This is a genomic window from Vreelandella zhuhanensis, from assembly GCF_009793355.1.
In the GTDB taxonomy this organism is placed as follows: Bacteria; Pseudomonadota; Gammaproteobacteria; order Pseudomonadales; family Halomonadaceae; genus Vreelandella; species Vreelandella zhuhanensis.
This window is the reverse complement of record NZ_WTKP01000007.1, coordinates 55,972-113,642: the sequence shown is the minus strand read 5'-3', so window position 1 is coordinate 113,642 and position 57,671 is coordinate 55,972. Positions and strand designations below refer to the sequence as shown.

The 57,671-nt window shown below is 58.2% G+C and carries 49 protein-coding genes, 2 tRNA genes and 1 pseudogene (2 of these 52 only partly in view); 25 read left to right on the top strand and 27 right to left on the bottom strand.

Annotation, left to right across the window (positions count from 1 at the left end; genetic code table 11):
* Window positions 1-665, bottom strand: partial view of an AI-2E family transporter gene (locus tag GPM19_RS11005; RefSeq protein ID WP_160419090.1) — the 5' portion only. Its footprint begins 436 nt before the window's first position; 665 of the gene's 1,101 nt are visible here — the first part of the coding sequence; the start codon lies at window positions 663-665; its stop codon lies off the left edge, out of view.
* On the bottom strand, window positions 662-919 hold the full coding sequence (locus tag GPM19_RS11000) for a sulfurtransferase TusA family protein (RefSeq protein ID WP_160419089.1): 258 nt from the start codon (window positions 917-919) through the stop codon (window positions 662-664). Before GPM19_RS11000 ends, GPM19_RS11005 begins: the two co-directional genes overlap by 4 nt.
* 286 nt (window positions 920-1,205) lie before the next feature.
* Here GPM19_RS11000 and GPM19_RS10995 point away from each other — a divergent pair, with 286 nt between their 5' ends.
* The gene (locus GPM19_RS10995) at window positions 1,206-2,678 is read left to right on the top strand and encodes a M48 family metalloprotease (RefSeq protein ID WP_160419088.1); all 1,473 of its coding nucleotides are present in this window, start codon (window positions 1,206-1,208) and stop codon (window positions 2,676-2,678) included.
* A gap of 89 nt (window positions 2,679-2,767) precedes the next feature.
* On the opposite strand, the gene nadA is transcribed toward GPM19_RS10995, so the two are convergent.
* From nadA to GPM19_RS10960, 7 genes are all read right to left on the bottom strand, one after another.
* The gene (gene nadA / locus GPM19_RS10990) at window positions 2,768-3,796 is read right to left on the bottom strand and encodes a quinolinate synthase NadA (RefSeq protein WP_160419087.1); all 1,029 of its coding nucleotides are present in this window, start codon (window positions 3,794-3,796) and stop codon (window positions 2,768-2,770) included.
* 259 nt (window positions 3,797-4,055) lie between these two features.
* Window positions 4,056-4,131 (bottom strand) — tRNA-Lys (locus GPM19_RS10985).
* A gap of 51 nt (window positions 4,132-4,182) precedes the next feature.
* Window positions 4,183-4,258: transfer RNA gene (locus GPM19_RS10980), tRNA-Lys, on the bottom strand.
* Between the two features lie 120 nt (window positions 4,259-4,378).
* A complete protein-coding gene (gene rluB, locus GPM19_RS10975; protein ID WP_160419086.1) occupies window positions 4,379-5,284 on the bottom strand; it encodes a 23S rRNA pseudouridine(2605) synthase RluB in 906 nt (301 codons plus the stop codon).
* The gene (scpB, locus tag GPM19_RS10970; RefSeq protein WP_160419085.1) at window positions 5,268-6,053 is read right to left on the bottom strand and encodes an SMC-Scp complex subunit ScpB; all 786 of its coding nucleotides are present in this window, start codon (window positions 6,051-6,053) and stop codon (window positions 5,268-5,270) included. Before scpB ends, rluB begins: the two co-directional genes overlap by 17 nt.
* Window positions 6,050-6,970, bottom strand: a complete 921-nt coding sequence (locus tag GPM19_RS10965; protein WP_371829361.1) for a segregation and condensation protein A — start codon at window positions 6,968-6,970, stop codon at window positions 6,050-6,052. The genes scpB and GPM19_RS10965 overlap by 4 nt, the downstream gene beginning before the upstream one ends.
* Before the next feature lie 126 nt (window positions 6,971-7,096).
* Complete coding sequence (locus GPM19_RS10960; protein ID WP_160419084.1) at window positions 7,097-8,137, bottom strand: SO_0444 family Cu/Zn efflux transporter; 1,041 nt, start codon at window positions 8,135-8,137, stop codon at window positions 7,097-7,099.
* Here GPM19_RS10960 and GPM19_RS15275 point away from each other — a divergent pair.
* Together GPM19_RS15275 and GPM19_RS15270 are read left to right on the top strand one after the other, a co-directional pair.
* Window positions 8,136-8,537: pseudogene (locus GPM19_RS15275) on the top strand (MerR family transcriptional regulator); the annotation flags it as partial. The gene GPM19_RS10960 and the pseudogene GPM19_RS15275 overlap by 2 nt on opposite strands.
* Before the next feature lie 129 nt (window positions 8,538-8,666).
* The gene (locus tag GPM19_RS15270) at window positions 8,667-9,203 is read left to right on the top strand and encodes a DUF924 family protein (RefSeq protein WP_202114809.1); all 537 of its coding nucleotides are present in this window, start codon (window positions 8,667-8,669) and stop codon (window positions 9,201-9,203) included.
* 21 nt (window positions 9,204-9,224) lie between these two features.
* Here GPM19_RS15270 and radD read toward each other — a convergent pair whose 3' ends face one another.
* Together radD and purL are read right to left on the bottom strand one after the other, a co-directional pair.
* Window positions 9,225-11,054 (bottom strand): DNA repair helicase RadD, encoded by a 1,830-nt coding sequence (gene radD / locus GPM19_RS10950; protein WP_160419082.1) that lies wholly within the window; start codon window positions 11,052-11,054, stop codon window positions 9,225-9,227.
* Between the two features lie 3 nt (window positions 11,055-11,057).
* The gene (gene purL, locus GPM19_RS10945) at window positions 11,058-14,999 is read right to left on the bottom strand and encodes a phosphoribosylformylglycinamidine synthase (protein ID WP_160419081.1); all 3,942 of its coding nucleotides are present in this window, start codon (window positions 14,997-14,999) and stop codon (window positions 11,058-11,060) included.
* A 164-nt stretch (window positions 15,000-15,163) separates the two neighbouring features.
* Between purL and mltF the strand changes: the two genes are divergently transcribed.
* Window positions 15,164-16,630: a membrane-bound lytic murein transglycosylase MltF gene (gene mltF, locus GPM19_RS10940; protein ID WP_160419080.1), complete on the top strand. Its 1,467-nt coding sequence runs from the start codon at window positions 15,164-15,166 to the stop codon at window positions 16,628-16,630.
* A 100-nt stretch (window positions 16,631-16,730) separates the two neighbouring features.
* On the opposite strand, the gene tadA is transcribed toward mltF, so the two are convergent.
* Window positions 16,731-17,198, bottom strand: a complete 468-nt coding sequence (gene tadA / locus GPM19_RS10935; protein WP_160419079.1) for a tRNA adenosine(34) deaminase TadA — start codon at window positions 17,196-17,198, stop codon at window positions 16,731-16,733.
* Window positions 17,199-17,307: 109 nt separating this feature from the next.
* Between tadA and GPM19_RS10930 the strand changes: the two genes are divergently transcribed.
* Window positions 17,308-18,135, top strand: coding sequence for an acyl-CoA thioesterase (locus GPM19_RS10930; RefSeq protein ID WP_160419078.1), 828 nt, complete (start codon window positions 17,308-17,310; stop codon window positions 18,133-18,135).
* Window positions 18,136-18,254: 119 nt separating this feature from the next.
* Here GPM19_RS10930 and GPM19_RS10925 read toward each other — a convergent pair whose 3' ends face one another.
* A complete protein-coding gene (locus tag GPM19_RS10925) occupies window positions 18,255-19,526 on the bottom strand; it encodes a malic enzyme-like NAD(P)-binding protein (protein WP_160419077.1) in 1,272 nt (423 codons plus the stop codon).
* A 412-nt stretch (window positions 19,527-19,938) separates the two neighbouring features.
* Entirely contained in the window at window positions 19,939-20,154 is a 216-nt protein-coding gene (gene rpmE / locus GPM19_RS10920; RefSeq protein ID WP_160419076.1) for a 50S ribosomal protein L31, read from the bottom strand.
* 146 nt (window positions 20,155-20,300) lie between these two features.
* On the opposite strand from rpmE, the gene GPM19_RS10915 reads away from it, so the two are divergent.
* The 13 genes from GPM19_RS10915 to tatC all read left to right on the top strand — a co-directional run bounded on the left by GPM19_RS10915 (window position 20,301) and on the right by tatC (window position 32,728).
* Complete coding sequence (locus GPM19_RS10915) at window positions 20,301-22,526, top strand: primosomal protein N' (RefSeq protein WP_160419075.1); 2,226 nt, start codon at window positions 20,301-20,303, stop codon at window positions 22,524-22,526.
* Window positions 22,527-22,652: 126 nt separating this feature from the next.
* Window positions 22,653-24,338: an arginine--tRNA ligase gene (gene argS / locus GPM19_RS10910; protein ID WP_160419074.1), complete on the top strand. Its 1,686-nt coding sequence runs from the start codon at window positions 22,653-22,655 to the stop codon at window positions 24,336-24,338.
* Window positions 24,339-24,341: 3 nt separating this feature from the next.
* On the top strand, window positions 24,342-25,070 hold the full coding sequence (locus tag GPM19_RS10905; protein WP_160419073.1) for an SPOR domain-containing protein: 729 nt from the start codon (window positions 24,342-24,344) through the stop codon (window positions 25,068-25,070).
* A gap of 179 nt (window positions 25,071-25,249) precedes the next feature.
* Complete coding sequence (gene hslV / locus GPM19_RS10900) at window positions 25,250-25,807, top strand: ATP-dependent protease subunit HslV (protein ID WP_160419072.1); 558 nt, start codon at window positions 25,250-25,252, stop codon at window positions 25,805-25,807.
* Window positions 25,808-25,817: 10 nt separating this feature from the next.
* Window positions 25,818-27,140: an ATP-dependent protease ATPase subunit HslU gene (gene hslU, locus GPM19_RS10895; RefSeq protein ID WP_160419190.1), complete on the top strand. Its 1,323-nt coding sequence runs from the start codon at window positions 25,818-25,820 to the stop codon at window positions 27,138-27,140.
* Between the two features lie 78 nt (window positions 27,141-27,218).
* Window positions 27,219-27,602 carry a gamma-butyrobetaine hydroxylase family protein gene (locus tag GPM19_RS10890; RefSeq protein WP_160419071.1) on the top strand — a complete coding sequence of 128 codons (384 nt, stop codon included), beginning with the start codon at window positions 27,219-27,221 and terminating at the stop codon, window positions 27,600-27,602.
* Between the two features lie 129 nt (window positions 27,603-27,731).
* Window positions 27,732-28,487 (top strand): bifunctional demethylmenaquinone methyltransferase/2-methoxy-6-polyprenyl-1,4-benzoquinol methylase UbiE, encoded by a 756-nt coding sequence (gene ubiE / locus GPM19_RS10885; protein WP_160419070.1) that lies wholly within the window; start codon window positions 27,732-27,734, stop codon window positions 28,485-28,487.
* A 7-nt stretch (window positions 28,488-28,494) separates the two neighbouring features.
* Entirely contained in the window at window positions 28,495-29,133 is a 639-nt protein-coding gene (locus GPM19_RS10880) for a ubiquinone biosynthesis accessory factor UbiJ (RefSeq protein WP_160419069.1), read from the top strand.
* Window positions 29,130-30,752, top strand: coding sequence for a ubiquinone biosynthesis regulatory protein kinase UbiB (ubiB, locus tag GPM19_RS10875; protein ID WP_160419068.1), 1,623 nt, complete (start codon window positions 29,130-29,132; stop codon window positions 30,750-30,752). Before GPM19_RS10880 ends, ubiB begins: the two co-directional genes overlap by 4 nt.
* Window positions 30,753-30,782: 30 nt before the next feature.
* The gene (locus tag GPM19_RS10870) at window positions 30,783-31,181 is read left to right on the top strand and encodes a phosphoribosyl-ATP diphosphatase (protein ID WP_160419067.1); all 399 of its coding nucleotides are present in this window, start codon (window positions 30,783-30,785) and stop codon (window positions 31,179-31,181) included.
* A gap of 42 nt (window positions 31,182-31,223) precedes the next feature.
* Window positions 31,224-31,499, top strand: coding sequence for a Sec-independent protein translocase subunit TatA (tatA, locus tag GPM19_RS10865; RefSeq protein ID WP_160419066.1), 276 nt, complete (start codon window positions 31,224-31,226; stop codon window positions 31,497-31,499).
* 3 nt (window positions 31,500-31,502) lie between these two features.
* Window positions 31,503-31,949 carry a Sec-independent protein translocase protein TatB gene (gene tatB / locus GPM19_RS10860; RefSeq protein ID WP_160419065.1) on the top strand — a complete coding sequence of 149 codons (447 nt, stop codon included), beginning with the start codon at window positions 31,503-31,505 and terminating at the stop codon, window positions 31,947-31,949.
* A complete protein-coding gene (gene tatC / locus GPM19_RS10855) occupies window positions 31,946-32,728 on the top strand; it encodes a twin-arginine translocase subunit TatC (RefSeq protein WP_160419064.1) in 783 nt (260 codons plus the stop codon). Before tatB ends, tatC begins: the two co-directional genes overlap by 4 nt.
* Window positions 32,729-32,836: 108 nt before the next feature.
* Here tatC and elbB read toward each other — a convergent pair whose 3' ends face one another.
* Window positions 32,837-33,496 carry an isoprenoid biosynthesis glyoxalase ElbB gene (gene elbB, locus GPM19_RS10850; RefSeq protein ID WP_160419063.1) on the bottom strand — a complete coding sequence of 220 codons (660 nt, stop codon included), beginning with the start codon at window positions 33,494-33,496 and terminating at the stop codon, window positions 32,837-32,839.
* A gap of 184 nt (window positions 33,497-33,680) precedes the next feature.
* Here elbB and hemB point away from each other — a divergent pair, with 184 nt between their 5' ends.
* Window positions 33,681-34,694, top strand: a complete 1,014-nt coding sequence (gene hemB / locus GPM19_RS10845) for a porphobilinogen synthase (protein ID WP_160419062.1) — start codon at window positions 33,681-33,683, stop codon at window positions 34,692-34,694.
* A gap of 123 nt (window positions 34,695-34,817) precedes the next feature.
* On the top strand, window positions 34,818-37,001 hold the full coding sequence (ppk1, locus tag GPM19_RS10840) for a polyphosphate kinase 1 (protein WP_160419061.1): 2,184 nt from the start codon (window positions 34,818-34,820) through the stop codon (window positions 36,999-37,001).
* A 15-nt stretch (window positions 37,002-37,016) separates the two neighbouring features.
* Here the strand turns inward: ppk1 and metE are convergent, their stop codons facing one another.
* The gene (gene metE / locus GPM19_RS10835; RefSeq protein ID WP_160419060.1) at window positions 37,017-39,314 is read right to left on the bottom strand and encodes a 5-methyltetrahydropteroyltriglutamate--homocysteine S-methyltransferase; all 2,298 of its coding nucleotides are present in this window, start codon (window positions 39,312-39,314) and stop codon (window positions 37,017-37,019) included.
* A 100-nt stretch (window positions 39,315-39,414) separates the two neighbouring features.
* On the opposite strand from metE, the gene GPM19_RS10830 reads away from it, so the two are divergent.
* Entirely contained in the window at window positions 39,415-40,329 is a 915-nt protein-coding gene (locus tag GPM19_RS10830; protein ID WP_160419059.1) for a LysR family transcriptional regulator, read from the top strand.
* 6 nt (window positions 40,330-40,335) lie between these two features.
* Here GPM19_RS10830 and GPM19_RS10825 read toward each other — a convergent pair whose 3' ends face one another.
* Complete coding sequence (locus tag GPM19_RS10825) at window positions 40,336-41,931, bottom strand: ATP-binding protein (RefSeq protein ID WP_160419058.1); 1,596 nt, start codon at window positions 41,929-41,931, stop codon at window positions 40,336-40,338.
* Window positions 41,932-41,934: 3 nt separating this feature from the next.
* Window positions 41,935-42,693, bottom strand: a complete 759-nt coding sequence (locus GPM19_RS10820) for a winged helix-turn-helix domain-containing protein (protein ID WP_160419057.1) — start codon at window positions 42,691-42,693, stop codon at window positions 41,935-41,937.
* Between the two features lie 303 nt (window positions 42,694-42,996).
* On the opposite strand from GPM19_RS10820, the gene GPM19_RS10815 reads away from it, so the two are divergent.
* Together GPM19_RS10815 and GPM19_RS10810 are read left to right on the top strand one after the other, a co-directional pair.
* Window positions 42,997-45,888, top strand: a complete 2,892-nt coding sequence (locus GPM19_RS10815; RefSeq protein ID WP_227842365.1) for a ribonucleoside-diphosphate reductase subunit alpha — start codon at window positions 42,997-42,999, stop codon at window positions 45,886-45,888.
* Window positions 45,889-45,926: 38 nt separating this feature from the next.
* Complete coding sequence (locus tag GPM19_RS10810) at window positions 45,927-47,165, top strand: ribonucleotide-diphosphate reductase subunit beta (protein WP_160419055.1); 1,239 nt, start codon at window positions 45,927-45,929, stop codon at window positions 47,163-47,165.
* A gap of 149 nt (window positions 47,166-47,314) precedes the next feature.
* Here the strand turns inward: GPM19_RS10810 and GPM19_RS10805 are convergent, their stop codons facing one another.
* From GPM19_RS10805 to GPM19_RS10795, 3 genes are all read right to left on the bottom strand, one after another.
* The gene (locus tag GPM19_RS10805; protein WP_160419054.1) at window positions 47,315-48,064 is read right to left on the bottom strand and encodes a copper resistance protein B; all 750 of its coding nucleotides are present in this window, start codon (window positions 48,062-48,064) and stop codon (window positions 47,315-47,317) included.
* Window positions 48,061-49,761, bottom strand: a complete 1,701-nt coding sequence (locus GPM19_RS10800) for a copper resistance system multicopper oxidase (protein ID WP_160419053.1) — start codon at window positions 49,759-49,761, stop codon at window positions 48,061-48,063. The genes GPM19_RS10805 and GPM19_RS10800 overlap by 4 nt, the downstream gene beginning before the upstream one ends.
* 89 nt (window positions 49,762-49,850) lie before the next feature.
* Window positions 49,851-50,378 (bottom strand): cupredoxin domain-containing protein, encoded by a 528-nt coding sequence (locus tag GPM19_RS10795; RefSeq protein WP_160419052.1) that lies wholly within the window; start codon window positions 50,376-50,378, stop codon window positions 49,851-49,853.
* A gap of 203 nt (window positions 50,379-50,581) precedes the next feature.
* Here GPM19_RS10795 and GPM19_RS10790 point away from each other — a divergent pair, with 203 nt between their 5' ends.
* Window positions 50,582-51,247 carry a response regulator transcription factor gene (locus tag GPM19_RS10790; RefSeq protein ID WP_160419051.1) on the top strand — a complete coding sequence of 222 codons (666 nt, stop codon included), beginning with the start codon at window positions 50,582-50,584 and terminating at the stop codon, window positions 51,245-51,247.
* A complete protein-coding gene (locus GPM19_RS10785) occupies window positions 51,234-52,574 on the top strand; it encodes an ATP-binding protein (protein ID WP_160419050.1) in 1,341 nt (446 codons plus the stop codon). The genes GPM19_RS10790 and GPM19_RS10785 overlap by 14 nt, the downstream gene beginning before the upstream one ends.
* 125 nt (window positions 52,575-52,699) lie before the next feature.
* Here the strand turns inward: GPM19_RS10785 and GPM19_RS10780 are convergent, their stop codons facing one another.
* The 6 genes from GPM19_RS10780 to GPM19_RS10755 form a co-directional block, all read right to left on the bottom strand.
* Window positions 52,700-53,797 carry a type III polyketide synthase gene (locus GPM19_RS10780; RefSeq protein WP_160419049.1) on the bottom strand — a complete coding sequence of 366 codons (1,098 nt, stop codon included), beginning with the start codon at window positions 53,795-53,797 and terminating at the stop codon, window positions 52,700-52,702.
* Complete coding sequence (locus GPM19_RS10775) at window positions 53,794-54,972, bottom strand: NAD(P)/FAD-dependent oxidoreductase (protein WP_160419048.1); 1,179 nt, start codon at window positions 54,970-54,972, stop codon at window positions 53,794-53,796. Before GPM19_RS10775 ends, GPM19_RS10780 begins: the two co-directional genes overlap by 4 nt.
* Complete coding sequence (locus tag GPM19_RS10770) at window positions 54,969-55,751, bottom strand: methyltransferase domain-containing protein (protein ID WP_160419047.1); 783 nt, start codon at window positions 55,749-55,751, stop codon at window positions 54,969-54,971. Before GPM19_RS10770 ends, GPM19_RS10775 begins: the two co-directional genes overlap by 4 nt.
* Before the next feature lie 70 nt (window positions 55,752-55,821).
* On the bottom strand, window positions 55,822-56,901 hold the full coding sequence (locus tag GPM19_RS10765) for a patatin-like phospholipase family protein (RefSeq protein WP_160419046.1): 1,080 nt from the start codon (window positions 56,899-56,901) through the stop codon (window positions 55,822-55,824).
* A 119-nt stretch (window positions 56,902-57,020) separates the two neighbouring features.
* Complete coding sequence (locus GPM19_RS10760; protein WP_160419045.1) at window positions 57,021-57,200, bottom strand: PLDc N-terminal domain-containing protein; 180 nt, start codon at window positions 57,198-57,200, stop codon at window positions 57,021-57,023.
* Window positions 57,201-57,281: 81 nt separating this feature from the next.
* Window positions 57,282-57,671, bottom strand: the 3' portion of a protein-coding gene (locus GPM19_RS10755) for a retropepsin-like aspartic protease family protein (protein WP_160419044.1). It continues 126 nt past the right edge of the window; only the last 390 of its 516 coding nucleotides appear in the window; its start codon lies beyond the right edge, outside the window; it ends in the stop codon at window positions 57,282-57,284.

The following is a 57,671-nucleotide window of genomic DNA, read 5'->3' as shown; positions in this document are numbered from 1 at the left end:
ATCTCGATAAACTTGCCACGCACATAGTTGGCAATCTGGACGTCCATCTCTTGCCAGACACGCTCCATCAGGTTGCGCTTTTGCGGCAACAAGGAGAGCGTGAAGGCAACCAGCCTCTGGCGGTCCTTGAGCATGAAGAACACCAGGATGGGGACCAGTACCAGGTAAATGATCAATGACAGCACATTTCCCAGCGAGGCCAGCGAAAGCGTCAGCGCACGTTGCCCCAATTGAGTGATTTCACGGCTTGCCACGCCGATCCAGTTTTGCATTTGATCGGGCGTGATCAGATTGGGGTAGCGAGCCTGGAGTTCATCGAGCCAGCGCTGGCCACTGGCGAACATGCGCGGGGTTTCCTGCAGCAAGCTCACCATCTGGTTCCAGATCAACGGCATGAGAATGAACGCCATGCTCAGCAATATGCTGATGAAACCCAGAAATATCATGATCACCGCAAGCAGATGAGGCACCTTACGGCGAGTCAACGCATTGACACCTCCCTGCAACAGGAAGGCAATCACCAAGGAGGTGAAAAAAGGCGCCAGCATACGCCCGAACCAGATCACCGCAGCGAATCCCACCACCAATACCAGCAGCAGAATAATCGCCTCTTCATCGGAAAAGTACCGATCCACCCAGCCTTTCAATAATGCCTGCATGGTCATGAAATGGGAGCTCCGCCCTTACGAATCCAGTAATGATAGATATCACCGCGTGTTTCACGCGCCATCAATTCATGTTCACTCTGCTGGGTAAAAGAGTCAAAATCACGCCAGGAACCGGCGTCCGTGGCCTGCACTTCCAGTAATTCACCAGGCGACAGGCGAGAGAGCGCCTGCTTGGCTTTGAGCAATGGCAGCGGACATGAAAGCCCACAGGCATTCAATACCGTATCGGGTTGCATAGAGCTGGGTTGCATAAAACTGGAAACTCCCGTGAGAATGCCATCCATACCAACGGCACTCTGTTTCGATAAAACTCTTTCAATAAAATTTTTTCGGTAAACTCTTTCGATAAAACCCTGAGGATTTAACGGCACTTCCGCCTGTGAATCAATGTCACAACGTGGCTGGTTGCTTAACATCCCGCTTTTTTCATCTTTTCAGCCCATTTCATTTACCTTGTTCTTTTAGCATGGCTCTTGCTTGTTCTCGTTCATGCTCACTATTCGGTCCATTCACGCCCCCTACTCATGAGGATGTGCCATGTTGTCTTCCGCTCTACATCGGTATTGCTCTGGCTGGCTGATACTTTGCATCCTCAACCTGATGCTTTTCAGCACCCATGCCTTGGCTTTCGACGAATCACGCCTGCCCAGCCTGAGCAGCAGTGCAACACAAACGGCGGGCAACGAGGAGTACCGCCTGGGGCGTGCCTGGCTACGTCAATTTCGCGCTCATGCCCCTGAATGGGATGATGCAATAGCGGCTGATTACATCGACAGCCTGATTTCCCGGTTACTTCCTCACAGCCAATTGGGCAGTACCCGCACCAGCATCGTGATGGTCGATAACGACGCCTTGAATGCCTTCGCCGTGCCCGGCGGCGTCGTCGGCGTCAACGCTGGGCTGTTTGCTTTTGCCGAAGATGAAGGTGCCTTTGTATCGGTTCTGGCACATGAACTGGGACATCTCTCGCAGCGCCATTATGCGCGAGGCACGGCACGCGCCGAGCAAACCCAGCTTCCCGCCATGGCGGGAATGCTGGCGGGAATGCTGATAGCCGCAAGCGGTGGCGGCGATGCCGGCCTCGCTGCAGCGATAGGCTCCCAGGCGGCATTGGCGCAGGACCAACTCCGCTATTCGCGGCGCTTCGAACAGGAGGCCGACCGCCTGGGTCTGCAAGCCATGGCCGATGCCGGCTTCGAGCCCGACGCCATGGTGCGCATGTTTCGTGCCATGCAACGCATGGCCAGCCTGCAAGGCGGCACCCCACCGGAATTCCTGCTTACCCACCCGGTTTCCGAGGCGCGCCTGAGCGATGCTCAATCACGCGCTTCACAACTGCAAGCAGCCTCGTCTGGCGATAGCAATCCCATGTATGCCTTGATACGAGCGCGGGCTCTGGCACATATCCACGCCGACCGCCCGCAGCAGGCAATCACTCGGATGGAGGAAAGCCCGGCTGCAGAAGACATCGCCAAACGCTATCTCCAGGCGCTACTCGACGCTCAGGCCGGACACACCGACGAGGCATTGCAAGAATTCGATCAACTCGCTCGAGCATTGCCCGACCTGGCCATATTCCCGGCTACCGCTGCAGAAATGGCGCTCAAGGATCGCCGCTATGAAGAGGCTGCCCAGCGCAGCCGTCGCCTGCTACGCTTGATGCCCAATCACCTCCCAGCGCAAATGGTGCTTGGCGAAGCATTGCTGCAATACCAGCCAGACGAGGCCTACCGCATTCTTCGCGACATTACCGCTCAGCAACCGGAAAATGCGCAGGCATTCAGTTTATTGGCGGAAGCCGCTGGGCGTAGTGGACGAGAAGCTTGGGGGCATCTCGCCCGTGCCGAGCAATTGCAGCTCACCGGGCGGATTGATCGGGGTATCAGGCAACTGGATATTGCCAAGGACGTGGCTGAGCAGCAAAACGATCGCCAAGCCTTGGGGCGCATCGAGCAGCGCCGCCAGGACTTTATCGACTATCGGGAAACATTGGAAAAGTTCGGCAAATAGACGCTTTAAAACCGATCCGAAAAATCAGAAGCGCTGCAGCCAAGTAAAAATTCCAGCGCTCCAAGGATCATCAGATGAGACAAGGCCTATCAGGCGTTGAAGCTGAGCATGCGTTCCAAGGGCTTTAACGCTTTTTGGCGCATGGCATCGTCCACATGGATTTCTCCGCTGCCCTGACGCAGCGCCTCCGCCAAATTATCCAGACCGTTCATTGCCATCCACGGGCAATGGGCGCAGCTCTTGCAAGTAGCGCCACTACCCGCCGTGGGCGCCTCGAACAATGTCTTGTGCGGCACTGCCTGCTGCATCTTGAAGAAGATGCCGCGATCGGTCGCGACGATCAGCTTGTCATTGGGCAGCTCTTTTGCGGCCTTGATCAGCTGCGAGGTAGAGCCTGTCACATCGGCCAATGCCACTACCGAAGCAGGCGATTCCGGGTGCACCAGAACGGCGGCATCCGGGTAGAGGCGTTTCAGGTCTTCCACGCCCTTGGCCTTGAATTCTTCGTGAACGATACAGGCACCGTCCCACAGCAACATGTCGGCGCCAGTTTTTTTCTGGATGTAGCCCCCTAGGTGCTTGTCCGGCGCCCACAAGATCTTCTCGCCTCGCGCCTGGAGATGCTCGATCACCTCCACGGCGATGGAGGATGTCACCACCCAGTCGGCACGTGCCTTTACCGCCGCAGAGGTATTCGCGTACACCACCACGGTACGATCTGGATGCGCATCGCAGAATGTGCTGAACTCATCCTCCGGACAGCCGATGTCCAGCGAACAGGTGGCCTCCAGAGTGGGCATCAGCACACGCTTTTCCGGGGACAGAATCTTGGCGGTTTCGCCCATGAAACGAACCCCGGCCACGACCAGGGTGGTGGCTTCGTCGCGAGCGCCGAAACGGGCCATCTCCAGGGAATCCGCCACGCAGCCACCGGTTTCCTCAGCAAGCTGTTGAATGGCGTCGTCGGTATAATAGTGCGCTACCAGCACCGCATTCTGGGCTTTCAGCAATCCCTTGATCTCTTCCACGCGAGCTTGATCCTCGGCGGGAATGCGAGTGGGACAGTACGGGCTAGGAATCTGAGCGATAAGCTCAGCTTGCTTGGTCATTATAGTCATCGTGTCTACCACTGTGACGGCAGAGGCTCCCCCTGCATGGCACCAGGCACGGCACTCATGCGCTCCGCATGAACCATGCACCGAAATGGTGGCCGTGGCGTCTCTCGCGGTGGCCAACCAATAGCTATTCAGACCATTGTGCTGGCAATTCGTTGCACAGCGCAAGACCTAGAGCAGTGACAGGTGTCCAGGCCATGCCGCTTATTCTCATCGCCGCACAGCAAAACGCCCCGTCAGCTTGCTGACGGGGCGTTAAAATTGGTGGGTCGTGTAGGATTCGAACCTACGACCAATTGGTTAAAAGCCAACTGCTCTACCAACTGAGCTAACGACCCTGACTTGCCTTTTACTGACTTGCTCACAGCTTGCTTCACACAACGTTCGAATGGTGGGTCGTGTAGGATTCGAACCTACGACCAATTGGTTAAAAGCCAACTGCTCTACCAACTGAGCTAACGACCCGCCTTAACGGGTGCAAATAATACGTATAGAGGCCCGCCATGGCAAGGATTTATTTTAACTTTTTCCATGGCGGCACCCTTAGGTAGTGACTGAAATCAGCCAACGAACGTTTGGCAGTGCCTAGCGACGCCGAGGTTTTTCAGTCGGCTTGCGCATTGCCTGCACCGGGCGCCGCTTTTGCTTATCGCGACTCCAACGGTTTTTCTCATCCGGAGTCAGTGCCGGCACCTTGCGCGACTCAAGCTCAGCCAGACCGGCCAGGTCATCCACCTCATCCTGAGTCAGCTCGATCCATTCACCGGCCTTGGCACGCTTGTCGATAAAGATATTACCGTAACGCACGCGCTTCAGACGACTGACCGTTAGCCCCTGGGATTCCCACAGACGTCGCACTTCCCGATTGCGTCCTTCGAGGATCACCACATGGAACCAGGTATTGATGCCTTCGCCGCCGAATTCCTGTACATCGCTGAAGCGCGCCGGGCCGTCTTCCAGCATTACGCCTTCGACCATGGCCACTATCTGCTCTCGCTTTACTTCACCCATGACCCGAACGGCATATTCCCGTTCAACTTGGGTGGAAGGATGCATCAGGCGGTTAGCCAATTCCCCATCGGTGGTGAACAACAGCAAGCCGCTGGTATTGATATCCAGACGGCCGATGGCGATCCAGCGCTCGCCCTTGAGACGCGGCAAGCGCTCGAAAACGGTACGCCGTCCTTCGGGATCCTTGCGTGTGCAGAGTTCACCTTCGGGCTTGTTGTACATGATCACTCGGCGCGGCACATCGTCTTCGGCACGCAGCGAAACCGGACGGTCATCGAAACTGACCTTGTCGCGCATTCCCACACGGTCGCCCAGCTTGGCAAGCTGATTGTTGACTTTGACGCGCCCCCCGGCAATCGCCGTTTCCATCTCACGGCGCGAACCCATTCCGGCGCGGGCCAGCACCTTTTGCAGCTTTTCCGTGTCGGGCTTGGGGGTGCTGTTAGGGGTGCTGTTAGGCGTGTTAGTTGTCGTACTCATGGTCATCCGACCTCACTTCAGGGTTATCATCACCGGCACTTGTGTCGTCATCGACGCTAGTCCCGGCGCGTGCCGCCAGCCTTGCTTGAAGGTCGGCAAAACTCAGCGGCGATGTTGACGCCATCTCGGCGTGCTGTGTGTCGGCTATCTCAGCCGTCGGTGTCTCCACCGGAGCGCTCACCTCATCCTTGAATGCTTTTTCCTTGGCTTGGTCGTCCTTGTCCAGCGCTTCTTTACTCTGAATGTCGTCAAGCAACAAATGCATCGGCGGTAGAGCATCCAGCGTCTTGAGCCCGAAGTCATCCAGAAAGGTGCGCGTGGTGGCGTATACCGCCGGGCGGCCTGGCACATCACGGTGCCCGATCACACGAATCCAGCCGCGCTCCATCAAGGTCCGCACGATGGAGCTGCTGACGCTGACCCCGCGAACGTCTTCGATATCGCCGCGGGTAACCGGCTGACGATAAGCGATCAAGGCCAGGGTTTCCAGCAGCGCGCGCGAATATCGCTGTGGGCGCTCGTCCCACAACCGCGAGACCCAGGGCGAAAGCCGTGGCCGGATGCGCAATTGATAGCCGGAAGCGGTTTCCATCAGTTCGAGCGCCCCGCTTGCATGACGCTGCTCAAGGCGCTGCAAGGCGGCGCGCAGTTCACGCCGCTGCGGCCGTTCCGCCTCACTGAAGACACCTTCCAGGCGCTCCAGCGCCAGCGGTTCACCGGCGGCCAGCAAGGTGGCCTCGAGTATTTCTTCCAACAGGGAGGCATTCATTTCGGCACCTTCTCCTGCCATTCGAAAGCGGGCTCTGCCGTTTGATCTTCGAAGGCGCTCTCCTCGGTGCCAGAAGGGACAGCCGTACGAGCACGGACGTGAATCGGCGAAAGCGGTGCATTCTGCACGATCTCGATCATGGCTTCCTTGGTCAGTTCGAGTATCGCCATGAAGGTCACCACCACGCCGGCGCGACCTTCTTCCAGGGTGAACAGTGCTTCAAAGGGCATGTAATGTTCGTGGCTCAATTGCTCCATGATCCTCAGCATGCGCTCACGAGTGGAAAGCACTTCCCGGCTGATCTGGTGGGTTTGGTTGAGTTCGGCGCGCTTGAGAATATCAGCCAAGGCGCCGAGCAGCTCATCCAGCGCCACCTCTGGATGGATCACTTGCGCTTCAAGCGGTGGCAAGCCTGCCTGGACAGGGAACCAGTCACGTCCGGCACGCGGCATGGCTTCCAGCGATTCCGCCGCCTCCTTCAAGCGTTCGTATTCCTGCAGGCGACGAATCAAGGCAGCGCGTGGGTCCTCTTCTTCCTCGCCGCCGCCTTCCCGGGGCGGGCGCGGCAGCAAGCTGCGCGACTTGATTTCCGCAAGCATGGCCGCCATCAACAGATACTCACCGGCAAGTTCGATTTCCATCGACTTCATCAGTTCAACATATTCAATGTATTGCCGGGTAATCACCGCCACATTGATCGCGAGAATATCCAGGTTCTGACGCCGGATCAGGTACAACAGCAAATCCAACGGTCCTTCGAATGCTTCCAGAAATACACGCAGCGCTTCTGGAGGAATATACAGGTCCTCCGGCATCTGAGTAATGGGCTCATTGAATAGCCGCCCCAAGGCCTCCGCCACGGGAGCTTCCACCGCAGGCGTTTCACTAAAGGGCTGAGTAATGGACGTCTCGCTCACGCGGGTCGATTCTCCTGGGTGGGCTGAAAGGCTGAGCTGGCCGTGCAGTCTAGCAAACTTGGCGGCACGAGAAATGCCAGATCACGGCAGCGCCATTATAGCCACGCCTTTCACTGGAAAACCCCGTCATTGAGGAACCAGACGTTCCACGCCACGCCGTAGCGGGCGGATAGCCAGTATTCCCAGCAAGCCGAGCGCCGACCATTCCAGCCATTCCGGCAACAGCTCCTGAACCGCGCCTACCTGGGCGATCAGGTTGATATCCAGCTGCGCCACCAGCACATTGGTCAAGACACCCACGATAAGTGCCGTGCTCAGGATGCCCGCCAGATAAGCCGCTAACGCAGGGCCGCCTAGTTCACGACGCAATACGCCCAGCGTGGCTAGGCTGGTAATAGGCCCGGCCAACAGAAATACAATGACCGCACCGGGAGATACGCCGCTCAGCAACATGCCGGCGGCAATCGGCGTGGCGGCGGTGGCGCATAGGTACAACGGAATACCCACCACCGCCATCAACAGCATGATTCCGAAACCACTGCCGTAAGTGGCGATGGCTTCGGGAGGCACCCAAGCCATCAGCGCCCCGGCCACCATCAACCCCGCCAGGACCCAAAGGCTGATGTCGTCGAGGACATCATTGAACGCATAATGCATGCCTTGGCGTAGCCGCTGCCACCTTGAATCGCCCCCTTCCGGCACTGGCGGCGCATGCCCTGCTTCGCAGCACCCTCCACAGGCGCTTTGCGGTTCGGGCATGACGGGTCGCTCGTTGGTCATGGCCACCAGCAGCCCCGTCGCAATAGCGGTGGCAATTGCCCCAGTCACGCGCGCTATCATCATGAAGGGCCCTAACAGGGCATAGGTAATCGCGATGGAATCCACCCCTACGCCGGGGGTGCCGATCAGAAAGGCCGTGGTCGGCCCACGCCCCGCGCCTTTGCGATGCAGCGCCAGGGCGGTAGGAATCGCTCCGCAGGAACACAGGGGTAAGGGCGCCCCGATAACCGCTGCCCGCGCAATACTCGCCAGTCCTCGCCCGCCGATCCAACGTTCCAGCAAGGCATCGGGGAAAAATGCCTTGATCAAGCCGGCCACGAACAGGCCGAATAATAACCAAGGGGCCGCTGCCAGCGCCACGGAAAGCATTTCATTGAGCATCTGCATGGGCGTCTCCTTCGGCGATTGCCTTCATATGCCATTACGATCTAGCATAAACCCTGTAACCGTTACAGAGTCAAACCACATGCACGAACTGATCAAGATAGGCGAGGTCGCTCGCGCCAGCGGCTGTTCAGTCGAAACGATCCGTCACTACGAAAAACTCGGCTTGCTCAAACCTCCTAAACGGGGTGACAACGGCTACCGCTACTACACAGCGGAAGCGGTGAAACAGCTGGGATTCATTCGCCATGGGCGCGACCTGGGGTTGGACCTACACAGCATCCATGAACTGCTGAACCTGACCGCTCACCCAGACGCACAGTGCCACCAGGTGGACGCTATCGCTTCGCAACACCTGCAGCGCATCGAAGCACGCATCTCGGCCCTACAGGCATTGGCGCAAGAACTGCGTACCGTCGTTACTCAGTGCCGAGGCGGCAGAATTCGCGAATGCCGTATCGTGGAAGCCTTGTTCGAGCCACAGTCCGCCCCTGAAGGAAACCCTACCTCGACTCAGCAGGAGACAAGTGACATGCAACAAGCCGTACTGGATTTCTGGTTCAACGAACTCGACCCGAAACAGTGGTGGGCAAAGGATGCGGAACTCGATGCCAGAATCACCCAACGCTTCAAGGCACTTTTAAGCCAGGCCGCCCAGGGGGAGCTATTTGAATGGCGAGCGACTCCTAGGGGGAGACTGGCCGAAATACTGGTGCTGGATCAATTTTCTCGCAATATACACCGCGATACCCCGGAAGCATTTGCTCAGGATAACGTGGCGCTGATGCTGGCCCAGGAGGCCATTGCCTCGGGAGAGGCGGAAACCTTGACACCCATTGAGCGCAATTTTCTTTATATGCCCTACATGCACAGCGAATCACCCAAGATTCATCAGCATGCCGAACGTCTGTTTCGAGCCAATGGCCTGGAAGACAACTACAACTTTGAAGTGAAACACAAGGCGATTATCGACCGTTTCGGCCGTTATCCACACCGTAATGCGATTCTAGGGCGCGACTCCACCGCCGAAGAAATCGAGTTTCTCAAGCAACCCGGCTCGGGGTTCTGAGCCGCAAGAACCTGCACTCGCTTACCCTGCTTTCTGCGCCTTGCGATAGCGCCCGCTGTAGTCGAAGAGCTTCTCGCGCACTTGGAAATGCCGCCCTACCTTGCGCCCGATGACGAAATCCGGCCCACGCAGACGATGCTGTTCGGCTATCACCTCCCCCGGTGTCATGGGCTTCCAGGACAAGCCGGGGGCGCGCAGGTGCTCGCGTAGAAAGACAGCGTGAAAAGCTTGTCGCTGTGCAGCGGTTTCCAGAGCGAACCATTCGCTCAGGGTGGCGCCGTCCTCGTCGTGATAGGTGACCTTCAGGCGGGGCAGCCCGCGGCCGTTGACGGTGGCTTCCAGCTGCATGCCGCTGACGCGCAACACCAAGGCATCCTTGAGCTTCAGGGCATCCTTGAGCTTGTCATCGGCATCCACCAGCAGCACTTGGCAGCCATGGCAACGCCGGGCGGCGATGTCGTTTTCGGCGCCACAATCGCCACACACCTTGAAGCGAAAACGGAAATCACATTGACGCTTTCTACCGGCGACCGATGCATCTTCGACCAACCCTTGGCAGCGGCGGCCGAAATGCTCGATGACCAGGTCGCCGTCACGCTTGCCCCAGAAAAGATTGGCGTGGCCGCAGGCCGGGCACTCCACCTGGACCGGCTCGTTGTCGCCGGGGGGTTTGGGTGAACCGACCTCCGGCGCATAAATATCCCAAGGGTTACCGGCGTAGTCCAGCACAAGGCAATCGGTTTTTCCCGGTGAGAGACGCAGGCCACGCCCGACAATCTGCTGGTAAAGGCTGACCGATTCGGTGGGCCGCAAGATCGCGATCAGATCGACATGCGGCGCATCGAAGCCGGTGGTCAGCACCGCCACGTTGACCAGGTACTTGAGCTTACGAGCCTTGAAAGCGCTGATCAGCGCTTCACGTTCGACGGAGGCGCTAGCCCCCGTAATCAGCCCGGCCTCACGCGCCGGCAGATAGCCCAATATTTCCTCGGCATGGGCGACACTGGCGGCAAAGATCATTACCCCCTGACGGTTCTCGGCGCGCTGGATGATCTCCTGGATGATTCCCGGCGTTGCGCGATTGGCAGCCACCACCCGATTGAGTTCTTCTTCACGGAACAGGCCCGAGGAGGCAGGCATAAGCTGGGAGAAATCGTAGCGCTCCACGGCGGCATCAATGCGCTCGGGCTTGGCCAGATAGTCCTGCTTGACCATCAGGCGCAGCGGTTGCTCGAACACGCAGTCACGAAAGAAACAGTCTTCATCACCGCGCACCATGCCATGGGTATGGCGATGATAGATAAACCCCTGCCCCAGCCGATAGGGCGTGGCGGTCAGCCCCAGCACCTTGAGCTGCGGGTTTTGCCGGCGCAGATGCTCGATCACCTGACGATAACCGGCATCTTCCTTGAGCGAAACACGATGGCACTCGTCGATCACCAGCAAGGTGAAGCCGCCCCGCTCGCCTTCATCAGAGCCAAAACGCGCCAGATTGCGCATCACCGACTGTACCGAGCCAAACACCACCTGCCGCTCGGCCTCCTTGCGCTTGAGCCCGGCGCTGAAGATATCCGCTTCGAGCCCATAGGCCTGGTACTTGGCGTGATTCTGCTCGACCAACTCGCGCACATGGGCCAGCACCAGCACTCGCCCCCGCGCCAGCCGCGCCAGCTCGGCAATCACCAACGACTTTCCGCTGCCGGTGGGCAATACCACCACCGCCGGGTCGCTGGAGCCGCGAAAATGCTCGACAACGCGCTTGACCGCTTCAGTCTGATAAGGACGTAGGGCGGGTGGCGGTGACGATAAAGGCGACCCTTGGGCCGCCTTGGAGGAGTTGCTTTTGGGCATCGCTCAGCCTACCCAGACCCGTGCATTGCGGAACATTCGCAGCCAGGCACCGTCTTGCGTCCATTCTGCAGGACGCCAGGAGTTGGTGACCGCACGGGTGACACGCTCCGGGTGCGGCATCATGATGGTGACTCGACCATCCGGGGTGGTCAGGCCGGTGATACCGGAAGGCGAGCCGTTGGGATTGGCCGGATAGCGTGTCGTGACCTGGCCGTAGTTGTCGATATAGCGCATGGCGACCTGGCCGCTCGACTGCATCTTGCGAAGGTGGGCGCTATCGCGAAACTCGGCGCGGCCTTCACCGTGCGCCACGGCAATCGGCAAGCGCGACCCTTCCATACCCGCCAGCAGGATCGAAGGCGTCTGTTCGACACGAACCATGGCCACGCGCGCCTCGAATTGCTCGGATTCGTTACGCATGAACTGTGGCCATTTTTCCGCCCCCGGGATCATGTCCTTGAGCTGCGAGAGCATCTGACAGCCGTTGCACACCCCTAGCGAAAAGCTGTCCTCACGCTGGAAAAACGCCGCAAACTGCTCGCGGGCACGCTCATTGAACAGCACCGACTTGGCCCAGCCGCCACCGGCGCCCAGCACATCGCCATAGGAGAAGCCCCCGCAGGCCGCCAGCCCCTTGAAGTCTTTGAGGTTCACCCGGCCTTCGAGGATGTCGCTCATGTGCACATCCACAGCATCGAAGCCGGCCTTGTCGAAGGCCCAGGCCATTTCCACCTGACCGTTGACCCCCTGCTCACGCAGGATCGCCATGGCCGGGCGGGCCGTATTGATAAACGGTGCGCTGATATCTTCGTTCACGTCAAAGGTCGGCATGGCGGAAAGACCCGGGTCGCGGGCATCGAGCAGATTATCGAATTCGTTCTTGGCACATTCGGGGTTGTCACGCAGCGCCTGCATGCGATAACTGGTTTCCGCCCAAGTGCGCTGGGTAAGCTGGCGCGTGGTTTCCAGCAACGGCTCCTCGAATACCGTCACACGCACCTGGTCGTCATAGCGCGGACGGGCGATGACGCCGCAGGTTTCGATACCCGCCATGGCGAACTGGGTCAGCACTTCCGCGGTGTCGGCACGCTTGACCTGGATCACCGCACCCAGCTCCTCAGAGAACAGGGCGTTGAACGCCTCCACCGGCTCGTCGATCAGCCAGTCGAGCTTGATTTCCAAGCCGGCATGAGCGGCGAAAGCCATTTCTAAAAGCGTAACCAGGAGGCCGCCGTCGCTGCGGTCGTGATAGGCCAACAGCTTGCCGTCGCGATTGAGCCCCTGGATGACCTCGAAGAACGCCTTGAGGTCTTCCGGGTCGTCAAGATCGGGGCACTCATCACCCACCTGTCCATATACCTGAGCCAGGGCCGAGCCACCCAAGCGGTTCTGGCCGTTGCCCAGATCGATCAGGATCAGGTCGCTCTCTTCCTGCTCCAGGTTTATCTCGGGCGTGAGGGTCGCCAGGGCATCGGTCACCGGAGCGAAGCCGGTAACAACCAGTGATAACGGCGAGGTGACGCTCTTGTCTTCGACCTCGCCCTTGGCGTCTTCTTCCTGCCAGGCGGTACGCATGGACATGGAGTCCTTGCCGACGGGAATCGCGATACCTAGTGCCGGGCACAGTTCCATGCCCACCGCATGCACGGCTTCATACAGCGCCTGGTTTTCACCGGGATGGCTCGCCGCACTCATCCAGTTGGCGGAAAGTTTGACGTCGCCGAGCTTAGCAATCGGCGCGGCCGCCAGGTTGGTGATGGCCTCGGCCACCGCCAGACGGGCACTTGCTGCCGGATTGATCAATGCCACCGGCGGGCGTTCACCCATGGCCATCGCTTCCCCGGCATGGGTATCGTAGCTTGCCGTGGTCACCGCGACATCGGCCACCGGCACCTGCCAAGGGCCGACCATCTGGTCGCGAGCCACCTGGCCTGTGATTGAACGATCGCCGATGGTGATCAGAAAGCTCTTGGAGGCCACGGTAGGCAGACGCAGCACCCGATCCATCGCTTCGCGAAGATCGAGATTATCCAGCATCACCGCTGGCATGGTGCGGGTCTCGCTCTGGAATTCACGCAGCATCTTGGGCGGCTTGCCGAACAATACGCTCATCGGCAAGTCGACCGGCTGACTATTGAAATGGCCGTCGTGCACTTCCAGATGATGCGCTTCAAGCGCTTCCCCGACCACCGCATAAGGGCAGCGCTCGCGGGCACATAATGCCTCGAAGGTCGCCAGATCCTCCGGCGCCACGGCAAGCACGTAGCGCTCCTGGGCCTCGTTGCACCAGATTTCCAAGGGGCTCATCCCTGGCTCGGCGTTGGGTACCGCACGTAGATCGAAGCGCCCGCCGCGTCCGCCATCCTTGACCAGTTCCGGCAAGGCATTGGAAAGCCCACCGGCCCCGACATCATGAATGAAGCGAATCGGATTGCGCTCGCCCAGCGACCAGCAGCGGTCGATCACTTCCTGGGCGCGGCGTTCGATTTCCGGGTTTTCACGCTGTACCGAGGCAAAATCCAGGTCGGCGCTGGAAACCCCGGACGCCATGCTGGAAGCCGCTCCGCCACCCAGCCCAATCAGCATCGCCGGGCCGCCCATGACGATCAGCTTTCCCCCTACGGGAATCTCGCCCTTCTGGACATGGTGAGCACGAATATTGCCGTAGCCACCGGCGAGCATGATGGGCTTGTGAAAACCACGCCGCTCGATACCGGTTTCGGTCAGAGCGTCCTGCTCGTAGGTACGAAAATAGCCGGTGAGATTGGGGCGACCGAACTCGTTGTTGAACGCCGCGCCGCCGATCGGCCCTTCGAGCATGATCTCAAGCGCGGAAACGATCCGCTCAGGCTTGCCGTAATCGAGGGTTTCCCAAGGCTGAACGAATTCGGGAATACGCAGGTTGGAAACGGTAAAACCGGAAAGCCCCGCCTTGGGCTTGCCGCCGATACCGGTAGCACCTTCATCCCGGATCTCGCCGCCGGAACCGGTGGCGGCGCCAGGAAAGGGGGCAATCGCCGTGGGATGGTTATGGGTTTCCACCTTCATCAGGATATGAATCAGCTCCTGATGCGTGGCATAACGCGCGGTTTCATCGGCTTGGCCGGTCAGGGGGTCGGCGAAGAAGCGTCCGCCATGGCTACCCTTGATAACGGCGGCATTGTCGCTGTAGGCGGAAAGAACGTTATCCGGCGAGCTGGCGAAGGTGTTCTTGATCATCTTGAACAGGGAGTGCGGCTGCGCTTCGCCGTCGATCACCCAGTCGGCATTGAATATCTTGTGGCGGCAGTGCTCGGAGTTGGCCTGGGCGAACATCATCAATTCGACGTCGGTAGGGTTGCGCTCGAGTTCTTCGAACGCTGTCACCAGATAGACGATTTCATCATCGGCCAGGGCCAGACCCAATTCTCGGTTGGCGGTGGCCAGCGCCTCACGGCCACCGTCGAGAATATCCACAGTCCCCAGGGGGGCAGGCGCATGGTGAGCGAACAACTTGGCCGCATCCGAGGCGTCACTCAACACCGTTTCGGTCATGCGGTCGTGCAGTAACGCTACCAGGGTGGTGAATTCGGCTTCATCCAAGGGTGCACTGAATGTCAGGCGATAATCGATGCCCCGCTCGATGCGCTGAACCTTCTTCAGGCCACAATTATGCGCGATATCCGTGGCCTTGGACGACCAGGGTGACTGCGTACCCAGTCGCGGCACCACCAGAAACCGTTGAGCAGACTTGGGCGGTGGCTCACGCTCACCGCCCTGGCTGGTATAATCCAGAAGCTGGGTGAGGCGTTCAAGGTCGGCATCGTCCAGCTTGTCCTGGTGATCAATGAAATGGACATAGTCGGCAGACAGCGACTCGACCTCGGGAAGGCGTTCACGCAGAACCGTTAACAACCGGGCATGACGGAAGTCGGAAAGGGCGGGTGCGCCTGGCAGTTCGAGCATATCCTGGAGCCTCTAGAGCAGGGAATTCGAGCGGGGGAAACGGTAAACCGTCGAGCGGTAATTCCCCTATGATACTGGAAAGCATTGGCCACACGAAATCAGCGAGGTGACAGCAAGCACCGGCCTGGGTATCGTGATGACTCCTTTCATGCCGACATGACATTATGCTTAAACTGTTCAGCCGACATTTCAAGGTTTGTGCCGGGGGGTATTTTACCCTGATTGCCATCGCTTTGATGGTGATGATGCCTACCTTTTCGCTCGTTCCCGACGGCGAACACCTAAAGCTGATCCAGTCGCGCGATTTCATTACCGTGCATACCCGCAATACCCCTACCACCTATTACGAAGGCCGCCATGGCCCCACCGGTTTCGAGTACGAACTGATGCGCGGTTTTGCAGATTACCTCGGGGTGAGCTTGAATCTGGATGCCGGCCATCATCTCGACAGCGTGCTGCCCGCGGTCCGTGAAAAAGGCGACCTGGGCGCTGCCGCGCTACCGCTGGAACCCACTACGCCGGGCGTGTATTTCACTCGAGCCATCATCGGCTTGCAACCGCTGTTCGTTTATCGTCGCGGCCTGCACGGCATTGAAGCACCCGCCGACATGGCCGCACTGGAGATCGGCACCCTGAGCGGTACCGGAACAGACAAGGTGCTGCGTGAGCTGCAGCAACAGCAGCCACTGCTGAGCTGGAAGGAGTCCACCGAGCTTGAAGTTGCGGATCTTCTGGCTCGCGTGGAAAGCGGCACACTGGATGGCGCCGTCATCTTTGATCATCAATTCCGCCTGAACCGGCTGTTTTTTCCCAACGTCGAGCGTGGCTTTCTGTTGGGCGAACCGCTTTCCATGGCCTGGGCGGTTCCTCGGGGCCGTGGGCTGGGCCTGTTGAAAGCCGCCAATAACTACCTTGGCGACATGCAGCAAAGCGGCGTTCTGGATCGTCTCGTGGAACGTTATTTCGGCCATGACGACTATCTGGAATACGTGGGCACTCGCACTTTCCTGAGCCATTTGGATTCGCGCCTGCCGCGCTTTGACGCCTTGTTCCGGGAAGCCGCAAGACAAACCGGGTTCGACTGGAAATTACTCGCCGCCATGGGCTACCAGGAATCCCATTGGGACCCCGAGGCCACCTCCCCCACCGGGGTACGCGGTTTGATGATGCTGACCTTGCCCACGGCCGCGGAAATGGGCGTTAGCGACCGTGTCGATCCGGTGCAAAGCATCGACGGCGGGGCACGCTACCTGCGCAGCATCATGGATCGCCTACCGGAGTCGATCATGGGTGAGGATCGCCTGTTCATGGCCATGGCCTCTTATAACGTCGGGCTTGGCCATCTGTATGATGCCCGGCGTATTGTCGAGACCCGCGGCGGCGACCCGGACAGCTGGCTCGATGTGCGTGAGGCCTTGCCGCTACTGCAAAAACAACAATGGCACAGTCAGACCCGCCATGGTTACGCCCGCGGAGGGGAGCCGGTGATCTACGTGCGCAACATCAGACGTTATTATGAGATGCTTGAATACGTCGAGCGCAGTCGACAGCAGTTTTTCCAGCTTGAACAGACCGAACTTGATGCGGATGCCGTCTTTCCATTGTTCGACCTTGTGCCGCCAATTGATTGATTAAAGAAATCAATATAGACCCTTTGATGCAAGCTGCCGATGAAGCACTGCATCGTGCTAAAAATAATCGGCGAAACAGTGATTTGGCTGCCGCTCCGGCTTAAGCTTCCGGCTCGCCGCGCTTAAGGGCAAATAATGTCTTCAACAAGCGCCTTGACTGGCTCGCCAACAGCCCGCCTCGCACCTCGACACGATGATTGAACCAGGGTTGCGCCAGCAGGTTCGCCTTGGACTCCAGCATACCGGTGCGCGGTTCGGCGGCACCATACACCAGCCGCGCCAGGCGGGCATGAACAATGGCACCGGTGCACATCATGCACGGCTCCAGAGACACAAACAGGCTGCATCCATCCAGCCGGTAATTGCCCAGCTGCGCTCCGGCCGCCCGCAATGCGCGAATTTCTGCATGCGCCGAAGGGTCACAACTTGCTATCGGCGAGTTATAGGCCGCACCGATGACATTTCCTTCAGGACAGACCACCACGGCACCCACCGGCACTTCACCCGCCGCCAAGGCATGGTGTGCCTGGTCCAACGCCCGGTGCATGTAAAATTCATCGCTGCGCATGGAGGCAAACTCCGCTAAGGTAGAAAACGGTCGTATGATAGTGATAAGCGCGACTCGCGTACTGACCCGTTTCATATTTTTGATCATCTTTGCACACAGGATAACGAGAATGGCAGAGTCCCTGAATAACCTGATCGGATTACTGGATCTGGAACCTCTTGAAGAGACGCTGTTTCGCGGGCAAAGCCAGGATCTCGGTTTCCCTCAGCTATATGGCGGCCAGGTTCTCGGACAAGCGCTGGCTGCTGCCGCACGCACCGTGCCCAAGGAGCGCCGTCCGCATTCTCAACATGGTTATTTCCTGCGTCCCGGCGACCCCCATCGCCCGGTGGTATACCAGGTGGATACCGTACGCGATGGAGGTAATTTCACCACGCGCCGAGTTACAGCCATCCAGAAAGGACGGCCGATTTTTTTCTGCAGTGCCTCGTTTCAAAGCTCGGAACCCAATCTATCACATCAGCGTCCCATGCCCGAAGTACCCACCCCCGAAGCCTTGCTCAAGAGCAGTGATACCCAGCATTCACGCTTTCCCGGTCACCCCATCGAATTTCTTTACCTCGAAGGCAATCCCGACAATGCGGTGCCCGCCGGCCAATGCCTATGGTTCAGATTGTCTGGAACCTTGCCCGACGACCCGGCACTGCATCGGCATTTGCTTTCGTATAGTTCGGACTTCAATCTTCTGACCACCAGCTTGATTTCGCATGGTGTGGGCTATACGGATAAGCACCTGCAGATCGCTAGTCTCGACCATGCCTTGTGGCTGCATGCCGATACCCGCCTGGATGATTGGCTGCTTTATGTGATCGACTCTCCTTGGGCAGGTGGTGCCCGGGGGTTGGCACGCGGGCACATCTATGACCGTCAAGGCCGGCTGGTAGCCTCCACCGCCCAGGAAGGCCTGATTCGCATCCACGATGCGCCCATTCGCTAACGGCCTATTTTCCCTTCGTTGCTATTTACTCCCTGCAACGCAAAATGCCTGCCCCGGTCATCCGGTGGCAGGCATCTTTAATACGCGGCGAGGTGCGCGATTGTCGAGTGTCCGTTACCTCAGCCGCCGTAAACGTCGTTGATGCTTTTCAGCGGATAGTGCGCCGGATACGGCTTGCGCGCCACACCGGAGTCCACCGCCGCTTGCGCCACGGCGGAGGAAATACGCGCCAACAGGCGTACATCCACCGGAGTGGGAATGATGTATTCACGGCCGAAGCTCATCTCATCACACTCATAAGCATCCAGCACTTCCTGGGGAACCGGCTCACGCGCCAGGTCTTTCAAGGCGTGTACCGCAGCGAGCTTCATGGCTTCATTGATGCGCGTGGCGCGCACATCCAGCGCACCACGGAAAATGAAGGGGAACCCCAGGACATTATTGACCTGGTTGGGGTAATCCGAACGCCCAGTAGCCATGATCACGTCCGGGCGCGCTTCGCGAGCGACGTCCGGGTGAATTTCGGGGTCGGGATTGGTGCAAGCGAAGATCACCGGGTCCGGCGCCATCGTCTTGACCTGCGCAGCGGAAAGCAGCCCCGGGCCGGAAAGACCCACGAAAACATCAGCCCCGTCGATGGCATCATCGAGCGTACGCATATCAGTATCCAAGGCGAACTGGGCCTTGTATTCATTGATACCTTCACGGTGAGTGTGAATCACACCACGCCGATCAAGCATCACCAGGTTTTGCTTTTTAGCGCCGCAAGAAACCAGCAGGCGCATACAGGCAATGGCTGCCGCTCCGGCACCCATGCAGACGATCTTGACGTTTTCGATCGATTTACCGGCAATATCCAGCGCGTTGAGCATGCCGGCGGCAGTCACGATAGCGGTACCGTGCTGGTCATCATGGAAGACCGGAATATTACAGCGCTCGATCAACGCTTTCTCGATCTCAAAACATTCAGGGGCCTTGATGTCTTCAAGATTGATACCGCCCCAGGTGTCGGCAATGCGCGCCACGGTGTCAATGAAAGCTTGAGGGCTTTCGGCATCGACTTCGATATCCACTGAGTTGATGCCGGCAAAGCGCTTGAACAACACGCCCTTGCCTTCCATGACCGGTTTGCTGGCCAGCGGGCCCAGGTTACCCAGTCCCAGAATGGCCGTACCGTCGGAGATGACAGCGACCAGATTTCCTTTGCCGGTATAGAGATAGGCGTTTTCCGGCTCGCGGGCAATTTCGCGCACAGGCTCGGCCACACCCGGGCTATAAGCTAGCGCCAGATCACGGGCGGTGGCAGTCGGCTTGGTCAGCTCGACAGACAATTTACCGGGAATTGGTTTGGCATGGTAATCCAGTGCAGCTTGCTTCTTTGCATCCGTCATCGTCGGGGCCCAATCAAACGTCAAAAGGAAATATAGAGAAAACGAGAGTATAGAAAAACCCTGACATGCTCAACCCTCTCCGCCTTTTTGACACGTACGGGACTATTTTACACTTTTAGCTTCATTTTTACCGACGATCGAATCTATTTGCTGAAACTTATGCCAGCAGCCTTCAGCCATAAGCTTTTACTTATCCTTGCATACCTAGTTTTTATGGAAAAATTTTCCAAATTTTATTTAAAAACACAATTGCCAGCCAATAAAAAAACCCGCCCCCGGCAATGCCGGGGGCGGGTTTCGCTTGAGCCTGGTCGGCTCAAGAAACTGTTTGCTCAAGAACCGTCCAGTTCAAGAATCATTCAGTTAAAGGCCAGTTGACTCAACGCCATTCAGGTGGATGTCAAAGGGATTATTAACCGCGCTTGACCGCAGCACCGAAACGCTTGTTGAAGCGTTCGACACGGCCACCAGTGGTCGCTTGCTTCTGCTTGCCGGTGTAGAAAGGGTGGCAATTGGAACAAACGTCCAGAGAGAAATCATGATCCGATGTGGTGCCGACATCGAAAGTAGCGCCACAGGAGCAAGTCGCTGTGACCTTCTTGTAATCCGGGTGAATACCTTGTCTCATCTTGAGCCTCACTTGAGCTGTATGCCGCCACCTGATCACTTGCCAGGCACCGCATACGGGTTGAAAAACTGCTGAACCGGTTAACGCCCTGAACCGCCTGCTTCAGGATAGCCGCGTACTATAGCAAAGCTGACGCCGGAGGCCAATTGCCCAATCCTGCTTTATCGACCGTTCTCAGGGTCGCCCTGCCCTCGCCGCTGCGTCGCCTGTTCGACTACTTGCCTGGCCGGGAAGTTCCCAGCCAGGGATGGCAGCCGGGATTGCGTGTGCGGGTGCCATTTGGCCGGCGCGAGGTCGTCGGCGTGGTGATCGAGTGTACCACTCATAGTGAGCTACCACTGGCGAAGCTACGCCCGATCGGCGCGGTACTTGATGAAACCCCACTGCCTTCCGACTGGCTGTGGTTATGCCGGTTTACCGCCCGTTATTATCAGCATAGCTTGGGTGACACCCTGCATCAGGCAATGCCGGCACTAATGCGCCAAGGGCACCGCTTGGTCGGACGCACCCACACCTTATGGCAATCGATTGATAGCGCCTCTGAAAAACAACCCGACCCTTTGGCCCGTGCCCCGCGCCAGGCGGCGCTACGCGAGATGCTGCAACAGCATCCTCACGGCCTTGCCGGTCGTGCCATCTATGCCCAAGGGTTCACCCGCGAGCAACTGCGCGCTCTACAGGAAAAAGGGCTGGTCGCGTCACGCGAGGTTACCTTGGCCGCCGCTCACCCTGACACTGGCAAGCTACTCGCAACCCCCGCCCTGCCTCTCAATCGTGAACAAGCCGTGGCGCTGGCCGCCCTGCACGAGCGCCGCGACGACTTTCATCCTTGCCTCCTGGAAGGCGTTACCGGTAGCGGCAAGACAGAGGTCTATCTGCAACTGATCGAAGCCATTGCCCGCCAAGGGCGTCAATCACTGGTGCTGGTGCCGGAAATCGGGCTCACTCCGCAAACCTTGGCACGCTTTCGCCAACGTTTCTGTGTTCCGGTGGTGGCACTGCATTCCGGGCTCACCGATCATGAACGCCTGGACGCCTGGGAAGCCGCTGCCAGCGGGCGCGCCCTGATTATTATAGGTACCCGTTCGGCGCTGTTCACACCATTGGCCAATCCCGGTGCGATTATCGTCGATGAAGAACACGACGGCTCCTACAAACAGCACGACGGCCTGCGTTATCATGCACGCGACCTGGCCGTGGCTCGCGCCCACCATCACCGCATTCCCTTGGTGCTAGGCAGTGCCACCCCCTCCCTGGAAAGCTTGCAACAGGCATTGAGTGGCAATTACCAGCACCTGCGCCTGACCCAGCGTGCCAGCCGCTTCCCGCCGGCCAAGCTCGAACTGGTGGATTTGCGCCACCGCCCGCGCCAAGGGGGGCTGACCCCCACCGCTATCGAAGCCATCAAGACCACGCTCGGCGCCGGTCATCAGGTACTGGTGTTCATCAACCGGCGTGGTTTCGCCCCGACCCTCGCCTGCCACGCCTGCGGCTGGTTGGCCGAGTGCCATCAATGCGATGCACGCATGACCCTGCACCGCCATCCGCCGCTTCTGGCCTGCCATCACTGCGACAGCCGCCGTGCCCTGCCGGATGCCTGCCCCGATTGCGGCAGCGGCGACCTGCGTGCCCTGGGCAGCGGCACCGAACGCACCGAAGAGACGCTCCAGGGGTTATTTCCCAAGGTGACGGTGCATCGTATCGACCGTGACAGCACCCGGCGGCGCGACAGTTTCGAGCAAATCCTCAAGGAGATTCAGCGCGGCGCCCCCTGCCTGCTGGTGGGTACCCAAATGCTGGCCAAGGGCCACCACCTGCCCCACGTCACTCTGGTGGTGGTGGTCAATGCCGACGGCGGCCTGTATGCCGCGGATTTTCGCGCCCTGGAACACAGCGCCCAGCTACTCGAGCAGGTGGCCGGGCGTGCCGGACGCGCCGCGCATCCCGGGCGCGTTCTGGTCCAGACCCTGCACCCGGACGACCCCCACCTCAGGCTACTGGCAGAACAGGGTTACGCGCCTCTCGCCCGCCAGCTATTGGAGGAGCGACGCGCCGCCAAGCTACCGCCGTTCTGCTTCATGGCGTTGCTGCGCATCGAAAGTCCCAAGGAAGCCGCCGCCTTGGCGCTGGCCCAGCAAGCCGCCCAAGCCTTGCGCGACTGGCTGACCGACCGCCCGGTGCGTTGTCTCGGCCCGGTACCCGCGCCCATGGAGCGTCGCCAGAACCGCTATCACCTTCACGTGATGCTGGCGGCGGACAAGCGCAGCCAGCTGCATCCGGCGGCCAATTGGCTGAGCCAATGGCTGCAAGCCAACCCTGAGGCGCGCAAGGTACGCTGGTCGCTGGACATCGATCCCCAGAGCTTAAGCTGAATCGATTCACGGCACGGCTTTGAAAGTGTGGCTCAATTGCCGATAATGAACCTCTTTGACGACGCAAAGGCATGGTTTACTTTTCCTGCGCTTCGCAGCACACCGACGTTACCCGGATATCCTTAAATGAAAGACACCATCATTTCTCTGCTCGACGGCGCCATCGTGACGCTCAAGCACCAGGGCGTGCTGCCGAATGACATCCAAGCCGTGATCAAGGTCGACCCGACCAAGGACAAGGCCCACGGTGATTACGCCAGCAATCTGGCCCTGATACTGGCCAAGCCGGCAGGCAAGAAGCCTCGCGAGCTTGCTGAAATCCTGATTGCGGCCCTGCCTCAGGACGCCGCCGTCACCAAGGTCGAAATCGCCGGGCCGGGATTCATCAACTTTTTCGCTGCCACCACTGCCGCCGCTCAGGTAGTCGCCCAAGTGCTGGATTGCGGCGATGCCTTCGGGCGCAGCCTGATCGGCAAGGGTGAAAAGGTGCAGGTCGAGTTCGTTTCCGCCAACCCCACCGGCCCGCTGCATGTGGGCCATGGCCGTGGTGCCGCCATCGGCGACTGCCTGTGCCGCCTGCTCGAAGCGACCGGCTATGACGTCACTCGTGAGTTCTACTACAACGACGCCGGCGTCCAGATCCGTAACCTGGCGCTCTCGGTACAAGCACGGGCGAAGGGACTGGGGCCGGAAGACGCCAGCTGGCCGAAAGACGGCTATCGTGGCCAGTACATCAGCGACGTTGCCGATGATTATCTAGCCGGCGCAAGCGTGGCCGCCGATGACCGCCACGTCACCGCCAAGGGTGACCCCGACGACCTCGACGCCATACAGGAATTCGCCGTGGCCTGGCTGCGCCGCGAGCAGGACCTTGATCTCAAAGCCTTCGGTGTGGAATTCGACGTCTATTTCCTGGAATCGTCGCTCTACGAAGAAGGCAAGGTCGAGGAGACCGTCAAGCGCTTGGTGGAAAACGGCCATACCTATGAAGATGCCGGTGCCCTCTGGCTGCGCACCACCGCTTTCGGTGACGACAAGGACCGGGTGATGCGCAAGAAGGACGGCGACTACACCTATTTCCTGCCTGACGTCGCTTATCATCTGAACAAATGGCAGCGCGGCTTCAAAACGGTGATCAACGAACAGGGCGCCGACCACCACTCCACCGTCACGCGGGTACGTGCTGGGTTGCAGGCCCTCGAGGTCGGCATTCCCCAAGGCTGGCCGGACTACGTCCTCCACCAGATGGTGATGGTCACGCGCTCCGGTGTCGAAGTGAAGATCTCCAAGCGTGCCGGCAGCTACGTCACCGTGCGCGATCTGATCGATGAAGTGGGTCGTGACGCCACACGCTTTTTTCTCGCCGCCCGGCGGGCGGATTCCCAGCTCACTTTCGACATCGACCTGGCCCGTTCGCAATCCAACGATAATCCGGTGTACTACATCCAGTATGCTCACGCCCGGGTATGCAGCATGCTGCGCAAGACGCAGGATGCCGGTCAGGATTTCGACCACGACCTGGCCCTGGCCAACCTGGCCCTGCTGGAAAGCGACCAGGAAAAGGCCGTGATGAACCGCTTGGCACGCTTTCCCGGAGTGGTCGAAAATGCCGCCAAGAACCGTGAGCCACAACAAATCGCACAATATCTGCTGACTCTCGCTGGGGATTTCCATACCTGTTACAACGCGGTCAAGGTGATGGTAGAGGATGATACCCTGCGTAATGCGCGCCTGGGTCTTGGCCTGGCCACTCGCCAAGTGCTGCGCAACGGCCTTGACCTGATGGGTGTCAGCGCCCCCGAGGAGATGTAATCCATGGCCAGCCCGCGCAAGACGCCCGCGCGCCGCAGCGGTGCAACAAGCCAACGCAAAGCCCCACGTGCCACCCGCAGCAGCTGGCGCCTACCCGGCTGGGTGTGGGGCCTGGCAGGCATGGCGGCAGGCTTTTTTCTTGCCCAGCACCAGCACGGCACAGCACCCTGGCAGGAGCAAGCAACCTCGCCCCCCCAAGCCACAGTATTGCCCAAGCCTGCCGCTTCGCAAGAGCGTGAAGCGGCGCGAGAAACCGAGGCCGCCGCCGAACCGGCCATGCCGACTTTCGAGTTCTATACCTTGCTGCCGGAGACCGAGGTGATCGCTCCAGGCGCCACCCTGCCGTCCACCGCCTCGCGCCCGCCCATACCGGCACAGGCCATAGAAGAGATACCGACTTCCGAGGCAGTGCAAAGCGACCCCATTGCCGAAGTGATTGCGGCCAATACACGCCCCGATGAGCAGGCGCCCAGCAAACCCACCGCAGCCGCCGAAGCACATCGTTATATGCTTCAGGCCGCCTCGTTTCGGGAAATCAGTGATGCCGAGCAACTGCGCCAACGGCTGCGCAACCTGAGCTTGCTGGCCCAGATCAGCGAGGTACAGGCCGGTGGCGATACCTGGCATCGCGTTCAGGTCGGGCCTTATGAGGACACCCGCGAACTTAATCGTGCTCAGGATTTGATGAGCACCCAAGGTATCGAGCCATTACTGATTCAGCTGCAGAACTGATCTTGCACAGGGCCTCTCGTACAGCGTCCTGAACAATCGTGCCATAAGTACTTGCCATAAGCGTAAGGCGGTTGTTTTTTCAGGATGCGCCCACATTGTGTTGTGCATAGCAAAACACCTATCGCCGTCGGCGATATCGCAAGTCATCGGGAGCACGCCTCCCCCAAGGAGTTTTCTCCATGACCACCATCGTATCCGTGCGTCGCGGCAACCAGGTCGCCCTGGCGGGTGACGGCCAGGTCTCACTGGGCAATACCGTGATGAAAGGCAATGCCAGCAAGGTACGCCGCCTGTATCGCGGCAAGGTGCTGGCAGGATTTGCCGGTGGCACCGCCGATGCATTCACCCTATTCGAGCGTTTTGAAGCGCAATTGGAAAAATACCAGGGACACCTGACCAAGGCCGCTGTGGAGTTGGCCAAGGATTGGCGTACCGATCGCGCCCTGCGCCGCCTGGAAGCACTGCTGGCGGTCGCCGATCACAGCGCCTCCTTGATCATTACCGGCAATGGCGACGTGGTTGAGCCCGAGCGCGGCATCCTTGCCATCGGCTCCGGGGGCAATTTCGCTCAGGCCTCGGCGCGTGCGCTACTCGAAAATACCGACCTTTCTGCGCGTGAAATCACCGAAAAATCCTTGGCCATCGCCGGTGACATCTGTGTGTTCACCAACCATCACGTGACACTCGAAGAGCTCTCCTATGAAGAGCAAGCTTCCGCAACGTCCACCGAACGCTAAGGCCGAGACCATGACCCAGATGACTCCCCGTGAAATCGTCCATGCCCTGGATCAATACATCATCGGCCAACAGGATGCCAAGCGCGCCGTGGCCATCGCCCTGCGCAACCGCTGGCGGCGCATGCAGCTCGACGACGACCTGCGCCCGGAAGTCACCCCCAAGAATATCCTGATGATCGGCCCTACCGGTGTGGGCAAGACCGAAATCGCCCGGCGCCTGGCCAAGCTGGCCCGCGCACCCTTCATCAAGGTCGAAGCCACCAAGTTCACAGAAGTTGGCTATGTGGGCCGGGATGTGGAGTCGATCATTCGTGACCTGATCGAAGCGGCGTTCAAGATGGTGCGTGAACAGGCCAAAGAGGAAGTCGGCAATCGTGCCGCGGACGCTGCCGAAGACCGGATTCTGGATGCCCTATTGCCACCACCGCGGGGCCAGGAAGACCAGCCGCGCCAAGACAGCGGTACCCGCCAGGCCTTCCGCAAGAAATTGCGTGAAGGCCAGCTGGATGACAAGGAAATCGATATCGAGATTTCCGCGCATGGCCCGAACGTTGACATCATGACCCCGCCGGGCATGGAAGAGATGACCAACCAGCTGCAAAGCCTCTTTTCCAATATGGGCCAGCAGAAACGCGAAACACGTCGTGTCGCGGTCAAGGATGCCTTTGCCCTGCTGCGTGACGAAGAAGCCGCCAAGCTGGTCAATGAAGAAGAAATCAAGGCACGCGCCGTGGAAGCAGTCGAGCAGCATGGCATCGTGTTTCTGGATGAAATCGACAAGGTGGCCAAGGGTAGCGGCCAGTCCAGCGGTGGCGAAGTGTCACGCGAAGGTGTTCAGCGCGACCTCTTGCCGCTGATTGAAGGCTCCTCGGTATCCACCAAGTACGGCATGGTCAAGACCGACCATATCCTGTTCATCGCCTCCGGTGCTTTCCACCTGTCACGGCCTTCGGACCTGATTCCCGAACTCCAGGGGCGCCTGCCGATTCGCGTGGAACTCGATGCGCTGACGCCGAATGACTTCAAGCGTATTCTGACCGAGCCTTCCGCGTCACTGACTCGCCAGTATCAGGCGCTGTTGGCCACCGAAGGGCTGGATATTTCCTTCACCGACGATGCCATCGAACGGATCGCGCAAATTTCCTGGCAGGTCAACGAAGGCACCGAAAATATAGGTGCACGGCGTCTGCATACGGTCATGGAGCGTCTGCTCGAAGAAGCCTCATTCAAGGGCGGCGACATGCAGAGCCCGCTGGTGATCGACGCAGATTATGTCAATGCTCAGCTTGGCGAACTGGCAATGGATGAAGACCTGGCACGTTATATTCTCTAGAAAGCCGGCTACCTGGGATCTGCTCGCCGGGTAGTCGTTTTTTAGACAAAGGTTACTCCGGTAACCGAGGAGGTCAGCATGAATGCTCCTGAACCCAAACAGGTTCACTACCACAAGAAAGCGCGTGAACTTGAGCTGAGTTACGCCGACGGCAGCCATTACCGCCTACCGGTGGAGTACTTACGGGTCTATTCACCCTCCGCCGAGGTACGTGGCCACGGCGGGGAAACCGCCGTGCTGCAGGTAGGCAAGAAAGATGTGGGCCTGGCGAACATCACGCCTACCGGGCGCTATGCGCTCAAGCTGCACTTCGATGATGGCCACGACACCGGCCTGTACAGCTTCACTTATCTGTACGAATTGGCGACCCGCTTCGATACCTATTGGGCGGATTACCTGGCACGTCTGGAAGCTGCCGGCGCCTCGCGTGAACCCTTGGGTATCGAAATCCGCCAGCTGTGAGCGCTCTATGGGACGAGCCACCCGGCAAGCAAAGACAAGCCGGGTGGAGAAGGCTACAATGTCGCCTGGATCGAACCCATGGCCACGACGCCCAACTGCCACCGCCTCGAATTCGGGAGCCTTAGTGATATGAGCCCCACGCAAAAACGCACCACTCACTTCGGTTATCAGGAAGTCCCGGTCGACGAAAAAGCGTCACGCGTCGCCGATGTATTTCATTCGGTCGCCGCTCGCTATGACATCATGAACGACCTCATGTCCCTGGGCATTCATCGCCTGTGGAAACGCCTGACCATCGAACGGGCGGGCGTACGCCCCGGGCACCGGGTGCTGGATATCGCTGGCGGTACGGGTGACCTTACCCTGAAGTTCTCGCGTCTGGTCGGATCGCGTGGCCAGGTGGTCTTGGCCGACATCAACGCCTCCATGCTCAAGGTGGGCCGCGACAAGTTGCTGGACAACGGCGTGGGCGGCAATGTGGAATACGTTCAAGCCAATGCCGAATGCCTGCCGTTCCCCAACAACAGCTTCGATTGCATTACCATTGCCTTCGGCCTGCGCAACGTTACCGACAAAGACGCTGCCCTGCGCTCCATGACCCGGGTACTCAAGCCCGGCGGGCGTTTGCTGGTGCTGGAATTTTCCAAGCCCGACAACGCCTTGCTCAGCAAGGCCTACGATGAATATTCGTTCCGCCTATTGCCGAAGGTAGGTGAGCTGGTCGCGGGTGACGGTGATAGCTACCGTTATCTGGCTGAATCCATCCGGGTGCATCCGGATCAGGAAACGCTCAAGGCCATGATGGAAAGTGCGGGGTTGGAGCGCGTGGAATACACCAACCTCACCGGCGGCATTGTCGCCCTGCATCGCGGCATCAAGCTATGAGGTTGGCATGCTGGTAACCCCCTCCCTGTTGCTGGCGGGCCTTGAGCGCACCCTGAATGCCTTGCTGGCACGCGACCCCGCCGCGCCTTCGCGGCTGGATGCGCTGGCCGGCAATCGCCTGTTGGTGCGCCTGGAACAGCCCCGTCTGCATCTACTGATTCATTTTCACCATCACGGCATCGACCTTCTGCGTGGCGACGAGGTCGACGAGAAAGACGTCAATGCCGTGGTCGAGCTCTCCCCGGACACGCTTTCCGAATGGATCAGCGGAAAATCCGTCGAACGCTTGATGTTCGAAGGCAAGCTTTCGGTGCGTGGCCACACGCATCTCCTGGAAGCGGCCCGCGAACTGTTTCTGGACCTGGACCTCGACTGGGAAAACGAACTGGCTCACTGGCTGGGTGATATGCCCGCGCATTCGCTGGCCGAAGGTTTACGCCGTATGGCGCGCTGGGGGCTGCGTGCCAAGGATGAGCTGACCCAGGACGTCGCCGATTACGTCTTCGAGGAAGCTCGCCTGCTGCCAGGCCGCCATCAGCACGATATCGTTCGCGATCATCTGACGGAAATCGATATCGCCACCGACCGCCTGGAGGCTCGGCTGGCACGCTTGCATAAAAAGCTTACCCAGGAACCGCGCTCATGATTCTGCGCCTACTGCGCATTTCCTGGGTCATCAGCCGTCATCGGCTGGATACCCTGATTCCGATGGAACGCCTACCCTGGTGGCTGCGTACCTTATTGTGGTTTTCCCCGCTGCGCTTGATTCCAGTGGGCTCGCGTTCCCGTGGGGAGCGCTTGCGTCTGGCGCTGGAACTGCTGGGCCCGATCTTTATCAAGTTCGGGCAAATGCTTTCCACCCGGCGCGACCTTTTGCCGGAAGATATCGCCGACGAACTCAAGCGCCTGCAAGATCAGGTACCGCCGTTTCCCGGCCACCTGGCCGTGGAGCGTATCGAAAAAGAGCTGGAAACCTCGATTGCCCTGGCATTTGCCGAATTCGATACTACCCCTTTGGCATCGGCGTCGATCGCCCAGGTGCATGCCGCTCGGCTGCACAGCGGTGAAGACGTCGTGGTCAAGATCATTCGTCCGGGCATCACTCGCGTCATGCGTCAGGACATGGCGCTGATGTATCAGGTCGCCCGGGTACTGGCCATGATTCCGGAAGCCAGACGGCTGCGCCCGGTTGAAGTCATCCGCGATTATGAAGCCACGCTGTTCGATGAGCTCGACCTTTACAAAGAAGCGGCCAATACCTCCCAGCTCAAGCGCAACTTCAAGGATTCTCCCCTGCTGTTCGTGCCCAGCATTCATTGGCAATTCACCCGCCGGGGCATGATGGTGCAGGAGCGTATTCGCGGCGTACCGGTAGCGAACACCGCCATGCTGCTCGCTCAAGGCACCAACCTGAAGAAACTTGCCGAGCGTGGTGTAGAAATTTTCTTCACCCAGGTGTTTCGCGACAACTTCTTTCACGCCGACATGCATCCGGGCAATATCTTCGTCAATTGCGACAACCCGGAAGACCCCCAGTACATCGCTATCGACTGCGGCATCGTGGGCAGCCTGACCCGCGAAGACCAGGACTACCTAGCACGTAACCTTCTGGCCTTCTTTCATCAGGATTATTACGAAGTCGCCGCCCTGCACATTGAATCCGGCTGGGTGGGCGAAAACACCCGTGCCAATGAGTTCGCCGCTGCGATACGCACTGTATGTGAGCCAATCCTGGAAAAGCCGCTCAAGGACATCTCCTTCGCCCAAGTGCTGCTGGGGCTGTTTCAGACCGCACGGCGCTTCAATATGGAAGTCCAGCCGCAGCTGGTATTGCTACAAAAGACGCTGCTCAATATCGAGGGGCTGGGTCGTCAACTCTACCCCGACCTGGACCTATGGAGCACCGCCAAGCCTTACCTGGAACAATGGATGAAAGAGCGCGCCGGCATCGGAGGGCTATGGAAATCTCTCAAGCGCCAAGCGCCGGAACTTTCTCATCAACTCCCGGAGCTACCGGCACTTGCCCATCAGGCACTCAGCCGCATGGAGCACGAACATCGTCAGCGCCTGCAACAGGCCGGGGCCATCGAGGGCATCCGCTACCAGCTGCAGCGCAAGGACAAGCGCCAGCACCGGTTACGCCTGGGGTTGATCCTGGTGGCATTGGCCCTGGTCTGGCAACCGCTGAGTGCCTGGACCTCGGCCCAAGATTGGCCGGTACTGGCGGCGGCCGCCATCGGTCTGGCGCTCGTCGTATGGCAATGATTCCCTTTTTACTTTGACCGGATGCTTAGCATGCAAGACACTTATTCTTCACAACCGTCTTCACAGCCATCTTCTTCACAACTAGCCTCTGCCGACCAGAGCATTCTCGATGCATTGGCCGAGGTATTACGCCAAAGGCGGCACGCAGCACCGGAAGATTCTTATGTCGCCGCCTTGCATCACAAGGGTTTGAACAAGATACTCGAAAAAGTTGGCGAAGAAGCGACCGAAACGCTGTTGGCGGCCAAGGATGCCGAACACGGCACTGAGGCACAGCGTCACGCCCTTGTCGCCGAAACCGCTGACCTGTGGTTTCATAGCCTGGTCATGCTTTCGCACCTGGACATGGATCATCAGCCGGTACTCGACGAACTGGCTCGTCGCTTTGGAATCTCGGGTCATGCGGAAAAGTCCGCCAGATCCCAATAACGCACCGCTATCAACCGCAGCACCGTAAAAGAGGAATTGCATATGTTAGGTGGTATCAGTATTTGGCAGCTGCTGATTGTTCTGGGCATCATCATCCTGATTTTCGGCACCAAGAAACTGCGCAACGTAGGGACTGACCTCGGTGGAGCCATGAAAGGCTTCAAGAAAGCCATGCATGAAGACGAAACGGAAGATGCCGACGCCAAGGCCAAGAAGACCGACGAGCCTCGTGCCAAGGTCGTCCATGAAGACAACGGCAACACTTACGATGTGAAAGCCGAAGAAAAGCAACCCGAACGTTCCGACGAGCGCAAGTAATCTATGCTGGATATCGGTTTTCTTGAGCTATTGCTCATCGGTGTGGTGAGCTTATTGGTGCTGGGTCCCGAGAGGCTTCCGCGCGCCGCGCGTACGGTGGGCCTGTGGATTGGCAAGGTCAAGCGAACGGTGTCCGGCATGCAGCGTGAAATCAACGCCCAGCTGGAAACCGAAGAGTTGCGCCAGAAGCTCAACGAGCAACAACAAAAACTCGACGATAGCCTCAAGAAGGCCAAGCAGGACGTCGAAAGCCTGGCGGACACCCCCCCTTCTCGTTCGGATGCTACGAAAAACCCGAACGAGACGTCGGAGAATGAACCGCCCTCCGAGGATCCTGTGGCGCGTGCTACATCACGGCTTGACGACGCTCTGGCTACCGTGCGTGAAGACATACCCACCGCATCATCCGATGATACCTCGGCCGCCAAGAAGGATACCGATTCCCGATGAGCACGTCCGGCGACTCGCAGAAAGAGCAAGTCCAGGCCCCTTTGATTGAACATTTGATCGAACTACGCTCGCGCCTGATGCGCGCGGTGGTGGTGATCCTGGTCATTTTTCTGGGGCTGTATTCGTTTGCCAACGACATCTATTCCTTTGTCGCCCAGCCTTTGATGGCGCTGTTGCCGCCAGGCTCGCAGATGATTGCCACCGAAGTGGCATCACCCTTCCTGGCACCATTCAAGCTGACCCTGGTGGTGGCGGTATTCGCCGCCATTCCCTATGTGTTGCATCAGGCATGGGCATTTGTCGCACCCGGGCTTTACGACAATGAAAAGGCCATGGCAGTGCCGATCCTGGCCTCCAGCATAGCGCTTTTCTATACCGGGGCGGCATTCGCCTATTACGTGGTATTTCCGCTGCTGTTTCAGTTTTTCACCCAGACCGGGCCGGAAAACGTGGCGGTAATGACCGATATAAATCAGTATCTTAACTTCGTTCTCAAGTTATTTTTCGCCTTTGGTGTGGCGTTTGAAATCCCCATTGCCACCTTTCTGCTGATCGCCTCCGGGGCCACCACGGTGGAAAGCCTGTCGAAAAAACGCCCTTACATCGTCCTGGGGTGTTTCGTCGTTGGAATGCTGCTGACGCCGCCGGATATTATTTCCCAGAGCTTGCTGGCAGTACCCATGTACCTGCTTTATGAAGTCGGGCTGTTATTCGGCCGCCTGGTACGCAAGCGTCGGGCGGAAAAAGATGCCGCCGAGGAACAGGATAAAAACGCCTGACATCTCAGTCAGATAACGTAATTCCTGTACCGTAAAACCGCAACGGCCCCTCTATTGATCAAATAGACAGGCCGTTTTTAGATAGAGGGGCCGTTGTGCGTCAGGCTATCAGGTCAGCATTTCGTCGATACGATCCACTAGTTTGAAGATCCCGGTAGCCGCTTCACTGATTCTGGTCGCCAGCATGTAGGCCGGTGTGGTCACCACCTGGTGTTCTCGATCCACGACGATGTCTTCTACTCCGCAACTACGGTGCAACCCCCCCATGGCACTGATGGCACCGGAAACGCCCGGGTCGTTGCCCACAGTCACCGCAATGCCCTCGCCTAGCAAACGCGGCACCAACACCGGCGAGATACACATCAGGCCGATCGGCTTGGCATCTTCACGAAAGCCCGCCAAAGCGTCCTTGAGTGCCTCAAGCACCTGCATGTTGTCGCCTGCCCGAGCAAAGTCGGAGAGGTTTTTGGCCACCCCGAAACCGCCGGGGACGATCACCGCGTCGTAATCATCGGCCTGGAGCTCTCCAAGCTCGCTGATCTCACCACGGGCCAGGCGTGCGGCCTCTTTCAGCACATTGCGGCTTTCGCCGTCTTCCAGCGCCTGGGTAAGATGATTCACCACCTGATATTGCTCGATATCCGGGGCGAAGCAACGATAACCGATCCCCAACTGGTCCAGACGCAGCAGCGTCAAGGTGGTTTCATAAATTTCCGAGCCGTCGAACACGCCACAGCCTGCCAGGATCACTGCCACCTGTTTGGTCATTTTTATTTCCTCGTTTGGGTGTCGCCGCCATGGGCAATGCTGAATAAATCGATCGTCCACTTTAGTGAGTCTCTTCTCCGGCCACAAGGCGGCTTTCGCCGGATAGCACGGCTGATATACTCAAGGAATTGTTGTCGCCGGCACCACTGGCGGTGAGCTTTCCGTTATTGTCTGGAGAAACGCCTTGAACACGCCCAGCCCTCGCCATTTTCCTGCGCTACGCATGCGCCGCATGCGCCGCGATGATTTTTCTCGTCGCCTGATGCAGGAAGCCTCCCTGACCCCCAGCGACCTGATCCTGCCGGTTTTCGTACTGGAAGGCGAAAACCAGCGCGAAGCGGTCGCCTCGATGCCCGGTGTGGAGCGTTTGTCGCTGGACCTTTTGATCGAGCAGGCACGCGAAGCCTACCAACTGGGCATCCCCGCCCTGGCATTGTTTCCGGTGGTGACCGCCGAACATAAAAGCGATCTGGCGGAAGAAGCCTATAACGCCAATGGGCTGGTGCAGCGCAGTGTACGGGCATTGAAAACCGCCTTACCGGAACTGGGGATTATTACCGATGTGGCGCTTGACCCCTACACCAGTCATGGCCAGGACGGCATTATCGATGAGCAGGGCTATGTCCAGAATGACCGCACCGTCGACACCTTGCTCAAGCAGGCGTTGTCCCACGCCGAGGCCGGCGCCGACGTGGTGGCGCCTTCGGATATGATGGACGGACGCATTGGCGCCATCCGTCAGGTACTCGAACAGGAACACCTGCACAATGTGCGCATCATGGCCTACAGCGCCAAGTATGCTTCGCATTACTACGGGCCTTTCCGAGATGCGGTGGGCTCGGCAGCCAATCTGGGCAAGGCCGACAAGCGCACCTACCAGATGGACCCGGCCAACAGCGATGAAGCCCTGCATGAAGTCGCCCTGGACCTGGCCGAAGGCGCTGACATGGTGATGGTCAAGCCCGGCATGCCTTATCTGGATGTGGTTCGCCGGGTAAAGGACGAACTCAGAGTCCCCACTTTCGCTTATCAGGTCAGCGGCGAGTACGCCATGCACCGCGCGGCGTTCGACAACGGCTGGCTGGAAGCCGAGCCGGTGATCATGGAATCGTTGATGTGCTTCAAGCGTGCCGGTGCCGACGGTATCTTGACCTATTTCGCCTTGGAAGCGGCCCGTTACATGCAACCCCAAGGGTAGACGGACAAGCGGGGCTTGTGATGACGGCGCTGTCATCTGGCTGTCATCCGCGTCGATTAACCTCGACTCATATTCACCAATATTCGCCCCCAAAGCTGCCTGGGCGTGACCGGGAGCGCGTACATGCAAGACTCAGCCATTGATGGTTCCCAGAACGAGAGCAGCGACACTGCAAGCGAGGCGGCACCCTTGCGCCTCAACCGTACCCCTACCGGCGTGCAGACGCGTCACCCCGTGCCGGAAACCGACCTCGACGATCCGTTGCTGTATTTCAATCGTGAGCTCTCCCACCTGCAATTCAACATCCGAGTGCTCGAACAGGCCCTCGATGAGTCGCATCCATTGCTCAATCGCTTGATGTTCCTGCTGATTTTCTCCTCCAACATGGACGAGTTCTTTGAAATCAGGGTGGCTGGGCTCAAGCATCAAATCGCTTTAGGCGATGACACCACCGGCGCGGACGGCCGGCTACCCAAAGCGGTACTCGCGGAAATCTCGCAAATCGCCCACCAGCAGATTATCCGCCAGTACCAGATACTCAACGACACCTTGCTGCCGCAACTGGAAGCCCAGGGACTGCGCTTTCGACGGCGTGATCACTGGACAAGCGAGCAAAAGGCCTGGGTGCGCGAGTTCTTCGATAACGAAATCATGCCGGTGATCAGCCCCATCGGGCTGGACCCGTCGCATCCTTTTCCTCGCCTGGTCAACAAAAGCCTGAATTTCATCGTCAGGCTGGAAGGCAAGGATGCCTTCGGACGCGCCGGTGGGATGGCAATCCTTCCCGCCCCACGTTCACTGCCCCGCTTGATGGCCCTGCCCAAGGCCCTTTGCGAGGAAGGTTTCTCCGAATACGTCTTCTTGTCTTCGATGATCCACGCCCATGCTGACGAGCTGTTTCCCGGCATGAGCGTGCGCGGTTGCTATCAGTTCCGACTGACGCGCAATGCCGACATGAGTGTCGACCCCGAAGAAGTCTCCGATCTGGCCTCGGCGCTACGCGGTGAATTGCTCGCGCGTCGCTATGGCAATGGGGTACGCCTGGAAGTGGCGGAAAACTGCCCGGCCGACTTGATTGATTTTCTGCTGACACAATTCGAACTGGGGCCGGACGATCTGTACCTCGTCGAAGGCCCGGTCAACCTGACTCGCATGATGGCGGTACTGGGAGACGTCGACAGGCCGGACCTGGTCTATCGCCCCTTCACTCCCAGTATTCCCAATTCGCTCAAGAGCGGCAGCTTGTTCCAGGCCATCGCCAAGCACGATATCCTGCTGCACCATCCTTTTCAGTCGTTCACGCCGATCGAAGACCTGTTGCGCGAGGCGGCACGCGATCCGAATGTGCTCGCCATCAAGCAGACGCTATACCGTACCGGCGCCGAATCGCCGATTGTCAGCGCCTTGGTGGACGCCGCAAGCCAAGGCAAGGAAGTCACGGTGGTGATCGAGCTTCGCGCACGTTTCGATGAAGCCGACAACCTGGTACTCGCCTCTCGGCTGCAGGAAGCCGGCGCCATCGTGATTTACGGCATCATGGCCTACAAGACCCATGCCAAAATGCTGCATATCGTGCGACGTGAAAAAGGCAAGCTGCGCCACTATGCCCATCTGGGCACCGGCAACTATCATTCCAAAACTGCCAAGCTATATACCGACTACAGTCTGCTCACCGCCAATCCCAGGCTGTGTAGCGATGTTCACAAGGTCTTTCAGCAGCTCTCCGGTATGGGCAAGGCAAGGCGTATCGATACCCTGCTGCATGCACCTTTCACTCTGCATGAACGATTGGTGGAAATGATCGAGCGCGAAGCACAGCACGCCCAGCAAGGCAAGCGCGCTCACATCATCATCAAGTGCAATTCCCTGACCGAGCCCAAACTGATCCGAGCGCTTTACCGGGCGTCTCAGGCGGGGGTCGAGTGCGACCTGATCATTCGCGGCATGTGCTGCCTACGCCCTGGGGTGCCGGGTATCTCGGACAACATACGGGTACGCTCGATTATCGGGCGCTTTCTGGAGCACACCCGCGTGTTTCATTTTCATAACGATGACGAGCCGGAAATCTGGTGCTCGAGCGCCGACCTGATGGCGCGTAACATGTTTCACCGGGTGGAAACCTGCTTTCCCCTGCTGGAAAAGAAAATCGCCACCCGGGTGCGCAAGGACCTGGAAACCTACCTGGTGGACAACTGCCAGAGCTGGCGGCTGCAATCCGACGGGCAATATGAGCTTCAGTGCCCGAACGGCAGCGCTCCCATCAGTGCTCAGGAAACGCTGCTTTACGCCTATGCCTCAAAAAGTTGATCTATCATCTGCCGGTCAGGCGTAACGTTTACGCAGAACTTTCGCGGCCTCCACCATATTAGCCAGGGCCGGCTCGACTTCTTCCCAGTGACGGGTTTTCAACCCGCAATCAGGATTGACCCACAGCCGCTCGGCAGGAATCTTCTCCAGCGCTTTTTCCATCAACTGCACCATCCAGGCTACCTCGGGAATATTGGGGGTGTGGATATCGTAGACACCGGGGCCAATCTCGTTGGGATAGGCGAAGTCCTGAAAGGCCGCCAATAGCTCCATATCCGAACGCGAGGTTTCGATGGTGATTACATCGGCGTCCAGTGCGGCAATCGCCCCGATAATATCGTTGAATTCCGAATAACACATATGCGTATGGATCTGTGTCTCGTCGCGCACCCCGGAGGCGCTCAACTTGAAGCATTCCACCGCCCAATTCAGGTAAGCCTGCCATTGCCCCTGGCGCAGCGGCAGCCCTTCGCGCAATGCCGGTTCATCAATCTGAATGATGCTGATGCCCGCTCGTTCAAGGTCCACCACCTCATCGCGTAGCGCCAACGCAATCTGACGGCAGGTGGTCTCGCGGGGCTGGTCGTCGCGCACGAAGGACCAGTGCAGAATCGTCACCGGCCCGGTAAGCATGCCTTTCATGGGCTTGTCGGTCAGTGTCTGGGCGTATTCACTCCAGCGCACCGTCATGGGTGCCGGACGGCTGACATCCCCATAAATGACCGGCGGCTTGACGCAGCGTGAACCGTAGCTCTGTACCCAGCCGAACCGGGTAAAGGCGAATCCCTCCAGCCGTTCACCGAAATACTCGACCATATCGTTGCGCTCGGCTTCGCCATGTACCGGTATATCCAGCTCCAAGGCTTCCTGGCGCGCGACGCTATAGGCGATTTCCTCACGCATGCGCGCCTCGTAAGCTTCACGCCCCAGGGTCTTTGCCTTGAACGCCCGGCGCGCCGCACGGATATCCTGGGTTTGCGGAAAGGAGCCGATCGTGGTGGTGGGAAACAGCGGTAGATCAAGTTTGCGCCGCTGGGCCAGGGCGCGTTGGGCATAGGCGCTGCTACGCGCGCTATCGGCAAGCTGTATGGCCGCCAGGCGGGCTCTTACCGTCTTGCGGCAGGTCCGCTCGGAGTCGCGTCGTTCATCCAGGGCGCGGGTGGCTGCGTCCAGGCGAGTTTCATCCTCGGCGGTAGCCCGGTTGTCCAGCAAACGAGAAAGGCTGACCACTTCATCGAGTTTCTGCCGGGCAAACGCCAGCCAGCTTTTCAGCTGATTATCCAAGTCGCTTTCAAGCGCAAGGTCCACCGGCACATGCAACAACGAACAGCTCGGGGCCAGCCATAGGCGATTGCCCAGGCGTACCTTTACCGACATGAAGCGTTCCCACAAGGCCGCCAGATCCGCTCGCCAGATATTACGTCCATCCACCAGCCCCACCGAGAGCACTTGATGCGGACCGAGACGATCGATCACATGGGTAAGTTCATCCGCTGCCCGCACCGCATCGACATGCAACCCGGCCACTGGCAGGCGCGTCGCAAGCGACAGATTATCGCCCAAGCCGCCAAAGTAAGTGGCCACCATCAGTTTGAGCGGTGCCGCCTGAAGGCGGTGATAGGCACGTTCATAAGCTTGCTGCCAGGCCAGGGGCAAATCCTGCACCAGGGCGGGTTCATCGAGCTGCACCCATTCCACTCCCTGTGCTGCCAAGCGATTGAGTACCTCGCCGTAGACCTCGACCACCTCTTCCAGCAGCGTCAAACGGTCGAACGCCTGGCCTTTTTCCTTGCCCAACCACAACCAGGTCAGGGGCCCGGTCAAGGTCACCTTCACCGAATGTCCGGCCTGGTGCGCCTCGTCCACTTCATCGAACAAGCGAGTGGACGCCAGCTGAAAGCGCTGGTGTTCATGAAGCTCGGGGACCAGGTAGTGATAATTGGTATCGAAATACTTGGTCATTTCGCAAGCTGCCGCCGGGGTACCGCTGGGCGCCCGACCGCGGGCCATGCGAAAGGTGGTATCCAGGCTAACGTCGCCCGCGGCCAGTTCCTGCTGAGCGGCAAAGCGTTCCGGCACAGCCCCCAGCAAAGCGGAAACATTCAGCACCTGATCGTAGAAGGCGAAATCGCCCACGCTGACCCAATCCAGCCCGGCATGGCGCTGCGCCGCCCAGTGGCGGGCACGCAAGTCACGTCCGACATATTCCAGGGCCTCGCGATCTTGATCGCCTTTCCAGTAGGCTTCCGTGGCTTTTTTCAATTCGCGCTGCGCGCCAATGCGTGGATAGCCCAGAATATGAGAAACTGTCATGATGAAACCTTTCAACGTGAATAATTTCACACAGTCTGCAAGCCACGTGATTGTGAATCAAACTAAACCTATTAATGATAACCATGAATGAAATTCACTTATGATCGAGTTACGTCACCTGAGAACCCTGGCCGCCCTGCGCGAAACCGGCTCCCTGGTGGAAGCCGCCGACCGCGTGCATCTCACCCAATCCGCGCTTTCGCATCAACTCAAGGACCTGGAAGCCCGTCTGGAAAGCACACTCTTCGTGCGCAAGACGCGGCCGGTGGAATTTACCCGTGCCGGGCTGCGCTTGCTCGCCCTGGGCGATCAGGTATTACCCCAGGTACGCATGGCCGAACGCGACCTGGCACGCCTGGCGGGCACCGAGCAGGGGCGGTTGCATATGGCCATCGAGTGCCACAGCTGTTTTCAATGGCTGATGCCCACCGTGGATCATTTTCGTAACCATTGGCCGGAAGTGGAAATCGATATTCCCAGTGGCCATCATTTCGACCCGCTGCCGGCTCTTGCCCGGGAACAACTCGACCTGGTGATCACCGCCGACCCCCAGCCGATTACCGGTGTGCACTATGAACCCTTGTTTCGCTATGAGGGCTTACTGGCAGTGGCTCGTCAGCATGCGCTTGCGGCAAAGCCATTCGTGACCGCCCAAGACCTGCGAGAGGAAACCTTGATCACTTATCCGGTGGAGCACTCACGGCTGGATGTGTTTACGCAGTTTCTCGATCCCGCCGGCGTACGTCCCAAAGAGATACGTACCGCTGAGTTGACCATCATGATGATGCAACTGGTGGCCAGTGGACGGGGAGTCTGCGCCTTGCCCAGCTGGGCATTGACCGAGTATCTGGAGCGCAATTACGTGAGTGCGGTGGGCCTGGGGCGCGAGGGCGTATGGGGAACCCTTTACGCGGCATTGCGCGAAGAAAATCGAAAAGCACCCTGGATGGAGGATTTCCTGCGTACCGCCCGGGAAACCTCGTTTGCAGTACTCGAAGGTATCAAACCGGCCTGAGCCGTATCATTCACGGCGGGGAAGCAACAGCGTAAAGCGGGCACCTTGCAACTCAGGGCTTTGATCCACGGTCACGCTGCCCCCGTGCCAAGCCATGATCTTTTCCACGATCGAGAGCCCCAAGCCGTATCCCCCAGAGCTGCGCGCTCGGCTGTCATCAAGCCGGGCAAAAGGCTTGAATATCTCGGCACGCGCCTCCTCCGGCACACCGGGGCCGTCATCTTCGACATCGATACGCACCAGATGAGGCTCGTCGTATAACCGGATAACCACTCGCGACTGGGCATAGCGGCAGGCATTGCTGACCAAGTTCTGCAGGGCGCGCTGCAAGTAACGTGGTTCCACACTCAATTCGACATCGTCATCGTGCACCAGCTGCAGCGACAAGTTCTCATGCAAGGGTGAAAGCGTCTCGATGACTCGCTCTGCCATGGCCCCGCAGTCTATCAGTGCGGTTTGCATTTCCGCGCCGTTGATCGACTCGCTGCCCAGGCGGGCATAGGTGAGAATCTCGTCGACCAGATCGTCAAGTTCGGAAATGTCGCCATCGATGCCTTGCAGTTGGCGCCGAATCGCCGGCTCCTCGGTCATGTCTTCGACCATCTGGACGGCAAAACGGATACGTGCCACCGGGGTGCGCAATTCATGTGAGACAGCGCGAATCATTTCCTGCTGACCACGCAACAAAGACTGTACCTGATTGGCCATGCCATTGAACGCCATCCCCAGACGGCCCAGAAAATCGCCGCTTTCCACCTTCACCCGGGTTTCCAGGCGCCCGCTGGCGATGCGCGTGGCGGCCAGTTCCAACCGCGACATACGGGTTTCGATACTGCGCATGATCAGGTAGATGATCAGTGCCAGCACCACCATCAAGCCGAGCAACAATGCCAAATGCAGCTTCAGCGGCAGCGACTCCTGGCGGATGACCGGCCCGGCCTGTAACCACTGCGCCTCTCCCGGCAGGCGATACAGCAACTTGGCGTCCAGCGTATACGACAGTAATTGCGTGACCACTTGGCCTTGCTCGAGTTGCGCCTGCTGAGCTGAAGTTATTTCTTCGGGCGGTTTCAGCAGCAAACTCAGCGGCCATGCGCCCTGCTCCAGGATATCCAAGCGCTCGACCCGTTGTGATCGGCTGACGCTAGCCAGCCAGTTACCCAACAAGCGCATCATGCCCTGCCACTGGCGTTCGCTCCAGCCGGGCAACTCGGCCTGAAGTACCCAAGGCATTTCAGGCAACTGCTGTTGTAGTTCCCAGGTGTCGCCCGAACCATTGTTGACCAATACCTGCCCGCGTGCGAGACGGGCACGGGCGAAATACTGACCACCGAGTTCTTCGATCGGAAGCAATGACAGGTCCATGTCCAGTTGCCGGGCATAGTCAGCCAATACTTCTTCCCGGGATGCCTCGGGCTCATTGGCGAGCGCTTGTGTCAACAGCGACATGGGCAATGCCACCAGTTGTTCCCGGTGGTCTTCGTTACGTACTTGTTCGATCAGCATTCGCCCTGACAATGCCAGGAGAAACAGCATCAACAGCGCCAACCCGAGCAATACATAAAAACGCAGGAAAGTGCCATGGGACAACAAGCGCCGCATCAATTAGCCATCCTTGACGAACAGGTATCCTTTACTGCGCACGGTCTTGATCCGGTGCGGCTGGTTGGGGTCGTCACCGATCTTGGGGCGAATGCGCGAAACCCTCACATCAATCGAACGATCCTGACCATCATATTTGATGCCACGCAACTCGCTGAAAATTTCCTCGCGAGTCAGAACGCGCCCTGCATTGCGCGCCAGCAGCCATAGCAGGTCGAATTCAGCGCTGGTCAAATCAATTCGTTCGCCCTGAAGCCAGGCTTCGCGAGTGGCGTTGTCGATTTCCAGATTCTCAAATTTCAACCGCATTTCGCCGCCCGGGGCCGGCGCATCGGCTCGTCGCAGCAGTGCCCGCATACGGGCCAGCAACACGCGTGGCTGAACCGGCTTGGACACATAATCATCCGCGCCCATTTCCAGCCCCAGCACTTGATCGAGATCATCGGTGCGAGCGGTCAGCATCATGATCGGTCCAGCGTAGTTGGGACGCACCCGACGGCAGACGGAAAGGCCGTCTTCTCCCGGCAACATTAAGTCCAAAATCACCAGATCCGGCTGCAAGGTCAGTATGCGATCCACTCCCTTGCTGCCATCGGCTTCCAAGGTGACCTGAAAGCCATTGGCTTGGAGATAATCACGGGTCAACTCGGCCAGACGCTGGTCGTCTTCAATGATCAGGATGTGGTCCTGATCAGGATAGTCAGGCACCGCAGACTCTTGTGATCCCAGTGCCTGAAATTGTTGTTCCAAGTGATCCACCATCCGCTTTTTTCACTCCATGGGGCTAATTTGTTATCTCACATGCACATTGTGCATGCCAGGGTAGTAACTTGTTACAAGGATACCTTAAAACAACCACTACGCCTTGCCTTAGGCTGCATTTTCACACTTCCTGGGGGTGGCCTTGGCACTGCCGATCAAAAACTTGAACACTGAGACCAAACACACTATCTTGTGTTTTTTTAATAATAGCACACCACATAGTGTGCCTTAGCAGAAGCACCTCCTTCTATCAAGCAGCTTTTTAGCCGTCCGGCAAAACCTGGCCTCATGGAATTTCCCATCATGTCCGATGATTTGTATCCTTCTACCACCACCGGCGTTGGCGTCACCGCGCCGCAAACCCTAAGTGTCATCAAGCGCGAAGGCGATGTCGCCCCCTTCAATGTCGACAAGATTTCCGTTGCCATGTACAAGGCATTCATTGCCGTGGAAGGTGACGACGCTGCTGCTTCCTCCCGGGTACGAGCGTTTGTCCCACAGGCAGTGCAAACCATTCAGCAGGCCTTTCTACGTCGCATGCCCGATGGCGGTACCGTACATATCGAGGATATCCAAGATCAGGTCGAACTCACCCTGATGCGCGCCGGCGAGCAGAAAGTCGCCCGCGCCTATGTACTTTACCGTGAAGAACATGCCCGGGCGCGCGCCACCAACGAAGCGGCAATCGCCAAGCCGCATCCCGATTTGAATGTGACGCTACGCGACGGCAGTACCCGCCCGCTGGATCTGGGCCGTATCGAAACACTGGTAACCGATGCCTGTACCGACCTGGCCAATGTTGACGCCGGTGCCATTGTCCAGGCCGCGTTGAAAAACCTCTATGACGGTGTCACCGTCGATGGGGTTTCCCAGGCGCTGACGATGACCGCTCGCACCCTGGTCGAGAAAGAGCCCAACTACAGCTACGTCACCGCCCGCCTGCTCCAGGACAACCTGCGCCGTGAAGCCCTGTCTTTTCTGGGCGTCGCCGACGAAGCCACTTACTCGGAAATGGCAGAGCTCTACTCCCCGGCGTTTCAAGCCTATGTAAACAAGGGCATTGAATTCGAACAACTCGACCCTCGCCTGGCCGAATTTGACCTCGACCGCCTGGGCGCGGCACTGGATCACCGCCGTGACCTCGCCTTTACTTATCTGAGTCTGCAGACACTTTACGATCGTTACTTTCTTCACCATGACGAGAGTCGTTACGAGCTTCCCCAAGTACTTTTCATGCGTGTGGCCATGGGACTGGCACTGAATGAAGATGATCGCGAAGCGCGGGCCATTGAGTTCTACGAGCTGCTTTCCAGCTTCGATTACATGGCCTCCACGCCGACCTTGTTCAACGCCGGCACCGTACGCAGCCAGCTTTCCAGCTGTTACCTGACCACCGTGCCGGACGATCTAAATGGGATCTATAGCGCTATCCGCGACAACGCCATGCTCTCCAAATGGGCCGGGGGGCTCGGCAACGACTGGACGCCGGTACGCGCCCTAGGTGCCTGGATCAAGGGCACCAACGGCAAGTCCCAGGGTGTGGTGCCGTTTCTCAAGGTGGTCAACGATACCGCGGTTGCGGTCAACCAGGGCGGAAAGCGCAAGGGGGCGGTGTGCGCCTACCTGGAGACTTGGCACCTGGACATCGAGGAATTTCTCGAGTTGCGCAAGAACACCGGCGACGACCGACGCCGCACCCATGACATGAACACCGCCAACTGGGTGCCCGACCTGTTCATGAAGCGGGTATTCGACGATGGCGACTGGACGTTGTTTTCGCCCTCCACCTGCCCGGACCTGCACGAGCTTTACGGCGCCGCTTTCGAGAAGCGCTACGAAGAATACGAAGCGATGACCCATGACGGCCAGCTCAGACTATTCAAGCGGGTCAAGGCCAAGGACCTGTGGCGCAAGATGCTCTCGATGCTGTTCGAGACCGGCCACCCCTGGATCACTTTCAAGGACCCCTGCAACCTGAGAAGCCCGCAGCAACACGCCGGTGTGGTTCACTCCTCGAACCTTTGCACCGAGATCACGCTCAACACCAGCATCGACGAGATCGCGGTATGCAACCTGGGCTCGATCAACCTGGCTCAGCATATTCGGGAAGGCAGGCTGGATAGCGCCAAGCTGGGCAAAACCGTACGTACCGCCGTACGCATGCTGGATAACGTCATCGACATCAATTACTACGCCGTGGATCAGGCGCGTAATGCCAATTTCAAGCATCGTCCGGTGGGGCTCGGCATCATGGGCTTCCAGGATGCGCTCTACGCCCAGGACATTGCCTACGCCAGTCAACAGGCGGTGGAATTCGCCGACCGTTCCATGGAATTGGTCAGCTATCACGCCATCGAAGCCTCCTCGGATCTTGCTGCCGAACGTGGCAAGTACTCAAGCTTCGAGGGCTCGCTGTGGAGCCAGGGCGTACTACCCATCGATTCCATCGAAAAACTCAAGCTCGAACGCGGCGAAAGCTATATCGAGGTCGACACCAGCACCACTCAGGATTGGCAGCGCCTGCGTGAGAAGGTTACCCATCAGGGCATGCGCAACTCCAATGTGATGGCGATCGCCCCCACCGCGACGATCTCCAACATCTGCGGCGTGACGCAGTCCATCGAACCGACCTATCAGAACCTGTTCGTCAAATCCAACCTGTCCGGCGAGTTCACCGTGGTCAACGCCCCTATGGTGGATGATCTCAAGGCTCGCGGCCTATGGGACGAAGTGATGATCAACGACCTCAAGTACTACGATGGCAGCGTTCAACCCATCGAGCGCGTGCCGGACGACCTCAAGGCCAAGTACGCCACGGCCTTCGAGATCGAGCCCAAATGGTTGGTGGAAGCCGCCTCGCGGCGCCAGAAATGGATCGACCAGGCCCAATCACTGAATCTCTATATCAAGGGCGTTTCGGGCAAGAAACTCGATGTCACCTATCGCATGGCGTGGTTTCGCGGCCTCAAGACCACCTACTACCTGCGTGCCCTTGGCGCCACCTCGGTGGAAAAATCCACCGTCGAACGCGGCACCCTGAACGCCGTGAGTAACGGCTCCGCGCCAACCGCCGCACCCGAAGCCTCTAGCGTTCAAGAACCGCGGGGTGTCGACGACTTCCTGAACGGCAAGGGTGGCCAGCGCCCGCCTTCGGCAAGCGATATCGATGAACTGGGCTGCGAAGCCTGCCAATAACGCCCCTATACAAGAGATTTACATGACAGGAGAGCCACATGCTGAACTGGGATGAATTCCATGAGGACGACCAAGCCGTCGCCGAAACGATGTCAAAACCCAAGCCGGCTCCCGCCGCCCCGACAGCGTCTTTTGAAGCCGATGCCGGTGAGCTGAAAAGCGATTACCGCCCGGTGGAGAACGACCGCCTGCAGCGCGCCCGCCAGTCGCTGGAACGATTGGATGTCGCCGCCGGCCTGGAAGAGCTGGAAATGGGTGCCGCGCGCATCGAAGTCGACGACAAGCAGATGATCAACGCCCGCGTCGACCTGAACCAGTTGGTACCGTTCAAGTACGAGTGGGCCTGGCAGAAATACCTGGATGGCAGCGCCAACCACTGGATGCCCCAGGAAGTGAACATGAACGCGGACATCGCCCTGTGGAAGAGCCAGGACGGCCTGACCGCCGACGAACGTCGCATCGTCGAGCGTTCGCTGGGCTACTTTTCCACCGCCGATTCGCTGGTGGCCAACAACCTGGTGCTCGCGCTGTATCGCCTGATCACCAACCCGGAATGCCGCCAGTATTTGCTGCGCCAAGCCTTCGAGGAAGCCATTCACACCCATGCTTACCAGTATTGCGTGGAGTCGCTGGGCATGGATGAAGGCGCGGTGTTCAACATGTACCGCGAAGTGCCCTCGGTGGCCGCCAAATCCGCCTGGAGCCTCAAGCACACCCAATCGCTTTCGCGTCCGGACTTTCAAACCGGCACCCCGGAGACCGATCAGGAACTGCTGCGCAACCTGGTGGCCTTCTATTGCGTCACCGAAGGTATCTTCTTCTACTGCGGCTTCAGCCAGATTCTCTCCATGGGGCGGCGCAACAAGATGACCGGCGTGGCTGAGCAGTTTCAGTACATCCTGCGTGACGAATCCATGCATTTGAATTTCGGCGTCGACATGATCAACCAGATCAAGATCGAGAACTCCCACCTCTGGACACCGGAATTTCAGGATGAAGTCACCCAGATGATTCTCGAAGGCACCGAGCTTGAGATCGCCTACGCCCGCGATACCATGCCGCGCGGCGTACTGGGAATGAACGCGGCGATCATGGAGGAATATCTCCATTTCATCTGCAACCGCCGCCTGGCTCAGATCGGCCTGCAGGAGCAATTCCCCGGCGCCAAGAATCCTTTCCCTTGGATGAGCGAGATCATCGACCTGCGCAAGGAAAAGAACTTCTTCGAGACCCGCGTCACCGAGTATCAGGTGGGTGGCGCGCTGAGCTGGGATTGAACCGTACTGCAAGACGCATCGTAAAATAAGGCACCCCCGGCCCAGGCTGCATTCAGCGTATTCCGGGGGCGCCTGGTTACGCTTGCGCGCTTTGCTTATCTTTACCTACATATTTTTCTGGAAATAAAATGTAAGACCCGTCAGAGAGGTTAGAAGGAGAGTCTCGCTCCAATAACGGCGAACCAGTCCTCCGTACTGCCGCCATCGGCTTCGGCGAAATCCGCCGTGTCTCCATACTTGCGTTCATGAACCACCCCCACATAGGGTGAGAAAGAACGGTCTATCAGATCGTAACTCAACCTGAGTCCGGTTTCGGTGGAAACCAGGCCCTTGCCGACTCCAATTTCCCGGTCTTCGCTGAATGCAACCGTGGCATCAAGATTAGCCGAAAGAATCCAGTAGTTCGTGAACAACAGCTCGTACTCCGCATCGAGCTCGGCGGAGGTGTCTCCATCCTTGCTCACATAAAAATTCGTATCGACCTCAAACCACTGAGGGGCAAGGCCCGCAACACCCAGCACCGCATAGGTACGGTCGGGCCCCTCTGGGGTGTCGAATCGGACTCCAGCCTTGGCGTCAAAGAACTTGGAGATAGGAACCTGCCCAACCAGCTGGTTTTCAAGTCCCTCGTAAGTCTGCTCCTCTATGGCATACTCGCCCTTGCTCAGCCAACGAACCTTCAGGTCGTCAGTGCCATAAAAGATATCTGCATCCCAGACAGCCAGTTCTTCATCGGCATCGCTGTAGCGGTACTCGAATTCTTCAAACTGGGCGCCCCATATAGTGATAGGCTTTTTTCGATCCGTGATGTCAGACAGCATCTCCTGTGCCGACACCACCGCTGGGATGAGTACGCTACCCAGCAAGCTGACGGCCATCAACGATTTGGTACGGTTCATGCGTCACCTCCAGCATCGGTCGCAGCTTCAGTGCTGGGCTGAGAAGCCTCAGGTCCGCCCTCGACAATGACCTTCCGGAACATCCCTGCAGCGGCGTGATACGACAGGTGACAATGGAAAGCCCACTGTCCAGGTGCATCGACCTCAGTTTCCATATACAGGGTGGTGCCTGGCTGAACGCTGACCGTGTGCTTGATGGGATTCCATTCTCCCGCGCCCACATCGAGAATTGACCACATACCGTGGAGGTGCATGGGGTGCGTCATCATGGTTTCATTGACAAACTTGAAGCGAACGCGCTCGCCGTACTGCAACCGGATTGGGTCCGCATCCTCGTACTTGACACCATTGATGCTCCAGGTGTATCGCTCCATGTTGCCAGTCAGGCGGAGCTCGATTTCCCGGGTTGGCTCCCGGTCTTCATAGAGCGGTTTCTGGGCTTTCAGATCCGTGTACGAAAGGAACTTGCCACCGTTGGCTGCCGTTGGGGCGATACCACTGCCTTTTGCATAGAATGGATCACTGACCTCATCTCCATTTTCCATCATGCCGCTATGGTCCATACCCTCCATAGAAGAAGGATCCATTCCAGCCATGCTGGAATTATCCATGTCCGACATAGTGGAATGGTCCATACCGCCATGGTCCATTCCCGGCATTCCCGCCATGTCGGCCATGGTCAGACGAGCGGGGTCACGCATGGGCGGTACGGGGGCTTGCATTCCTTCTTCCGGCGCAAGTGTTGCCCTGGCAAACCCTGAACGGCCCATGGATTCGGCGAAAACAGTGTACGCCTGTGCATCTCGAGGACGCACAATCACATCATAGGTTTCAGCGACACCAATCCGGAATTCGTCCACATTGACCGGCTGGACGTTGTTGCCGTCCGCCTGCACAACGGTCATATCCAAGCCGGGAATACGCACGTCGAAATAGGTCATGGCAGAGGAGTTGATGAACCTCAGACGAATACGCTCACCGGGCTTGAACACGCCGGTCCAGTTCTGTTTTGGACCCTTGCCATTAATCATGCCGGTAAAGCCTTGAACATCCTCGATATCCGCCTTCATCATGCGCATATCACCCCAGGCCAGACGATCTTTTACGCTGTCCATGAAGCCGTGCTCAGAAACTTCTGAGAAGAACTCTCCCACTGTCTGTTGCTGGCGATTGTAATAATCCGGCGTGGTTTTCAGATTGCGCATGATGCGGTCACCGGAGTGGGGATGCTTATCCGTCAGCTGGATGACGTAGTCGCGATCGTACCGGAATGGCTCCCTTCCTTCGGGCTCAATCACGATGGCGCCAAAGGCACCGTCTGGCTCCTGAAAGCCGGAATGGCTGTGAAACCAGTAGGTTCCGGCCTGGACAACCGGGAAGTTGTAGGTGAACGTTTCGCCCGGCTTGATGCCGGGAAAGCTGATTCCCGGTACACCGTCCTGGTCGAACGGGAGGATCAGGCCGTGCCAGTGAATTGATGTCATTTCATCAAGGTTATTCGTCACATTGATGGTGACTTCTTCGCCTTCCTTGAAGCGCAACTCCGGGCCGGGCGATTTTCCGTTGTACCCGATGCCTTCTTTTACGAAATCTCCGGTGTCAATCTTGATCCGGTCAACCGTCAGGTCGTATTCGCCAGCCAATGCGATCATCGGCAATAGCATACTCAAGGCACCTGCCAAAAGGCGTGCTTTCATGATGTTCTACTCCGCTATGCACTTACCACTTGCGGGGTGCCGAGCTTAAGCCGCCCGGCACCCGAATGACTCAGAGGACGGCCTCCGGATCAGTTGAAATTCACGTCGCCGTACATGCCAGCCTGGTAGTGGCCGGGCACATTGCAGGCGAATTCAAGATTGCCTTTCTCCGAAAACGTCCAGACGATCTCCTTGCTCTGGCCCGGCTCTAGCAACACACTGTTCGGATCGTCATGCTTCATGGAATGGCCGTTGCCCATATCCATTTCCATCATGTCGTGGTGCAGCTTGCCACCCTGGATAACCCCGTGCTCAACCATCATCATCATTTCCTCCTGGTGAGCTTCGTGCATGGCAGGCGTACCGATATTGAATTCGTGCACCAGATTGCCCTTGTTTTCCACCACAAAACGTACAGTTTCCCCCTGCTGGACCTCGATAGCCTCAGGCTCGTAGTAGTTGTCATGCATCTCGACAGTGATAGTTCGATCGGCTTCCGACGCCTTAGCCGGTTCACCGCTCTTCGCACCATGCCCATCTTCATGGGCACCAGCCCCTAGCGCTGTTACTGAAATCGACATGGCCACTGCGGCAACTATGAATTTTGATGCGTTCATCAAAACGTCTCCTGTGATATGGCTTGCGTTAAACCCTTTGTGGGTTTGTCCGGTAACTTGAGCATTTGATCGAAACGATCGCCACCATGGCGCATTAACCTGAATTCTTTCTGAAAATGCCGATATATTTGCTGTTCAGGCTGAATTCAGGTTACTCAGCGACACTGCCACAGCCTGCTTTGACCCAGAGAAGGAAACGATAAATGCGATTACTGCTGGTAGAAGATGACCGCCTGTTAGCCGACGGGCTTGCCAGCCAACTTGAGAAAGCCGGTTTCAGCGTGGATACCACCCGCACTGCCAGAGAAGCGATAATTCTGGGTGAGCAGGAAGATTATAGGGCCGGCGTATTGGACCTGGGACTGCCAGACGGAAATGGCCTTGACGTATTGCGGAAATGGCGCATGAGCAACGCCAACTTTCCGGTATTGATCCTTACGGCGCGGGGAGACTGGCAAGACAAAGTAAACGGCCTGAAGGCTGGCGCAGACGACTACCTTGCCAAGCCATTTCAGACGGAAGAATTGATTGCCAGGCTGAATGCCATCGTGCGCCGAAGCGAAGGGCGCGTGCAGTCCACTTTAAAGGCTGGACGCTTTGAGCTGGACGTGAACCGACAGAGCCTAAAAATGGCAGATGGTATTGAGCACAGCTTGACCGGTACTGAATTTCGCCTGCTTCGATGTCTCATGAGCCGCCCGGGGCATGTTTTTTCCAAGGAACAGCTCATGGAGCAACTTTACAACCTTAACGACAGCCCAAGCGAAAACGTCATCGAAGCCTATATCCGCCGCCTGAGAAAGCTGGTGGGTGTAAATACCATCGCCACACGCCGTGGTCAGGGGTACTTGTTCAATGATGCTGTTTAGAAAGCCGGCGTCCGTTAAGGGAACACTTCTGGCCCTGTTATTGCCGGCCGGCATCGTTCTGATGGCGCTCGCATGGCTTGTCCAGGGGTTATTGCTGGACAGGATGTCCCGAGAGTTCGTTGAGAGCCGGCTAAAGGATGAAGTGGCCTTCCTTGAGCATCAGATTCGTCAATCCGGTGGCAGAATAGACACGCTCCAGACAGGTGATTACTTCCAGGAAGTGTTTCATCATGCCTTCGCCATCCACTCATCCTCTCAAACGATGATTTCGCCGCAATCCTGGCGCCCTCTGCTGAGTCCCTTGCTGCAGTCCGATCGACAGGGAACTCTCAGAGTACGCGATGCGAAGGCACTCAATGCGCCTTCGGATATTCTCGCCTATCGCAAATCGTTTCTCGTTAACGACATCCCCATGGTGGTTATCGTTTCAGAAGACATGGGTGCGTTACAAAACAGCCAAGCAGAGCTACACGCTTGGACGGCTATCGTATCTATCCTGCTGATTCTTTTGCTTGTCGGGGTCATCTGGGTGGTTATTACCCTGTCAATGTGGCCCGTTGCATCGCTTCAGGCCGCACTTAAAAAACTGCAGGGCGGTGAAATATCACGAATCAATGTCCAGGCGCCTGAGGAGTTCCGGCCCCTCGTGCAACAGCTCAATCAACTCCTCGATTCTCTCGATCAACGACTCGAACGTTCACGAGAGGCGCTGGCCAATCTCTCGCACAGTGTCAAGACGCCAATCGCGGCAGTTAGGCAGACTCTCGAAGATACCAGCCGCCCGCTCGATAATAGCCTGAGACATGAAATGGGATTGCGACTTGGTGATATCGACAAGCAGCTTGAAGCGGAAATGCGGCGTAGTCGATTCGCTGGCCCACAGGTTGGAAAAAGCACCTACCCAGTGAAACAAGCCAGAGACCTTTTGTGGATGCTAGGCCGTTTGTATCCTGAAAAGTCTTTCGAGCTGTCAACTGAACTCACGGACGAGCACCGTTGGCCCATTGAGGAGCATGATCTGAACGAAATACTCGGCAATCTTCTCGATAACGCTGGAAAGTGGTCCTCGCGATGCATCGAACTTTCCTTGAAGGAAGATCGCAAGCAAATGCAGATTGTGGTTAATGACGATGGCCCCGGCGTAGCCGAAGACGCCATAGGTAAATTAGGCAAAAGAGGGTTGAGGCTCGACGAACAGACGCCCGGACATGGCTTGGGTCTGGCAATCGTTTACGACATAGTTCAACACTATGAGGGGCAGGTGGACTTTTCAAGAAGCCCCTCGAATGGATTAAAGGTGGAAATCGCCATTCGCCATCCTGCCTGAGACACTGGTTTCCATACACGAATATCGAGGGCAATCAGGTTACCTATGTTAATGAGTTAATTACTCCCGATCACTACAAGACACCCCTTGTTGATCCTCACGATATAAACGCTGCAGGGTTAGCGCTAGGCCAGAAGCACTCCCTCAAATGCCAACCCTGGCCCGAAACCCAGCATTACGCAGGGACCGCTTGCCGCCTGGGCTTGCAGGCGTTCAAGCACGAACAGCACCGTTGGCGAGGACATGTTGCCATGTTCGGCCAATACCTCCCGGGAAGCCGCGTCGGCCTGCTCCGGCAGCGATAACGTCTGGGTTACCGCTCGCAGAATATCCGGCCCTCCCGGGTGGATCGCCCAGTGGGCCACGTCACTGACGGTCATGTCATGCTGCGCCAGCCAGCTTTCCACCCATTCCCCCAGCGAGGCACGAATCAATTTAGGCACCTCGCTCGATAGCGTCATTTCAAAGCCATGATCGCCGACGTTCCAGGTCATGGCATTGCCGGAATGTTGAGCAATACGACTCTGCGTCTCGATCAATTGCCACCCTTGCGCCCGGCTATCAGCCGGCCCCAGAATCGCCGCTCCGGCGCCATCCGCGAACAGGCCGTTGGCGACGATTTTCTGCGGGTCCCAGCCATACTGAAAATGCAAGCTGCATAGCTCGACACAGCAAAGCAGTACCCGCGCCTCTGGAAGCTCCCTGACCAATCCACTTGCTGCGCGCATGCCATTGAGAGCGCCATGACAGCCCATGAAACCCAGGTTCAAGCGCCCGATATCTGCTGATAGCCCCAGACGCTCAGGAAGTTCGCTATCGAGCCCCGGTGCTACCAAGCCGGTGCAGGTTACCGTCACCAGATGGGTGATCTCATGAGGTTCGACCCGGCTATTGCGCAGAGCCTCGCGACAGGCCCGCTCCGCCAGTGGGCCGGCTTCCTTCGCATAACGTTGCAGCCGGGTGGCGGTACTCGGCCCGCGATCCTGCGCCGATAGCGGAGGGGGAAAGAAATTCTCGAACCCTTCGGCGCCTTCTCCAGGGCGCAGCAAGACACTGCCGCGACGTTGCACTCGGGTATGCCGATAGACGCGCCTAAGCCAAGCCTGCTGGCGTTCATCACGGGTACAGCGCTGCTGGGCGAGTTCAATTGCAGTATCCTGCCCTAACCCGCCTCTGGGCGAGGCGACACCGACCCCCATAAGGCTTGCCTGTGGCGTTTTCATTCCCTCTCCTTGGAGCTGAATCGGTAGCGACGATTGAGCCCTATCGTTAACGGCGCGGCCAGCGTCGGCACGGCGTTTACCAGCGGCAATAATGTCGCCATCAGGCGGGGATGGCGCAACAAGGCCGATACCCTCCAGCAGGTGCGTTGCCGTTTGCCGATTATCCGGGCATGCCGTGCCGTCCATTGCCTGACCAGGCCAGGTTGCCACTGCTGGATAGCGTCAAGGGCCAAGGGTTCAATGGCGGCGGCACCTGCCAGTGCCCAGCCCATGCCTTCACCGGTGAAAGGCTCCACGTAGCCGGCCGCGTCTCCTACTAACAATAGGCGTTCGCCACCCAGGCAAGGATGCGAGCGCTTCATGCGGGGTGTGCCCTGCCAGTTCGCCTCGTAAAGCGAATCGAACAGCGCAAAACCCGAGGCTTGTAGCAAGTGAACCACGGCGAAAGTCGGTCCACCACACTGCTTTACCCAGGCCGGATCAAGAGCGGCACCGATATTCAGTTGCCCTCCCTCGACACGCACCAAGCCAACGTAACCATGCCGTCCACAGGCCATATGTATCGTGTCCGGATAGTAAAAAGCCGGTGCCTCAGCCAGCGTGGTACCTAGCCCGATGCGTGAAGTCTTATCGACATGCCGTACTTTCACGCTATCGCCACGCAACAGCCGGCTACCCAGCCCATCAGCCCCGATGACCAACCGGGCACCGAGTGTTACTCGATCAGTGGCGTTATCCAGCACCACAGGGCGACACTCACGGCTGAAGGCCGGGGTATCGGCACCTTGCGTATTCGTCAACGATGCATGGGTGGTGGGTAGAAAACAGGCCCCGGCATCGATGGCGCGCTCCACAAGCCGGGCATCCAAGGTGCGGCGGCTAACGGCTCGGCCAACAGGCAATCCCAGCACCGCCTGCCGCTTGCCGCTTGCCAGGCGAAGGCGAGAGTAAATCGGAGCGGTGCTAGCAACATCTTCCAGGCCGGCCTCATTCAATGCGTGCAGCGTGGCGGCATTGAGACAGCCACCACAGGCCTTGTGACGCGGCCACACGGATTTTTCAACCAGCAAGACGCTGAATCCGCGGCGTGCCAGACGATAAGCCATCACGCTTCCGGCGACGCCCGCCCCCACGACGATCACATCCCACTTCTGGGACAAGCTGTGAAGCCTCATGGCAACGCGCCTTGGTGCGTCATTGGTGCTACTCCCTGGTTACGCGACCAGGACAGCATGAAGCGACTCGGCCAATGCCGCTCGAATCGCACGCCTTGAAGCCCTGCCTGACTTGCCAGCCGCCGTGCCTCGGCCACCGTCAGTGCTGCACGCACCGACCGCATTGCATCCACATGGACGATTTTCGAGGCCGAGAGCAGGCGAGTACCCACGTAGGCTAGACCATAGCCAGTGTGGTTACGGATCAAGTCACTGACCAGCAGGTGATCAGTCTGCGCTGCCAGTTTTTCAAGTAGAGCGGCAATCTGGGCATCGCTGAGATGGTGCAGAAAAAGCGTCGAAGTGATGATGTCATAGCGAGCAAGCAAGGGGTCTTCAAGCACATCGAGAGGAAAAAAACTCACCTCTACCTTTTCACGAACGGCTTGACCCTGGGCGAAGTGGAGAGCCGTTGGGCTGATATCACAGGCCTCGATACGCAGGCGAAGACCGGCGTCACGCGCACGACGTGCCAAGGCAATGGCCACATCTCCCCCGCCGGTGGCGACATCCAGAACCGAAAGGCTGGAAAGCCGCCGGGCCTTGGCAATGCGTGCAATTCGAGGCCACAATGCCGCCGCCGTTCGGCTTGCAGCATTGATGCGGCGCAGACCGTTTAGCGCTGCCTGATGCGCCTTTCGATCAAGAGCTGGATCGTCCATCAGTTCGCCTTCAAGCTGACGATGGGTAAGCGACATGAGCATGGTCCGAGCACCGGTGGTAAAAGAAACTGCCTTCACTATCGTAAGCTCCCCGCCAGGGGTCAAGCACTTGCCATCTGCGCTGATGATAGCCCGGCAACACCTTCGCTCACTTTCGAGCGTCTTTCTCCGATGACTCATCGGGTATCGCAACCGGGCGAAAAGTGTCCTCGAACAACACATCCAGATCAAAGGTCGAATGATCGCCGAGGGCATCGAAATGGTCGTTCAACCAACGTTCGGCCCAGGCGCGGCCCTGGGCATGCAGGCGAGACACAAAACCCCACTCGGCATTCATCTTGCTCGAGGCGCTGAGCTTCTCGACCTCCTGTTCGGCGTGAATCAAGTGCAAGCGCATTGAGCGATAGCTTTCCAGCTCCAGCCCTTCGGCATCGATCAATTGATGTAACAGCTGAATGCTGCGCAGCTCCTTTATCAGGCTTGAGTTGAAGGTTATCTCATTGATTCTGTCGAGTATTTCCCGTGAACTCTCGGGCAATTTCTGTCGCACCAGCGGGTTGACCTGCACCACCACCAGGTCGCGACACCCTTGGTCATCGACCAGCGGATACAGCGCAGGATTACCGCTATACCCGCCATCCCAATAGGCTTCGCCATCGATCTCGACTGCCGGAAACATGAACGGCAAGCAAGCCGAGGCCATGACGGTATCCACGCTCAGCTCAGGCTGGCGAAAGATCTTTGCCCGCCCGGTGCGCACGTTGGTGGCGGTCACGAAGACCTTCACTTTGCGACAGGCATTGACCAGGTCGAAATCGACCTGCTCCAGCACCAGATCACGCAAAGGATTGACCTTGAGTGGATTAAGCTTGGTCGGCGGTACCAGCTGGGTCAGGTTTTCGAAAAACAGGTAGCTGGGTGAGTAATCGAGGCTGTCATTACCCATCAACCGATCCCAGAAGCTGCGCTGAATCGGTGAAAAGCGCGCTGCGTCGCTGACGGCTTTCCAGAACGTATACAGCGCTTCGCGCGCACCCTCGCGCCCCCCCGTATGCAGGCCGGAAGCCATCACCACCGCATTCATGGCCCCGGCACTGGTACCGCTGACACCATCGATTTCCAGGCGTTCATCTTCCAACAGGCGGTCCAGAACTCCCCAGGTCAGAGCTCCGTGCGAGCCACCACCCTGCAATGCCAGGTCGATGCGCTTGCAATCGTTGTTTGGCATAATTTCTCCTTTCAAGCCCAAAATTGATCTTGCAGTGTAAGCGGCCTCTTTCTCGAAGTCGCATGGACAAAAAAGGGCAAGCCATTGGCTTGCCCTTGAAAGAAGCTACATTTTTACGACTATCCCTTGGGCCCGAACAATAACCAGACGATCAGACCGACTAGCGGGAAAATCAGCAGACCAAGAATCCAGAGAACCTTGGCCACCCCCCCGGCCGAGCTTTTTGCCACCTTGACGATTGCCCAGATCACGATGATCAGCCAAATCAGCCCCAGTAGCCCACCAACTTCAATGCCCATGGTAATCTCCTTATCCTTAGCGGGGTGGTAATGAGTAGCCCTCAGCTAAGCACAAGGTCGAAGACTTCTCAAGAGGAGTATTTACTGGCTCGGGGGTCTGAGCAACATCTCCCCGTCACGAATTTCAATGGTCAGGTGATTGAGAAAACTCATCCCCAGCAGGACGGTATCGCCTTCCATGCCCGGGCTGATCGAACCCTTTACATTACGCAGCCGAATGCCTCCCAAGGCGATTTCCTCAACTTCGGTCAAAGAGCCTTTCACTCGTCCATTGGCGGTATTGAACCAGGCACTACGCCCGGGCTTCAGCCCCAGCGTTTCGGCAAGTGGTGTCGGTATCGCCACATAAGTGGCCCCGGTATCGAGCAGAAACCTTACCGGTTCCCCATTGATATACCCCGGGGCCACAAAATGCCCCGCCCGGTTACGTCTGAGAGTGACCGGTTCATCATCGGGCGACGTATTAACCAG

Coding starts and splice junctions, on each gene's coding strand:
- GPM19_RS11000 (WP_160419089.1), bottom strand. CDS start 919: ATGCAACCCAGCTCTATGCAACCCGATACGGTATTGAATGCCTGTGGG.
- GPM19_RS10995 (WP_160419088.1), top strand. CDS start 1,206: ATGTTGTCTTCCGCTCTACATCGGTATTGCTCTGGCTGGCTGATACTT.
- nadA (WP_160419087.1), bottom strand. CDS start 3,796: ATGACTATAATGACCAAGCAAGCTGAGCTTATCGCTCAGATTCCTAGC.
- rluB (WP_160419086.1), bottom strand. CDS start 5,284: ATGAGTACGACAACTAACACGCCTAACAGCACCCCTAACAGCACCCCC.
- scpB (WP_160419085.1), bottom strand. CDS start 6,053: ATGAATGCCTCCCTGTTGGAAGAAATACTCGAGGCCACCTTGCTGGCC.
- GPM19_RS10960 (WP_160419084.1), bottom strand. CDS start 8,137: ATGCAGATGCTCAATGAAATGCTTTCCGTGGCGCTGGCAGCGGCCCCT.
- GPM19_RS15270 (WP_202114809.1), top strand. CDS start 8,667: ATGCAACAAGCCGTACTGGATTTCTGGTTCAACGAACTCGACCCGAAA.
- radD (WP_160419082.1), bottom strand. CDS start 11,054: ATGCCCAAAAGCAACTCCTCCAAGGCGGCCCAAGGGTCGCCTTTATCG.
- purL (WP_160419081.1), bottom strand. CDS start 14,999: ATGCTCGAACTGCCAGGCGCACCCGCCCTTTCCGACTTCCGTCATGCC.
- mltF (WP_160419080.1), top strand. CDS start 15,164: ATGCTTAAACTGTTCAGCCGACATTTCAAGGTTTGTGCCGGGGGGTAT.
- tadA (WP_160419079.1), bottom strand. CDS start 17,198: ATGCGCAGCGATGAATTTTACATGCACCGGGCGTTGGACCAGGCACAC.
- GPM19_RS10930 (WP_160419078.1), top strand. CDS start 17,308: ATGGCAGAGTCCCTGAATAACCTGATCGGATTACTGGATCTGGAACCT.
- GPM19_RS10925 (WP_160419077.1), bottom strand. CDS start 19,526: ATGACGGATGCAAAGAAGCAAGCTGCACTGGATTACCATGCCAAACCA.
- rpmE (WP_160419076.1), bottom strand. CDS start 20,154: ATGAGACAAGGTATTCACCCGGATTACAAGAAGGTCACAGCGACTTGC.
- argS (WP_160419074.1), top strand. CDS start 22,653: ATGAAAGACACCATCATTTCTCTGCTCGACGGCGCCATCGTGACGCTC.
- GPM19_RS10905 (WP_160419073.1), top strand. CDS start 24,342: ATGGCCAGCCCGCGCAAGACGCCCGCGCGCCGCAGCGGTGCAACAAGC.
- hslV (WP_160419072.1), top strand. CDS start 25,250: ATGACCACCATCGTATCCGTGCGTCGCGGCAACCAGGTCGCCCTGGCG.
- hslU (WP_160419190.1), top strand. CDS start 25,818: ATGACCCAGATGACTCCCCGTGAAATCGTCCATGCCCTGGATCAATAC.
- GPM19_RS10890 (WP_160419071.1), top strand. CDS start 27,219: ATGAATGCTCCTGAACCCAAACAGGTTCACTACCACAAGAAAGCGCGT.
- ubiE (WP_160419070.1), top strand. CDS start 27,732: ATGAGCCCCACGCAAAAACGCACCACTCACTTCGGTTATCAGGAAGTC.
- GPM19_RS10880 (WP_160419069.1), top strand. CDS start 28,495: ATGCTGGTAACCCCCTCCCTGTTGCTGGCGGGCCTTGAGCGCACCCTG.
- ubiB (WP_160419068.1), top strand. CDS start 29,130: ATGATTCTGCGCCTACTGCGCATTTCCTGGGTCATCAGCCGTCATCGG.
- GPM19_RS10870 (WP_160419067.1), top strand. CDS start 30,783: ATGCAAGACACTTATTCTTCACAACCGTCTTCACAGCCATCTTCTTCA.
- tatA (WP_160419066.1), top strand. CDS start 31,224: ATGTTAGGTGGTATCAGTATTTGGCAGCTGCTGATTGTTCTGGGCATC.
- tatB (WP_160419065.1), top strand. CDS start 31,503: ATGCTGGATATCGGTTTTCTTGAGCTATTGCTCATCGGTGTGGTGAGC.
- tatC (WP_160419064.1), top strand. CDS start 31,946: ATGAGCACGTCCGGCGACTCGCAGAAAGAGCAAGTCCAGGCCCCTTTG.
- elbB (WP_160419063.1), bottom strand. CDS start 33,496: ATGACCAAACAGGTGGCAGTGATCCTGGCAGGCTGTGGCGTGTTCGAC.
- ppk1 (WP_160419061.1), top strand. CDS start 34,818: ATGCAAGACTCAGCCATTGATGGTTCCCAGAACGAGAGCAGCGACACT.
- metE (WP_160419060.1), bottom strand. CDS start 39,314: ATGACAGTTTCTCATATTCTGGGCTATCCACGCATTGGCGCGCAGCGC.
- GPM19_RS10830 (WP_160419059.1), top strand. CDS start 39,415: ATGATCGAGTTACGTCACCTGAGAACCCTGGCCGCCCTGCGCGAAACC.
- GPM19_RS10825 (WP_160419058.1), bottom strand. CDS start 41,931: ATGCGGCGCTTGTTGTCCCATGGCACTTTCCTGCGTTTTTATGTATTG.
- GPM19_RS10820 (WP_160419057.1), bottom strand. CDS start 42,693: ATGGTGGATCACTTGGAACAACAATTTCAGGCACTGGGATCACAAGAG.
- GPM19_RS10815 (WP_227842365.1), top strand. CDS start 42,997: ATGTCCGATGATTTGTATCCTTCTACCACCACCGGCGTTGGCGTCACC.
- GPM19_RS10810 (WP_160419055.1), top strand. CDS start 45,927: ATGCTGAACTGGGATGAATTCCATGAGGACGACCAAGCCGTCGCCGAA.
- GPM19_RS10805 (WP_160419054.1), bottom strand. CDS start 48,064: ATGAACCGTACCAAATCGTTGATGGCCGTCAGCTTGCTGGGTAGCGTA.
- GPM19_RS10800 (WP_160419053.1), bottom strand. CDS start 49,761: ATGAAAGCACGCCTTTTGGCAGGTGCCTTGAGTATGCTATTGCCGATG.
- GPM19_RS10795 (WP_160419052.1), bottom strand. CDS start 50,378: ATGAACGCATCAAAATTCATAGTTGCCGCAGTGGCCATGTCGATTTCA.
- GPM19_RS10790 (WP_160419051.1), top strand. CDS start 50,582: ATGCGATTACTGCTGGTAGAAGATGACCGCCTGTTAGCCGACGGGCTT.
- GPM19_RS10785 (WP_160419050.1), top strand. CDS start 51,234: ATGATGCTGTTTAGAAAGCCGGCGTCCGTTAAGGGAACACTTCTGGCC.
- GPM19_RS10780 (WP_160419049.1), bottom strand. CDS start 53,797: ATGAAAACGCCACAGGCAAGCCTTATGGGGGTCGGTGTCGCCTCGCCC.
- GPM19_RS10775 (WP_160419048.1), bottom strand. CDS start 54,972: ATGAGGCTTCACAGCTTGTCCCAGAAGTGGGATGTGATCGTCGTGGGG.
- GPM19_RS10765 (WP_160419046.1), bottom strand. CDS start 56,901: ATGCCAAACAACGATTGCAAGCGCATCGACCTGGCATTGCAGGGTGGT.
- GPM19_RS10760 (WP_160419045.1), bottom strand. CDS start 57,200: ATGGGCATTGAAGTTGGTGGGCTACTGGGGCTGATTTGGCTGATCATC.